The following is a 49,055-nucleotide window of genomic DNA, read 5'->3' on the forward strand; positions in this document are numbered from 1 at the left end:
CCAGCCTCATCCCAAGCGGAAATGCCCCACCATCCCCTTCAACTCATCTCCCAACTGCGCCAGCTCCACACTCGACCGCGCATTGTCCTGCATCGCCAACGCCGCCTGATCCGCACTGCCGCGAATCTGTGTGACGCTGCGGCTGATCTCCTCGGCCACCGAGCTCTGCTGCTCCGCTGCCGCAGCGATCTGCTGGTTCATCTGCTGGATCAGCGACACCGCCGAGGCGATGCTGCCCAGGGCGCTTTCGGTATGCAGCGCATCGGCCACGGCCATGCGCACCAGCTCGGTACTGCCACGAATCTGCGCCACCGACTGCTGGGCATTGCCGCGCAGGCTGGCCACCAGGCGCTCGATCTCCTCGGTCGACTGCCGGGTACGCCGCGCCAAGGCCCGCACTTCATCAGCCACCACAGCAAAACCACGGCCCTGCTCACCGGCGCGCGCGGCCTCGATCGCCGCGTTGAGCGCCAGCAGGTTGGTCTGCTCGGCGACGCTCTTGATCACTTCCAGTACATCGCCGATGGTGTGGATCTCGGCACTCAGGCTGTCGATGCCGGCGCTGGCGGTTTCCGCAGCCTCGGCCAGCTGTTCGATGCGCTGCATGCTCTGGCGCACCACCTGCTGACCGGACTCGACCTTGTCGTCGGCATCCTGTGCCGCCTGCGCTGCCTCCTCGGCATTGCGCGCCACATCGTGCACGGTCGCGGTCATCTGCTGCATCGCGGTGGCGACCTGTTCGGTCTCCTCCTTCTGGCTGCCCACCTCGCGGTTGGTCTGCTCGGTCACCGCCGACAGCGCCTGGGCGTTGCCGGCCAATTGTTCGATGCCCTGCTGCAATCCGCTGACGATACCTGACAGCCCCGCGGCCATCTGCTGCATGGCCAGGGTGAGTTGCCCCACCTCATCGCGCCCCGCCACTTGCGCCTCGACCACCAGATCGCCGGCCGCGATGCGCTGGGCGCTGTCGATCACCCGTTTGAGCGGCCCCACCACGGCGCGCGTGATCAGCCAGGCGGCAACGATGCCCACCAGCAACGCCAGGGCCGTGGCGATGGCGATGGCCAGCGCGTTGTGCAGCAGCTCCTGGCGCATGGCTTCCTGCTGCGCCGCGTAGGCCTGGTCAACCCGGCTGGTGACCTGTTCGGCGCTGGCCTGCAACTGGGTCTTGGTGCCCTGCTCCTTGGCCAGTTCATCGGTGTATTCGTTGAGTTTGTCGGAGAAGGTGGCGATATGCCCGGCCACTTCACCCAGCACGCTCTGGTAACCGGAATCAGTGACGGAGGTCTTGAGCTGATCGACCAGATTCGCCGCCTCGACCGTCTGTGCGATGCGCCCGGCGGACACCGCCTCTTCCCCCTTGCGCCCCTGCTCCAGACGCACCCGCGCCTCGTCCATCGCCTGCAGCATCAGGCGCGAGACCTGGGCCACCTGCGCGGCCTGATCGAGAAACTCGCTGCCCTGCTGGCCCTGAGACTGCTTGAGGGTGTAGGCGCCATCGTCCGCCAGCCCGGCCTGCAGCACATCGAGATTGTTGGCGACGCTGGAAACCGACCAGTCAGCCGTATCCAGCGCCAGCTCCTTGGCCTGCACGGCCTCGACAAAGGCATCGAAGGCCTGGCCATAGGCATTGAGATCCGCCTCGCTCGCCGCCAGTGCCGGCAGGCCACGTACGCGCTCGAGCAACGTCTGCAAGCCCGCACGCAGCGCCTCGGCCTCCTTGATGTCGGAACGCAGGGCGAAGGCCTGCTCATGCTGGCGCAGGCGCAGCAGGTAGGTATTGACCTCGCCCATCTGGCGCAGCCCATCGAAGCGCTGGCCGACATTGTTCAGGGCGTACACTCCGATGGCCGCCACCGCCAGGGTCAACAGCAGCACCAGGGCGAAGCCCAGGCCGAGTTTACGTGCCATGCCCAGATTGGACAGACTACCGCGCTTGGTCGCCCCCATCGCCGCTCCCCCTTGCCCATTCAGGTGTTCCCGAATACCAAGAGTGACAACCGTGCCGGCCGGCTCACAAGGGCTTGACGTCAGAATGGTGTCAAATAGCTATGCCCCTGTCGTTTTCAGCTATCTGCAGGTCGCCCTGCATGTGAGAAGAAGGCCTGGGCGCGGATGTCCTGCCCGTACGCGACATTGATGCGCAGCCAGTCGCTGTCGGCTCCCAGATGATCGAAAGCGCTGCCCGGGGTCAGCAGCACCGAATGCTCCAGCGCCAGGCGATCGAGCCAGGCGAAATCCCGGCCCGGCACCCGCGCCCAGACGAACATGCCGCCATAGGGCTCGCAGAACACCTCCCACCCGAACGCTTCCAGTTGCCCCAGCAACTTGGCCATGTGCTGGGCCAGGCGCAGCCGCAAACGCTGCACGCTCTTGCGGTAGCTGCCGTTGGCTAGCATCTGCCCGACCACTTGCTCGACGAAGCGTGAAGTCCCGATGCCGGTCACCATCTTCAACTGTGCCAGTTGGCCGATCAACTCGGCGTCGGCGGCGATGTAACCGACTCGCAGGGCACTGCTCAGGGTCTTGGAAAAGCTGCCCAGGTAGATCACCCGCTGTTCGCTGTCCAGCGTCGCCAGCCGCGTGGCCGGGCCGTCCTGGAAGTCTGCGTAGATGTCATCCTCGACGATCCGCAGGTCATGCTCGCGTGCCAGCTCCAGCAAGCGATAGGCGGTCTTGGGGCTGAGGCTGGTGCCAGTCGGGTTCTGGTACAGACTGTTGACGAACAGGCAACGCGGGCGATGCTCGACCAGCAGCCGCTCGAGCGCCTGCACATCAGGGCCCGAAGGCGTGCGCGGCAACGGCAGCATGTGCACTTGATGCTGACGCAGCAGGGTGAACAGGTTGTAGTAGCCGGGGCTTTCGACCACCACCGTATCGCCGGGCTTGAGCAGGGTCCGCACCAGCAGGTCAAGGCCATGGCTGCCGCCTTGCGTGGTGAGAATGCGTTCAGGAGCGGTGGGGATATCCAGCTGCGACAGGCGCTTGTGCAACTGCTGGCGCAGGCTGGCCAACCCCAGCGGCGAGCAATAGCGGAACAGGTCTTCGGGGTCGCCACGGCTGACCAGACGTATCGCCCGGGCCAGGGCCTCACGCGCATTCCAGGCGGTGGGCAGCCAGCCACAACCGAGCTTGAGCATGGCATCGTGGCCGTCGCTGAACTGCCGCCAACTGCCATCGATGGCATCGCCCCAGGCCATGGCATCCTCCTGGGCCACCCCCGGCTTGCGCTCGGCGACGAAGAAGCCGGCACCATGGCGCGCCTCGAGCCAGCCAATGGCCGCCAGACGGTCATAAGCGTCGATCACACAGGATTGGCTGACGTCTAGAGTGCTGGCCAAGGTGCGAATCGACGGCAGCCGCGCACCGGGGCGCAGGCGCTGTGTCTCGATCCAGGCTTGCAGATGCTCGGTAAGTTGTTGCACCAGAGGTGTGCGGCTGAGGCGATCCAGAGGAATGTGCATGGTGAAGTGTTTGTTGTTTTCAAGGGAACAGTTAAGCATAAATCGCGTAAATGTGTGCCTTGTCGCTGCATCGTGATCACGCCAATGTGGCTGCACCACCCTCTTGCCTATGGACTCTCCATGCCCGCCCGCCTGGCCTTCGCCCTGTGCCTGATCACCCTCGCCGTGAATCTGCAGGCACCGCTCTACACCACCTACGCCGACCTGTCCGGATACGGCGCCGCTGCCACTGCCCTGGCATTCTCCAGCTATGTAGTGGGTGTGCTTCCTGTGCTGCTGGCCTTCGGTGGCTTGGCGGACCGGGTCGGCCGCCGCCCCCTGATCATGGCCGCATTGCTACTGTCGATGCTGGCCACAACCCTCGTCCTGCTCGCACCCGGCCTCGAAACCCTCGCCATGACCCGCCTGCTGATGGGCGTCGGTACGGCCTTGGCGACGACCACCGCGACCGCCTACATGGGAGAACTGCTGGGCGGCGCTGACAGTACCCGGGCTGCCAACTGGGTAACCGCCAGCACCTCGTTGGGCTTCGGGCTGGGTGCGGCACTGACCAGTCTGTTCCTGTTGCTTGGCCCGAGCCTGAGCCCGGGTAGCTTCTACCTGCAACTGCTGCTGGCCGCCGTCGCCCTATTGCTGGTGTGGCGCCTGCCTGACCGTCGTCCGACACAACACGGCGCCATGCTGCGCCTGCCCTGCTATCCACCCGGCAGCCTGCCTTTCGGCCTGGCGATCCTGCTGGCCTGGGCCTGCACCGGGCTGGTCATCGCGCTGCTGCCAGGCGTGCTCAGCCAGCACGATTTGGGCGAGTGGTCGGGCTTTTCCACCTTCTGCGTAATCAGTTGCGGCCTGCTGTTCCAGCCGCTGGCTCGGCGCCTGGCAAGCGTGCGCGCCACGCTGCTCGGCCTGGCGATCCTGCCACTGAGCTACGCCCTGTTGGCCTGGGGTGCCGAAAACGGCAGGCTGGCAGCGGTACTGGCAGGCGCAGTGGCCGCCAGCAGCGCCTGCTATGGCTTCATCTATCTTGGTGGGCTGGCGGCGGTAAACACTCTCGCAGGGAACCAGAAGACCCGCGCCAGCGCCGGTTTTTTCCTGCTCGCCTACCTGGGTTTCAGCCTGCCGGTGATCTTCACCGGCCTGCTCAGTGATCGCCTCGGCTCGCGCATGGCCCTGATGCTGTTCGGCGCAGCCCTGCTGCTGGGCTGCGTCGCGGTGGCGCTGGCGTTGCTGATCTCGGCACGCGTCTCGATCAGATGGCCGTGGCACCGCCATCCACGGTCAGGCTATGGCCGGTGGTGAACTCCGCCCCATCGCTGCACAGATAAAGCACTGCGCTGGCGATCTCCTCGACCTTGCCGATGCGCCCGACCGGGTGCATCGCTGCGGCGAACTCGGCCTTGCGCGGATCGGCCTCGTAGGCGCGGCGGAACATGTCGGTGTCGATCACTGCCGGGCACACCGCGTTGACCCGAATCCCCTTCTTCGCATACTCGATGGCCGCTGACTTGGTCAGGCCGATCACCGCGTGCTTGGACGCAGCATAGATGCTCATCTTGGGTGCTGCGCCCAGCCCGGCCACCGACGCGGTGTTGACGATCGCGCCACCGCCCTGGGCAAGCAGCAGCGGCAACTGGTATTTCATGCATAACCAGACGCCTTTGACGTTGACGCCCATGATCGCGTCGAACTCGGCCTCGCTACCCTCGGCCAGACGCCCCTTCTCGATCTCGATTCCGGCGTTGTTGTACGCGTAGTCCAGGCGGCCATAGACGTCGATGATCTTCTCGTGCAACTGGCGCACATCGCTGTCGCGGGTCACATCGCAGGTCACGAACAGCGCGTCACCACCGGCTTCGCGAATCAGTGCGACGGTTGCCTCGCCACCGGCCACGTCGAGGTCTGCCACCACCACCTTCAGCCCTTCGGCGGCGAACGCCTGGGCCGTGGCTCGGCCGATACCTGCCGCACCGCCGGTGACCAGGGCGACCTGGCCAGAAAAAGTCATGCTCATCACAGGCTCCTGCTTCACAGAGATCGAGTAGAGACTGAGTCTAGTCAGAGCACCACCCGGCTGGGCAGCATCATCAGAAGCACGGTTGGACTACCATCGTTTGCAGTGATTGTGCGCTGCCAGCCAGATCATCGAGGTGGATTACCGGGCATTCGCCAACCCGGTCAACCTTGCCTGGCCAGGCTCGACGGTCTATCAACAGGCTTTGCCATCTACAGGGAGAGATACCATGACCCAGACCAACCGCCGCTTCCTGCTCGCCAAACGCCCCGTCGGTGCCGTGCGCCGCGAAGATTTCGACTACCAGCAGGGCCCCGCCGCCGAACCTGCCGACGGCCAGATCCAGGTGCGCAACCTCTACCTGTCGCTGGACCCCGCCATGCGTGGCTGGATGAACGAAGGCAAGTCCTACATCCCGCCGGTGGGCCTGGGTGAGGTGATGCGCGCGCTGGGCGTCGGCGAAGTCGTCGCCTCCAAACATCCGGACTACAAGCCCGGCGACCATGTCAGCGGCGCCCTTGGCGTACAGGACTACTTCACCGGCACGCCCCTGGGCCTGCACAAGATCGACCCGCGCCTGGCACCCCTGCCCCGCTATTTGTCTGCGCTGGGCATGACCGGCATGACCGCCTACTTCGCCCTGCTCGACGTCGGCCAGCCCAAGGCCGGCGAAACCGTTGTCATTTCCGGCGCTGCCGGCGCGGTTGGCAGCATCGCCGGGCAGATTGCCAAGCTCAAGGGCTGCCACGTCGTGGGGATCGCCGGCGGCACGCAGAAATGCCAGTACCTCAAGGACGAACTGGGCTTCGATGGTGTCATCGACTACAAGGCCGAAGACGTGCTCGCCGGCCTCAAGCGCGAATGCCCCAAAGGCGTGGATGTGTATTTCGACAACGTCGGTGGCGACATCCTCGACGCGGTGTTGAGCCGCCTGAATTTCAAGGCCCGGGTGGTGATCTGCGGCGCCATCAGCCAGTACAACAACAAGGAGGCGGTGAAAGGACCAGCCAACTACCTGTCGCTGCTGGTGAACCGCGCGCGCATGGAAGGCTTCGTGGTGATGGACCACGTCAAGGAGTACGGCAAGGCTGCGCAGGAAATGGCTGGCTGGCTGGCCAGTGGCAAGGTCAAGAGCAAGGAGGATGTTGTGGACGGGCTGGAAACCTTCCCGGAAACGCTGCTCAAGCTGTTCAGCGGGGAAAACTTCGGCAAGCTGGTGCTGAAAGTCTAAAACGGATTCAGCTAGCCGCTCCGTGCGGGAGCGGCCTTGTACCGCGATGGGCTGCATAGCAGCCCCTGGATCGAATCAACCGCGAATCTCGGCCACCACCGACGCCAGCGCCTTTGCCGGATCCGCCGCTTGGCTGATCGGGCGGCCGATTACCAGGTAGTCGGAGCCAGCATCCAGCGCCTGGCGCGGCGTAAGGATACGGCGCTGGTCATCCTGGGCGCTGCCCGCCGGCCGAATGCCCGGAGTCACCAATTGCAGCGCCGGATGCGCAGCTTTCAATGCCGGCGCTTCCAGCGCCGAGCACACCAGGCCATCCATACCGGCCTTCTGCGCCAACGCCGCCAGACGCAACACCTGCTCCTGTGGATCGATATCCAAGCCTATACCTGCCAGGTCCTCGCGCTCCATGCTGGTCAGCACGGTGACGCCGATCAGCAGCGGCTGCGGCCCGCTGCGCTTGGCCAACTCTTCACGGCAGGCCGACATCATGCGCAGGCCACCGGAGCAGTGCACGTTGACCATCCACACGCCCATCTCCGCGGCAGCCTTGACCGCCATTGCCGTGGTGTTGGGGATGTCATGGAATTTCAGGTCGAGGAACACCTCGAAGCCCTTGGTGCAGAGGGTCTCGACAATGCCCGAGGCGCTGCTGGTGAACAGCTCCTTGCCGACCTTGACCCGGCACAGCGCCGGATCGAGCTGGTCAGCCAGCTTCAGGGCGGCCTCACGGGTAGGGAAATCGAGGGCGACGATCAGGGGCGTCTGGCAGGCGGACATGGTCAGGTCTCTTGGCAAGTCGTAAACGGCGCGCATTGTAAACGAAGTGGGGCACGGTTTGGGGGCCGCAGATCCACTGGGTGGGCAGGCGATGGCCGAAGGCTATAATTGAACGGACAGACTGGGTTGTCGGTCGAATGAAATGACACGCGGCACATTAACGATCACAGGAGAACGACAATGCCCTGGTATGCCTGGCTGATACTCATCATAGCCCTCGGCTCGATCGTCGGTGGGTTGATGATGTTGCGCGATACGGCGAAGAAACTGCCCTTGACCGAGGAGCAGTTGAGGAAGGTTCATGAGAGGAATGCGGAGATGGACGCCAAGGAAGCGCAGGATAAATAGCAGGTCGAAGGAGTTACAGCCGACCAGCGCGAAGCCGGCCGGCCACTCCAGCAACTTTATTCCACTTTCAGCTTGTCGCGATTACGCTCCAGCAAGGAGCTTCCAATACCCTTGACCTCAAGCAGTTCATCTACCGAGGTGAACGGCCCATTGGCCTCTCGGTAGGCAACGATGGCTTCGGCCTTGGCCTGGCCGATCCCCGACAGGCCCTGTTGCAGCGCCGAAGCTTGGGCTGTGTTGAGATCCAGCGCTTGTGATGCGACGTCGCCCGACGATACCTGGGCAGCATTGGAGGGTGACAATGACGCTGTAGAGCTACCTGCATTGCCTGGTGCAGCAGAGATCGAGAAAGACATGCAGGCGAAGAGTGGTAGCAGCAGATAGGACAGGACCGTGTTACGCATCGATAGACTCCTTGGGTTCGATTTCAAAGGCAGCATTTCCTTGGCTGCCTTTGAAACCTAGCGCGAAACCCACGAGAATCAACCGGAACGATCCAGGGCATTTATTTCCAGATTGTGCAGCAATCGCTAACCTCCCTGCCCGAATAACTGGTCGGCCAGTTGGGAGATGACATAGATCGCGCCCTCGCGACTGATGTGAGTGGCATCGACCATCGTCAGGGTGCTGGTATCTGTACCAACGCGAACCATGCATGCCTCTCCCTTGCACAACCGTTGATACAGCGACAGGTAGGAGGCTCCCATCCTGGGCACCTCCTGCTCCAGGAACTGATCCCAAGGTGCGATACGCCGGTCGACCTGGGAATCGCTGTAGCGTGGAATCATCCTGAAGTTTTCCCCCCAATAATCGAGCACGACCTTCACCAGCGGCTTGTCCCAAGCTGGCGCTGGGCCAAGCACAATCACCCGTGACTTGGCGGATACCTCGTGGATCGCGGCGATCGTGCGAGCCAGACTTGCCACCGCTTCGTCCCTGCGAGCTATCGCATTGGCGCCAAAGATGTACCAGTGCAGTATCACCACATCGGGTTGCAGGCGCTGTATCAACTGCAACTTGTAACGGTTGACCGGTGCCAGGCTCCTACCATCGATCGTTCGCCCTTTACTCGGCAACAAAGGTGGCGCATCCCCGTCCGTCGCCTGCACGATTCCGTAGTTGGCTGCCCTGCTATCGCGCAATGCAACAAGGCCTGGATAGAGCGCAGCCGCCAGAGAGTCGCCCCAGATCACCATGGTCTTATCCCGAACATCCAGACAATTGCGCTCGAAGGTCTCCTGATTCACGGAGTGGCATATACCGTTACGTACGCCTGCGGCAAAATCGAAGTGCCGATAGACATCCTGCACAGCACGCAAGCGCGTGATGTCATCGTTGCTGGCAAAGGCGAGATCACGGTTTTGCAACAGCAAGGTAGCGAACATCAGCAGTGTGAGCGCTAAAGGTACTGGATGCCCTGTCGGGAGCGCTTCATCGAGCTGTTCAGGCCGACGCCCGCAGGAACGCACAGACAACAGAATCGCAACGGGCAACCAGAAGACCACCCAGTAGTCGCCCGGACGCGTGAACAGACGCTCGACATCCGTAAGCATGGCAATGAGCGCAAAGACCAGCACTGGGAGTGCCGAACGATAAAGAGGATCTGCGAGATAACGCCGATAGTGGCGAAACAGTCCACAGATGCCCGTCAGTAAAAGCAGCAGCGAAACCAGGCCACTGTCGTAGACCTGTTGTAGATACAAGCTGTGGGCATGCGGGGAAACCGCTTCTTCATGCGCCCATATAAACGTGAACGGCGTGCCCAGACCATGCCCAAACAACCAATGATCAGGCATTACGGAAAAGAAGTACTCCCAGATCGGACTACGGCCCGACAGTTTGCGCTCGGTCAGCTCAAACCACAGCTCATGACGCAGAGCGACCAAGGCGATCAGAAGGATCAGCGCTGCGCATCCCAGGAGGTACATGCCTCGCCGGGAGCGGTTCAGCAACACGGACATGAGCGCAGCAACTGCAAGCGCCCCCCAGGCGCCACGAGTGTAGGTGCAAATCACATACGCCGACAGAATGGCAAACACGGCCAACCAGAAAAGTACCTGGTACCACCGAGCACGCCGCTCAAGCGCGAAGTTCAAGGCCAGCACTGCCAATGCACCGTGGAAAATACCCGCCACCACCGGCCAGCCATAGTCTGCGTATTCGCGCAGACCTAACCTGAAGATGCGAAATTCACGATAGGCAAGCGAGTTGTTCAGATACAAGTACTGGTACAACAGGCTCATGAGCGCCCCCAGCGCGACCACACCCACACTGAGTTTCAGCACGTTGATAAAAAGTTGCCGATCGGTACGGACGAACAGGTCCACGGCCAACAGGAAAAGGCCGATGAACAACCCGCGTTTTGCCAAGGTAGCCGGATCGTCGCTCGTATTTACGCTCCAGAGCGTACTCAACGCCACCCACCCCAAATAAAGCAACCAAGGTAGATAAGGCCCGACAAGGTGCAAGCGGATTCGCCCCGCGATGCACCGCGCCATGAACACGAGGAGTGCAGGCAACAACAGGAAGATGTAGACCTGGGTATTTCGCCCGCTACCAGACTCTATCCAGACCTTGCCACTGATCAGAACGAACATGCCCAAGGCCAATGACCAAAGCAATCCACGCTGCCACACGCTTGACGAGGTACCCAACTTCACACTCACGCTCTCAAACCGACCAAGGTCAGGATTTTCAATAGGCATTCTTGTTGATGAACCCTTTGAACAGGGTCAGCAGAATAATTTTTGTATCGAGCCAGACAGTCCAGTTGTCGATGTACCAAAGGTCGTGCTCGACACGCTTTTCCATCTTTTCCAGGGTATCGGTTTCGCCGCGATAACCGCGTACCTGTGCCCATCCGGTAATGCCCGGCTTGACCTTGTGCCGTTGCATGTAGGACTCGACCAGATCTTTGTAGTACTCGTTATGCGCAAGTGCATGGGGTCGCGGACCGACGATAGACATGCGCCCCTGCAGGACATTGAAAAACTGCGGTAATTCATCCAGGCTCGTGCGTCGCAGAAACGCACCGATCGGCGTGATGCGACCATCACCCCTGAAGGCCTGGGTGACTTCGCCCTCCTGCTCCTCGTGCATCACCATCGAACGGAACTTGTAGACTTTGAAGCGCGTGCCATTGATACCGGTCCGGTATTGCTTGAACACGATGGGGCCCGGCGACGTCAACTTGATCGTGATGGCGATGAACAGGCAAAGCGGCAGGATCGAGACACTTATGATAGTGCCGATAATCAGGTCCTCCAGACGTTTGACGATGCGAGCGACCCCATCCATCGGCGAGTAACTGAGGTCAAGGGAATACATCCCGGCAATATGGCTGACCCGGTGATTCAGCAGCTTGACATCCCCCCACTCCGGCAAGAACCGGATGGCGACGGTATGGTGTCGCAACGCATAAAGAATGGGCTCTACCCGCTCACCCTGGGCAAGCGGCAGGCACAACCACACCTCATGCACCGCATGCCGATCGACTGCTTCGACCAGTGCAGCCATCCAGTACTCCTTGTCGTCCAGAGGCATGCAGACGGCAATCCTGAAACCGTTGCCATCCAAGTTCGTCCCAACTGGTAGACGCGCTCCAAGATAGCCACCACCGTCCACGACCAGTACTGATTTCAGGTTCATTCCAGACACCCTGAGCTGGCGAAGGCTCAGGTATGCCGCTGCTCGGACCAACAGGCTCAACAACCCACCACTGACGAGCGTCACTGCAAACCAGATACGCGAAAAGTTGTCCGACTCCTTGAGAAAGAATGTGAGCGCAAACAGTATTCCGGCCGCAGCGCACCAGCAGATGCCCAGCACACCAAACTGGCGCCAGATCGAATAGCCCCGCTGGGTTCCGTAACTGCCTCCCATCGCCAGGCATAGAACGACCACGATCGCGGTGATAAGCGTTGCGCTGCTATAACGCCCTGTCATCTCTATCTCATCGAAGCGATAGAGATGTGCCAGGAAAGAAGCTGATACCACAATAACCATATCCACCAGCGCCACCAGCAAGGGAATGGGATAGCGCTCGGAAAATGTTGCGTTGTACGGTGAGGTGACGTGCATGTCGTTTACCAGTCCTGAAACGGCTTGAGCCGATACATCAAACGTTTTCGTAAGCCTTGGTGAGAAGCGCTTCGTATTCAGAAAAAATCCGCGGCCAGGTGAATTGCTGCTCGAATCGCTCCTGGCTGCATGTTTTCATCGGCTGCAGGATCGAGTCATCTGTCAGAATCTGGTCGAACAGCTGCGCGCACTGGCGTTCGTCTGCGAAATAGCGGGCAGCCGCCCCTGCAACCCATTGGTTGAACGGGTTGTCATGAGCAATGACCGCACATCCCGCCCCCAACGCCTCGACAAGCGAGGGATTGGTACCACCAACCTGATGCCCATGAATGTAGAAACGACTATAGAAACGCAGGGCATTGATCTTGCGACTGTCGTAGATAGCGCCAGGGAATATCACCTCGTTACTGGCTGCCGCGACGATTGCCCGGTGGTAGGCATTGCGATCCACATCGAACTTGCCGAGAACGACCAACGTGTGTTGTCGCGGTCGCAGGCTGAAGGCTCGAACAATTTCAAGGAAGGAGTTCTCGGGCTCGGGCCTGGCGATTACTACGGAAAAAGCCTGTGGCGCCAGCGAGAAAGCCTCCAACGCAGAAGCATCGGCATCCAGCACCTGTTCTGCGCCGTAGGGGATCATGGAAATCTTTGCCGCACTCACGCGCGTCGCCAGATGCGCCCTTATGCGCGGATGATCCGCAACCAGATAATTACCGGTAAGACAACCGATACGCTCGTTGATCCAGAACCAGGTCTTGGCGATTCGCCCCCATTTTTTACGCTTCCATTCAATGCCATCCATATTGATGACATTGACTTGACCTTTGAGTCTCTGCAGGACGTTGAAGAGGGCGGTGTTGTAGCCCAACGTCAAAAACAGCCCGGTCGACTTGAGGGCAAGACACGTCGCCCTCCAGTCAAACACGATCGTCCCCAGTGCACCTGTTTGTTTGACTGGAATATGCACCAGGCGAATACCGTTCCAGGCACTTTCAGTAACAGCCCCTTCGCCCTCTTCCTGGCAATAAACCACCACATCCCATTCCTTGCTTACCAAGTACAGGGACAATTTCTCAGCAAAGGTCTCGAACCCACCGTGTCCGGCAGGAATGCCCCGGATACCCAAAATCGACAACTGGCGACGCATGAAAACTCCCCACAAAAACTTTCAGTATTGGGTCTTGAGCCATGCGTATTGCATGGCAATGCCGCGTTCAAGTGATATGACAGGCTTCCAGTCGAAAGCCTCACCTGCTGCTGTACAATCCAACACGATCTCCCGCACATCAAAACCTCGTGCAGGCAGACGATGGACAGGGACAGACCGACCGGTAATGTTCTGAACGGCGTCGATCACTTGATTGATACTGTGCCCACAACCTGAACCGGCATTGAATACTCCATCCACCTGCGCCTCGACGGCGCGAACGACCAGACGTGCAAGGTCGGTGACATAGACATAGTCCCGAACGACCGAGCCATCACCGAATATCTGGGTGGTCTTCTGCTCCAAAAGATTACCCAGCACCGTAGAAATAAACCCCTGCCCCTTGGAGATATCCTGAAGCACACCAAATGGATTGGAGGGACGCAAAATGACCGCCTGCAATCCCCAGGCGGCGCGAGCCACACCAATAAATTTCTCGATGGCCACCTTGACGGCACCATAGTTTGAAATCGGATCCAGCGCGTGCTGCTCCGTAACCGGTGTGTACTGCGGATTGCCGTAGACCGTTCCGCCCGAAGATAGAAATACCAACTTGCGCGTGCCGCTGCGCTGCATGGCCTGAAGCAAGGTTACTGTCGCGATCAGGTTCTGATTGATATCCGCCATGGGGTCCAGTGCACTGCTGGACGGCACGGTGGCACTGATCGAATGCACCACCGCATCGATACCTTCAAGGGCTGCGGATAATGCAACGGCATCATTAAAGTCGGCCTCGATCCAACGCGTTCCGGGTACGCGCCCGTTCGAACGCCTGGCGTATGTCACCACTTCATGTCCTGCTTCGAGCAACGCTCTCGAGGCATTGGCACCGATGAAGCCATGCCCTCCCAATACCAGAACTCTCATGACAGGACTTCGTTGTAGTGTCGCATCAACGTCTCGTAGAAAACCTGATCGGAAAACTCAGACTCGACATACTCTCGAGCATTGATGCCCAGGCGTGTGCAGAGCGGCGCATCGTTCCAAAGTTGTTTCATGCAGGCAGCCAGGGCATGGGGATCATCGGGCTCGAACAGCAAGCCGCGCTCGGCGCTGATCAATTCAGGAATGCCCCCGCGCAGCGAACCTATGACCGGCTTCCCGGCGGCAAATGCCTGGAAGATCACATAGGGGAAGTTCTCGTGCCAAAGAGAGGGCACCAGAATGAAACGCGCGCCTTCGAGGACAGGTTTAAGCGCATCTCCCCACAGCGGTCCCAAAAATTCGACATGGGTAAGATGCTTTTGCTCACACAGTGCCTTCAAATGCGCAAGGTCAGGTCCATCGCCCACGATCTTTACAGGAATCGATAGCTTCTCTACAGCCTCGATGATCCGGTCGACGCCTTTCTCTTCAATGACCCGGCCAAAGTAAAGCGCATAGTCCCCGGTATAAACGGGCTGAAACGCCCCGACATCGAAGGGGTTTTTCAGGATGCCTGCGCGAAAGGCTTTGCCCGGCCAAAATTCACGCGTCTTTTCCAACATGAACACGCTGGAAAACAGATACTTATCCACAAGCCTGTCATAGACTTTCGAAATGCGGTGAATATAAGCCTCCAACGCCGAAGCGACACTGAAGATCAGCGAGTTCTTGCTACAGCGCTTGAGCGCGGCATTATAAAACCGCCCCCCCTTGCACGACTCGCAGAGCGCCTTGCCATCATGTAACTTATAATTCGGACAGATGTGCTTGTAATCATTACACGACATGATCACCGGAATACCCCGTTCCTTGGCGGCCTCAAGAATGGCTGGCGTCAGGTGCACATGAATCGCAAAAGCATGAATCAGGTCCGGCTTGAAGGCGTCGATCGCCGCCAGCATGGCCTTGCGGTTATGCACCGAATAAAAGATATCCTTGGCGGCCGCCAATCGGGTCATCAGGCGACCTGACAGATATTGTGGTTCGGGCACCACGAACAGAGGATCATTGCCCTGAAGATTCTCGTCACTTTCCGTGCTAAAAAAAGCCACCTCATGCCCATGACGCTTCAGGCAGTTAGCCACTTCAAAATAAAAAACTTCCGCGCCACCCTTGAGGCTATGGTACTTGTGCGCCAACAACACTTTCATTTCACAACCTCACTCACCCCGTCGTCACGCTCACACCGCACGCAGAGAAAGCCTGCACTCGCGATCCGCCTTGACTACGGAAATACAACCTACCAGGAAAAATATGATTGCAGTGTCCACGGTTCCAGGCTGGGCAAATGATCCTTCGGTGATCGCCCGCGCCAGAAACATGGTCATGATCGAGAACATCAACCTGACACTCAGCCGGCTTTCATGCTCATCGTAGGTATTGAGTCGTCGGCACAACACTGCAAACGACAACACCACGGCGCTCATCAACATGACCGCCCCCAGCAGACCGGTATTGACGATGGCTTCGATCAGCGCGTTATGTGCCTGCGCAAACGCCTCGGTACCAAACACTTGAAACCCGGCGGCCTGTGAAACATTGATCGAAGCGTTGTAACCCGCACCAAGAATGAAACGCCAACCGGTAAGGCTGTGCAGGATTTCCTCCCAGATCAGGGTCCGACCCGACAAGTTGGAAAGCGAGTTCTTGCTCTCCAGATAGTCATAGACCTGGTCTTCGACGAGCAGGAACACCATCAGCAGCGCAATTGAACTCAACACGCCCAACATCATCGTCAGCAAAACCGACTTGAGGCTGCCAAATGAGACGCGCGGCAGGATCAGCGCCACCATGCACACCAAAATGATCGTCTTGCTGAACGTCAGCAGCACCACGGTACTGAACAGCCCGACGAGGATGAAGTACAGCCAGGAAGCGATCCCGCTTGCCGTGCCAGCGCCCAGGTGCCATGCGCAGAACAAACCCAGTGCACAGATGAAGGAAATGGTGTTCGGGCCGATCTGGGCCAGACCTTCGCTGCGCGAGGATAGAACAGCCAGATCCATCCTGAGAGTGATGAACAGGATCAGGATGCTCGCCGCCAAAACGACACCCAACGCGAATGCGTTGAGGGCGGGTATGAAATTGATCCGCGGTGGAATGAAAGGCCAGGCAAGCAATGGCAGCACCGCATAGGCGATTCCGGTGGCCTTGCCTTCTGACCAGGGCAGGAAGCAGCACACCAACGTCCATCCGCTATACAGCAGCATCAGGACGAACAGCGTAGAAAGCGGAAACACGACGAACTCATTACGCAAGAACTGCAGCGCAGATAACCCGGCCAGCAGCCCGATCCAAAGCATCATCACGGCGAAATAGTTGTCCGGAGCGATCAGCCAGAACACATACTTCGACAGCAGTACCGTCCAGAAGAGTGTCTGTATCACCTTGGTACCACGCCTGGCAGATGCGAGCCCTCGGTAGCCGAGCGCCAAGCGGTCAACCCCAGGCTGTCATAGAAACTCAGCCACTGCCCGCCTTCATCCCGCGCCGAGAACTCGTAGTACCTGACGCGGGCCCGAGGGTACAGCGCAGCGATGATATGCAATGCAGAACTTCGAAAGCCTATGACCGTTGGACAGTTTTCCGTGAGTGCATACAACATTTCGGCAGGCATGCTACTCGGTGCAATGCTCGCGTTTACCGCGTCGACTGCAGACAGCAGATGCCCCATGTTCTCCTCACTTTCCCGAGGATGGAACTTGATGACAAGCGGCACACCGTCGGCATTCATGGCCATGACGAAGCGCCGGGCATGCTCGATGCCGACCGAAGCGATGAGTGGCACCAGGCACAGCGAGGCACCTTGTGCAAACTCGAATGCCAGGTCCTGTAGCGCATCGGGCAAATCATCACGGACAATGGGTACAAGCGAAGTCAGTGTCCGGCCCACAGCGACATCGTTCCGCAGCCTGTGAGGGAATGATGCGTGCACATGCCCGATGCGCGCACTGGTCCCTATCCGCTCACCCGGCGCCCACCACAAACCAAACAGCAGCTTACCCAGCCATCGGTTCAAGCGTCCCGAGGGAATCACTCCACCCAATGCATAGGTCGCGACGCCATCCTCTCCAAGCGCAATACGGCCGTTACGGCGTGCAACGACGTCCATCAGGTACTGGCCTTCAGGGGTGGTGTCATTGAAGATCAGCAGCTCATCAGCACCCGCGATCCGTGGGTCTCGCTTCAACTGCCGTACGTTGCGGTACTTCTGCAGGAAACGCGCGTGTTTGGAAGAATGATTGCGGTTGCCAGGCAAGCGGATGAGCGAAGCACGATGCAGCGCCTGAATGGCCGTCACGAGACGCTCATTCACATCGGACTCTTCCACGAACACAAGGATGGTTTGCGCATCAGAGGGTGGGAGCAGCGTCAGGCACAGAAAAAAATGCAAGGGGGTCTGGCAGACAACTATCCGTATCATTTGCAAACTCTCGAGCAGCGAAGTGCATCAACGCTCATAACCGACCAACATCTCTGCCGACACCGGCGTATTGGCCTGGACATGCGCTGCCACTGTTCGCCCTACCACCTTGTCCCATTCTTTGGGTGCAAGGCCGTAACCTGGGCGCACACTGCGAATATCCTGAGCGGTGACGACCTGGCCAGGTTGCAGGTTGTTGACGAAGTACAACGAACGGCGGAACTTCACATTCCCCTGCTCGCTTGACTGGCGCCCGTAATTCACAGCCCCAAGCGCGGACCAGGCGGTCTTGCTATCCCGGCAAAGCGCTTCGAGTTCAGACGGCTCGAGCGAGAAGCTGTCGTCTGGCCCGCCACCACGTCTATCGAGCGTGAAGTGCTTCTCGATGATCGAGGCTCCCAAGGCCACAGAGACGATGGCGGTGGTGTTATCCAGCGTGTGATCCGAGAGCCCGGTGACCAGCCCGAAGCGCTGGCTGATGTCCGCCATCGTTCTGAGGTTGTACTCGCAGGCCGGTGCAGGGTAACCGCTGACACAATGCAGAATGGCCAATTCCTTGCACCCTGCCTCCCGGGCCGCCGTGATCGCTTCCTGAATTTCGTCTCCGTCAGCCATGCCCGTCGAAATGATCATCGGTTTGCCAGTAGCAGCCACATACCGAATCAACGGCAGGTCGACCGCCTCGAAGGAGGCGATCTTGTAGGCAGGGGCATTGAGGCCTTCAAGCAGGTCGACCGCGCTGTTATCGAACGGGGAACTGAAGATCGTGATGCCCAGTTTGCGCGCATGCTCAAACAACGGCGCATGCCATGCCCAGGGAAGATGGGCCTCCTGATAAAGGTCATACAGGCGTCGGCCATCCCAGAGCCCGCCCTGAATACGGAATGCCTCATCATCGCTGTCGAGCGTGATGGTATCGGCCGTATAGGTCTGCAACTTCACCGCATCGGCACCAGCGCGCTTCGCTGCCTCGATGATTTTCAAGGCAGTTTCGAGCTTGCCATTATGGTTGGCTGAGAGCTCGGCAATGATGTAGGGCGCATGACTGGCACCGATGGGGCGGCCAGCAATCGAAATGGTCGGACTCAACTTCAACCTCGAGTGATCTTGTTCATTTTTTCCAGCATCGAAGGGCGGTGTGACGCCCACTCTTCACGCAGCAAGCCCAGACACACGATATCGACCCACTCGTCATTCACCCGGTGCTGCTGCCTGAGGACACCCTCGACGGTGAATGCAAACTTCTGGTGCAGCCGAACGACGCCACTGTTGAACGCCAGGACTTCACAGCTCAGCTTGTGCAACCGGCGTACATCGAATGCGTGCTCCAACGCCAGGAACTCCATGCGTGAACCGGTCCCCTTTGGCGCCTCGGGGTCGGCGTAAAATGCCCAACTGGCGGTCGAGTTGCTGTCGTCGATATCGGTGAAACCGACAATTCCGCACGGCACGCCATTGAACTCGTACATCAAGTACTGCTGGTCTGCGCGCAATCGCGCGCGCTGCCACCAGGCCAGGTGTTCCTCCAGGGAAATCACATGGCGGGTGTACATGTTGCTGCGCACGCTTGGAGCGTTACGCCAGGCGAGCATCAGTTCGAGCTCGTCGTCCTGAATACTTCGCAGAGTGCCTAATGCCCGCATTTGCCTATTCCCACTCAGTTCCCGAATAGTCAGAACCACACGCTGTACACCGTCGCCGTCGACGATCTCACGCGCCCTTGAACTCATGCCCGGAAGAAAGTCCGGCTCCTTCGAAGCCCGTGCAAGCAAGGCACTGAGTTGGTCGGGCAATGTTTCATCCAGCACCAGCATCTGTACCGCGCCGGACTGTGCGATCTGTTGCGCAGAGAACATCTGGTTGTCGGCCACGACCAACATGAAACTGGGCAGCCCCAGGCAGCATCTTTCCCATGTGGTAGAGCCGGCCGCGCCAATGGCGAGGTCTGCCTCGACCATCAGTTGCGCCATGTCCTGCACATTGACCTTGACGTCGGTCTGCACCGGCATGTTCGAGGCAAGTCGCCTGACATCCTCCAACCACGGCGCACTCGCGCCCATGACCACAGTGATGCGAGAGATATCGTACCGCTCGATCTGGGCAAGGGCTCCAAGCAGGGCTCCCGTCGCATTCGCTTTATCCACCCCCCCCAGGCTGATCAATACATGCTCGAGGGCTGGACTCTGGCGACGCTTCAAGCTGACGGGCCTGAACTGCTGGAAATCGGGACGCAGCACGGCGTAGGAAGCACCACACAGGCTCATGCAGTGCTCAGGCACACGCTTCTGGTAATCAGCGACATCGCGACCGAAAGTCTGATCCAGAAGCACGTCGCAATCGTGATCACGATTGGCGAGGTCATCGAACACCAACAGATGTCGCGCCGAGGCACGCAGAACCTTCTCCCAGGCGATATCCAGGCCATAGTGATCCACAATCAGCCAATCCACAGGGACATCGCCCAACAGCTCGACACAGGCGCGGGCGTCCTGCGCCTGTGACGCACCAAGCCAGCGCGAGTACTGATCGTTCTGCCCCTGCTGCTGTGCCTCGCTAACCTGCATGACGGGAAGTTCGTGCACACGGTAGCCCCTGGCGGCGATCAGCCGGCTCTGGTGACCAGGATGCATCCGACAGATGAACTCGCAATGCGCCCCGCGCAAGACCAACGCGTCGGCCAGCGTCAGACAGCGCATCACATGACCGATACCGATATCCGTGGATGCATCGACACGGAACACCATGCGCTTATTGGCAAGGTCCACGGCTGGGAGCACCGATGACACAGTCTTCATCAGGAGGTCTTCCGCCACATCTCGCGCATCATCCACTCGGCACGCTCCCAGTCCTCGGGCGTATCGATGTCCTGCACCCTGTACGAAGGAAGGACGACGGGAACCGAGGCCGAGCCGAAGACCGGCAGTCCTTCCAACCAGGCCCGAACAGTCCCCCAATAGAACTGGCCCGCGTCATGGAGGACTTCGGGTAGGTCTTGCGAACGGGTATTGAAGTGATCCGGATACATCATCTCCAAACGCCCCTCCGCGTTAAGCTGCAGCGCCCGCTGTATCGGATAGGGGTAACGGGCAACCGAAAAGGAGAAGTCCACCTCGTCCTGCATGACGTTGCTCAGCCCAATACGCAAATCTTCTGCCCGTACAAACGGAGCCGTTGCATATAGGCAGCACACCAGCGCTGTCGCGGCATCGGCATCGGGCAGAAACGCGTTGATGGCGTGCTGGATTACCGGAACCGTGCCGCAATAATCGTCAGCAAGCTCGGCAGGACGCATGAAAGGCACCTGGGCGCCATACTCCTGAGCAACCTCGGCGACCTGAGCATCATCGGTGGAAACGATCACGTGATCGAAACAGCCACTGTGCAACGCAGTCTCGATGGACCAGGCAATCATCGGCTTGCCGCCAAACAGCTTGATGTTCTTGTGCGGTATCCGCTTGCTACCGCCACGCGCAGGAATGATGGCGACTTTCATGGGCGAATCGCTTCGATCAGCGCCGCAATCACCTCATCCTGCTGCACTTCGGTCATGGTCTGGAACATCGGCAGGCTTATTGCCTCCCGGTAATAGGCCATGGCCTGCGGGTAATCGCTCGCCACAAACCCCATCTGCACGTAGTAAGGCTGGGTGTGGACAGGAATGTAGTGAAGGTTCACCCCGATACCCTGTTCGCGCAGGGACTCGAATACCGAGCGGTGGGATCTGCCGATCTTTTCCTCCTGCACGCGAATAACGTAAAGGTGCAATCCGGAATAGCTGTCAGCGTGTTGCCAGGGAGTAGTGACCGACAGAGAAGCCAGGTGTTCGTCGTAACGTGAAGCCAATTGGTGACGGCGAGCGACGTAGTCGTCCAGACGTGCCAGCTGGCTGATGCCCAGGGCCGCCTGAAGCTCGGTCATACGGTAGTTGAAGCCCAGATCGATCTGCTGGTAGTACCAGGGGCCGTGACTGTCGCCGACCATCTGCTGTGGGTCCCGGGTGATCCCGTGACTGCGCAATAACGCCATCCGAGCAGCCAGATCATCGTCGTTGGTCACAGCCATCCCGCCCTCGGCGGTAGTGATGATCTTTACCGGGTGGAAACTGAACACCGTGATATCGCTATACGCGCCGCTCCCGATAGAAGCACCCTGGTATCTGCCACCTACCGCGTGGGAGGCATCCTCGATGATCTTGAAACCGTAACGCCGACCCAGCGCATGAATGGCCACCATCTCGCACGGCTGCCCGCACAGGTGCACTGCCACCACGATCTTCGGCAAGCGCCCCTCACGCTCTGCCACTTCCAGCTTGGCTGCCAAAGCCGTCGCACAGAGGTTGTAGGTTCGAGGATCGATGTCTACGAAATCGACAGTAGCGCCACAGTACAAACCGCAGTTGGCCGACGCGACGAAGGTTATCGGCGTTGTCCACAGATAATCGCCTGGCCCCAGCCCCAAGGCCAGGCAGGCAATATGCAGAGCCGACGTCGCACTATTGACCGCCAGCGCATGGCGCGCACCCACCTGCTCGGCCACCAACTGCTCGAAACGCGGGACCATGGGTCCTTGAGTCAGGAAATCAGACTGCAGCACCGATATAACTGCATCGACATCAGCCTGGGTGATGTCCTGCCGGCCGTACGGGATCATCTATCAGATACTCCCGATCTTGGCTTTGTTGGCGGTGATCCATGCCTCCAGCTCTTCGTCGCTCATCCACTGCGAGTTCGAGTCACTGGCGTAGGTGAAGCCCTCTGGTACCTGCCGTCCATCCTTGATGCGCTTCTCACAGTTCGACCAGCCATTGATCGCGGGCAGAATCTTGAAGTGCTCCAGATACTCGTAGGTGTAATGTGCGTCTTCAGCGCTGATCATCTGCTCGTGGAGCTTCTCGCCGGGACGAATTCCCACAACTTTCTGCCGGGCTTGCGGTGCAATGACGCGAGCCAGATCGACGACATTCATGGAAGGGATCTTCTTGACGTAGATTTCGCCACCTTCCATATCCTCGAAGGCATGCCACACCAACTCCACGCCCTCTTCCAGGGAGATCATGAAACGCGTCATGCGCGGGTCGGTAATGGGCAATTCGCCCTGTTCCTTGATAGACATGAAGAACGGAATCACCGACCCGCGCGAACCCATGACGTTTCCGTAACGCACGACAGCCATTCGTGTGTCATGAGCGCCAGCATAGGAATTACCGGCAACGAAAAGCTTGTCTGACGCAAGCTTGGTTGCGCCGTAAAGATTGGCCGGGCTGCTCGCCTTGTCGGTTGAAAGCGCCACCACGCGCTTTACACCCTTGTCGATACAGGCATCGATCAGATTCATCGCACCGATGATGTTGGTCTTGATGCACTCGAACGGGTTGTACTCGGCGGTCGGAACGATCTTGGTCGCTGCAGCATGAACCACGTAATCGACACCATCCAGCGCACGATGCAATCGCTCCTTGTCACGCACGTCACCGATGAAGAAACGCACGCGAGGATCGCCTGCAAACTGCTTTGCCATCTCCCACTGCTTCATCTCGTCGCGAGAGAAGATGATGATCTTCTTAGGGTTGTATTTGGCCAGTGTCATCGGCACGAAGGTGTTCCCGAAAGAGCCGGTACCTCCAGTTACGAGAATGGTCTTGTCGCTCAACATGAAACAGCTTCCTAAATAAACAAGATGTCGCTTGATTCAATCGGTTGCGGGGAGCAACCGCTTTGGGGTCAACTGGAAATAACGCGCCGTCTTCCACAACAGGATCGATGTAAACGCCGCCACCACACCGAGTGGCACAGCAAAGATATGGCTGTAGCGGGAAGCGACCAACGTGACACCCGCAAAAACCAGCACACTGAAGAGATGGCTGTAAATGATGCTGCGATCGTGACCTTGGGCGTACAGCGCGTAATGCGGGACCATGCCAAGCCCGTAAAGCACGGAGGCGGCCAGCAGCCAGGGAAAGATCGACACGTGTTCGAGATAAATCGGCTTGTCCAGAAGCGTCAGCAAAGGCTCGATAGCCAGCAGGCTCACGCAACAGAACACGCCAGACAACACGACCGTATGTTGCAGTAACTGGCGCTGCTGTAGACGGAATGCAGTGGCATCGCCCTGCTGCCAGGCCTTGATCAGGGCCGGATAGACAAAGCTGAAAACCCCCGCGTCAAGAAATGCCATCAAGGCCGAACTGATCCCGGCAAACAGTACATAGGCGCCCAGCACATCCAGGCCGCCAAGGTACTCGAACCAATAGCGATCGAGTGTCGACAGCGCCCTCAGAGCCAGCGTCGCGGACACAAGTGGAAGAGCGACCTTCAGGCCGCGCAAAATCCAGCGCCAGTCGACCCGGTCACGCCACCCTTGAATCGGCATGCGTCTCAACCAGCATGCGCCCAACAACAAGGCACTGACACCGCCTATCCCCCACGCCATCAGCACCCATTTCAAAGAACGCAGTTCGGGAGAAATCGCCATGGCCATAGCAATCACCAACGCCCACGCGCCAGAGCGCAAGCACAGCAGAACACTGGCCCTGAGAGGTTGCGAGGCTGCGATGAAAATCCTGAAAGCCTCCTGATTGACATGCTCAAGCACCAGCAAGATGAAAAACCAGCCAGACATGCGCCATGGCAGAAGCCCCCATACGAACAACAAGCCGAGCAACGGCAGGAAGATCATGTAGAGCACACCCGATAAAGCGGCTTGTGATTTCAGGACCCCACCCCACGCTGCGGGCTCGCGCTTGAGCAACTCCCTGGTCGAGTAGGTGTAGAAATCAAAACCCAGCAGATACAGTGCATAACTGATCGCCGCTGCGATCAAGCCATAGAGCCCTACCTCACTGGGTGCAAGGAAGTGAGCCAGGAGAAAGATCAGCAAGAACTTGCTGCCGAGCGTCATGCCTCGCAACGCGACATTGACGAGACGAAAAATACTCTGCGGTACCTTCAAGGCAGCATTATCCATATCTGCAGTGCTTGAGACTCACGCCCCTCAGCGAACACCTTGGCGGCGACGGACAAAAAATCGCGCCAGCGCTAGCGCAACCCCGATAACTCCACCCAGGACAAGCCCCGACAACACCAGCAACGACTTCTTGGGCCAGACCGGCTTTCGAGGCTCAGACGCCAACTGATCGATACTGACAAGATTCAACCGTTCTACATTCAGATCGAGCTTGTTCAGGCGATTGATTTCGGCACGGAGTTCATGGATATCCTTGAGGAAGACATCCTCATTTTCCCGCGCCTTGAGCGCCTCGACCGTGCGGTTGTTCTTCAGCAGTTGCAGCTCCCTGCCTATCTGCGCCACGCGGGGATCGGTAAAGTCATCGGACGTGCGTTGGCGCAGAACACTGCGTTCTGCCTCCAACGCATCAGTGCCCATGAAGTAGAGTGGCACCTCACGATTGCTGACTTCAGTGCGGATGATATTGCTGCCTGACTCGCTCGCGTCCGCCATCGAAGACGGAGTAGATGGCTTTTTCAAACCCAGGGAGCGTGCAATGCTGATCGCCTCATCCAATTGAGCGATCCGATCGGCACGACGAGCCTTGAGCTGTCCGCGTAAAGCCTTCAGTTCGTCCACCAATTGTGCCTGCTTGAGGCCATCCTTCTCGAGCAGTTCGGCAATCAGGGATTCTTTGTTGGCGTGATAGGCGGCTCGCGAGGCGTTCAATTTTTCATGCAATTCTTTCAGGCTGTTGCTGACGATGACCTTGAGGTCGGCCGCAATTTCCTCGCGCTCATGATCGATCGCATATTTGACGAAGCCGTTGAGAATTTCAGCGCCCTGGACACCCTTGGCGTACGTCATTTCCAGGCCGATATAGGCGCTCAACAAATCGAGCTTCTTCCGAGCATCCGGAAGCACAAGGTTGAGCGAGCCCTGATTGAACTCTTCAAAGGCCTGCTCCTGCGTCTGCCCACCGTGAAGGAAAGGCCCGAAAAGATCGGGATTGGCAAGAAAATAGCCCAATCTGACGTCATAGGAGTCCAGGGCGGCACCGACGCGAATCAGCGCTTTATCCGTCGGCAGCTCATAGATTTGGGTACGATTGAGCGCATCCAGTTCGTTGATCGCAGCTGGCCGCAATGAAGTACTGACCCGGTACTCAGGCGTGGTGAGCAGGGCATAGGCAAGTCCTGCCAGACCAAAGGCCAGGGACACCCCCCCGATCATGAAGCTCTGCTTGCAGACGAAGCGGAACATCTCAATCAGATCGATATCGGTGCTTTCGGCTCTACGGGGGGCTTGGGTAATGCTGGTCACAACGATTCCTGACAATCCGGATTTTGGGCTGCTGATGGTTCAGGAGCACAGAATCAAGAACCACGCGAGATTTGCTCTCGGCGTACCGGTTCTATATCGGAGGAACGTCCCTGTCATCAGGCGATGAATCGGGTGATTGTGCCATCATCTGTGGCGTTATGCGAAGAGAAAGGTGAAATTTTCGTTACAAAAACCAGACAAGCGCTACAAAAATTCAGAATGGAAACGTCTCAAGAATGTCAAAGGAGCGCCCTCGCGCAGCTACGCTCACCATCAGGCATGGATGAATGCAGCATGGCACGCCATTGCGTGCCTTGTGCTCAGATATCCTGCCGACGTTTCAGGTAGACCCAATCGACAATCTCGCCTTCCGGGCTGTAGCCGCTAACCAACTCACGCAGCAGTTGGCGAACATGGTTGAAATCCTCGTCAGCCACGGCCTTTACCAACAAGCTCAGGCTCTCCTTCAGCGGCTCCCATGCAAGACAATCTTCATTCGCCGTCATGATCATGGGGTGATCAGTCGGAGAAACGTTATCGCCGATCAACAGCTCCTCATAGAGCTTCTCACCAGGGCGCAAGCCTGTGAACTCAATCGCAATGTCTCCATGAGGATTCTTGTCAGAACGCACGCTCAGCCCCGAGAGATGGATCATCTTCTCGGCGAGTGCGGCAATCTTGACGGGCTCGCCCATGTCAAGAACGAACACGTCCCCGCCCTGGCCCATCGAGCCGGCTTGAATCACTAATTGAGCCGCTTCCGGAATGGTCATGAAATAGCGGGTGATCTTCGGGTGGGTGACCGTCAACGGCCCACCGCCCTTGATTTGCTTGTGGAACAACGGAATCACCGACCCCGACGACCCCAACACATTACCGAAGCGCACCATGGTGAAGCGCGTCTTGTTCACCCGGGCGACGTTGCCTGAATCGGCGAACAATACCGGTGCGACTTCCTGGCTCAACGCCTGCAACACCAGCTCGGCCAGACGCTTGGTGCTGCCCATGACATTGGTAGGACGTACGGCCTTGTCAGTGGAAATCAGCACAAAGTTGGCCACATTCGCTTGCAGCGCCGCCTGCGCGGTATTCAATGTCCCGATGACATTATTGATTACGCCCTCGGCGATATTGTGCTCCACCATCGGCACGTGCTTGTAGGCAGCGGCGTGGTAAACCGTATCGACGCGCCAGATGCTCATGGTATCGAACAAGTGTTTCTGGTTACGAATCGAGCCGAGAAACGGCACCAGGCGCACCGACAGCGCCTCCCGACAGATACGCTGCTCAAGTTCGCCATGGATGTTGTACAGGTTGAATTCGCTGTGTTCGAACAGCAACAGTGCGCGCGGCTGAAGCATGAGGATCTGTCGGCACAACTCCGAACCGATCGAGCCTCCTGCCCCAGTGACCATGACAACTTTCCCAGTGATGCAATGCGCCAGCAGGTCGGCTTGCGCCGGGACAGCATCGCGCCCGAGAAGATCGGCAATATCCACTTCCTGGATATCGTCCACCTTTACCCGTCCACTGGCCAAGTCCATAACGCTGGGCACACTTCGCACGTGCAGCGGAAACTTTTCCAGTTGCCCCAGAACCTCGCGGCGCCGAGCCCGGGTGGCCGAAGGAATCGCAAGAAGCACCTCTTCGGCCCCCGTGAGGTCGAGCATGCGCTGTATATCAGTACTGCGGAACACCTGAAGACCAGAAATAGCCCGGTCTGCGATCGATTCATCATCATCGATAAAGGCTACGGGGTGCATCGCCCGGCCCATGCGCAAAGCCGCCAGCAATTGATTGCCCGCAGCCCCTGCTCCATAAATAGCCACCTTGGGCAAGCCGTTGTCGCGACTGGTAAACGGGACATGCTGCTTGGCGGCATACCAGTCGCCGAGGAAATACTGACGCATCAGCAAGCGCAGCCCGCCAATCATCACCAGGCTCAACCACCAATAGTTAAAGATGATCGAACGCGGCACAACAGTCTGATGGTTGCTGTACCAGTACACCACGAGCGCAAGTATCAACGCCGAAAGGCTGACCGCCTTGAAAATAGTGATCAGCGCGTCGTTACCGAAGTACCTCATGACCGCGCGGTACATACCGAAGCGAATGAAAATTGGAATCGCGATCACCGACGCCGATGCGAACAACCACAGGTGCCCACCCAGCGGATTGTTCATTTCGTCGAAGCCGATCCGCACTACGAATGCCATCCAGAGTGCCAGCCAGACCAACACGAGATCGGTCACAACCTGCAGCGCGCGCTTGTAACGGCGCGGCAGCGCGAGCATGCGTTTTCTCAATCTATCCATATCCACTCTTTGTCCTGCGCTTCTGCACATGAAAGCAGCGCCGTTACATTATTTTCTGAATGTTCCACACCGGAAGTGACACTCGATCAACGGTTCTCCGGCTGACCAGCATTGAACGTGAATGCAAGCACCACCAACGGCGCATATGCGATCGATACACCGACACCAGCATCGAGCCAGCCCAGCGTCACCGCGACCGCCAACGGCAGCAGCCACACCAAATTGATCACCAGTGCCGCCAAGGTCACTGGCAGATGTCGTCCGAACTGACGGGATGCAAACTGGTAGGCATGGCTACGGTGAGCCTCATAGACCTTCTCGCCACGCAACAGCCGGCGAATCAACGTAGTGGTAGCATCGACGATGAAGACGCCCAACAGGATCAACCACCCGGCAAACAGCGCAGCGTCGCTCCAGGCAGCCTGCAGGGACAGGATGCCCAAGGCGATGCCAAGAAAACCGCTGCCCGCATCCCCCATGAAAATCCGGGCCGGGGGGAAATTCCAGATCAGGAAACCTGCCACCGCGCATGCCAGAGCAATACAGCCCCACACCTGAACAGGATGCCCTGCGAATACATATAGCAAAGCTCCGCCCAGGCAGACGCAAATAGCCTCGATGCTTGCCAGGCCGTCGATCCCGTCCATGAAATTGTAGAGATTCAGTAGCCAGACCAGATAGAACAACGCCAGCAAGTGACCAATCCAGCCGAGTTCGAGGGTGTGCCCGAAGACCTCCTGAGGCGGTAACCCGCCGAGACAGAACAGTACCCAGGCCGAAGCGCCGAAGTGTCCGAGCAGGCGCCAGCGGGCGGCGATATGACCATGGTCGTCGAGAAAGCCCAGTATGGCGATACCCGTGCCGGCCCCAAGCAATGCCCAGGCGACGCTCCAGTCCAGCAGCGCCTGACTGGCGAGCACAGGCACCATTACCAGGAACGACACAACGATGGCGACCCCACCGCCACGCGGAGTAGGGACGGTATGCGAACTCCTGGCGTTGGGCACATCAATGATGCTGCGGGCCAAGGCATAGCGGCGCAGCCATCCGGTCAACAACCAGGCCAACAGGAGTAGTAACGGGAGAAACAGCCAGAGAGTCATGCGTTCGAACGTTCCAGGTCCAGATAGTGACGGGCAGTTGTGCCCAATGCTTGGTCGACACTTACAGGTGGCGTCCAGTCAAGCAGGCGCCGTGTCTTGCCAATATCGACCTGTAGCGAGCCACATAAACGCGCGGCCATCGCTGGGCGGCCGATGATTCGCGCAGCCGTTGTCAGCCAGGAGGCAGGAACTGGCAATAGCCTGGCCTTGACTTGCAGAGCTCGAGCGGTGCGCCGCAGCAGATCGGGAGTGGATAGATCCTCACCATCGCTGGCCAGAAACACTTCGCCTGCAGCGCTTGGATGATCGATGCAGACCCTGATCAGATCCACAAGATTATCCAGCGCCACCATGCTCCGCTGGTTGCGGATGCCACCCAACGGCAATGGAACGCCTTTGTGCAGCCATTTCATCATGGACTGGAAATTCGCCTTCACCCCTGGCCCATAAACCAACACGGGACGAATGACGACCACTTCCATGGTAGTTTGCGCCGCCAGTGCATGAAGTGCCTGTTCGGCTTCCAGTTTGGAAATGCCGTAGGGATCCTGAGGCAGCGGTGCTTCATCAGCGCTGTAAGGTTGGCGACCATCGGTACCTTCACCATTTACCTTGATCGAACTGATAAAGATAAAACGCCGAACGCCATCGGCTGCAGCCTGCCGGGCTAGGGCCAGAGTACCTTCGACATTCACCTTGCGAAAAGCAGCGAGCGGGTCTGCCGACTGCTCGTTCATCACGTGGACACGAGCGGCACAATGGACGACGGTATCGACCCCCTGCAGATCCATGTCGCAATGATCACCCTCCAAAGGCGCAATGCGTACTGCAGTCGCTCCCTCAGGTACATGCGCCTGAAGGTTACGCAAAGCCGCCTGGACATCGAATCGCTGATCGAGCAGCAAATACTCGACCACACGAGAACCGACGAAACCCGAGGCTCCGGTAACCAGCACTTTTCGCAACATCAAGCGTTTTTCTCCAAGGTGCGATAAATTTCCAGGTGCTGCTCAACGATGCTTTCGATGGCGAAGGCACGTTCTGCAAGCGCTCTTCCCGCCGCCCCCATCTGCTGGCGCAACCCTTTGTCATTCAACAGGCGCTCGATTGCTTCGGCCAGGCGCTCGCTATCACGCACCGGCACCAGCAGTCCGGTCACATCGGCCTCGATAGCGTCTCGACACCCTGGGACATCAGTTGTGACGACAGCCCGGCCACAGGCGGCAGCCTCGACCAGCACTTTCGGCAAGCCCTCCCGGTACGATGGGAGCACCACGATATGCGATTGTGCGAATACCGATGCGATATCGCTCTGGTAACCCAGGCAGTGTACGATGCCTTGCTCCTGCCAATGAGCGAGATCGCCTTCCTGAATGCTGGTAGGGTTGCCAGGGTCAGGATCACCGACCAGTTGGAAGCGGGCTTGAATACCCCGCTCAGTCAGCAATCGGGCCGCTTCGACAAACTCAAGAACGCCTTTGTCGCGCAACAACCGCGCAGCGAGTGTGACCACCGGAATGCCGGGGGCTTCGGGAAGGTACTGATATTGCGAAAGGTCTACCCCCGAGCCGCGAATACGTACGCTCTTCTGTTCGGTGATGGCGCCTAGCTCAGTCAACGCCCGCTGATCATCTGGATTCTGGAACACTGCCCGAAGGTTCCGCTTACCCAGTGCCACGCGATACAGAAACGCAACCAAACTACGCAACAGCGCCGCCTTGCGCCCCTCGGCCATGAAGATGAACCCAAGGCCGGATATGGCGGCCAAGACTCCTTTGACAGGCGAAAGACGAGCGGCAATACCGCCGTAAAGTACAGGCTTGATGGTAACCAGGTGCAGGACATCCGGACGCAGGCGCCAACATAGCTTCCATATCGCCAACAGTGCTTTCAATTCGCCCAACGGGCTCTTGCCGCTGCGTGACAGGGGAAGCGCATGATGGCTGAAACCAAGGGCTACCAAACGCTCTACTGCGCAGCCTTCCTGAGTGGCGACATGAACGAGGAAACCTTCCTTGCGCGCAGACTCGGCAACAGGCAGCCGGTGCGAGAGGAAAAATCCAGCATCATTCACGACGATCAATAAAACTCGGCTCATCAATTCCCCATCACTACCGAACGAAATCCCGCCCCGCTTTTAAGCAGCACACTACACTACATAGCCAAACGCACTGAATGAATTATCACCTTGCTCCACTGCGAACCTTGAGGCACGTGGTCCGGCATAGGACGTGCGGTTCAACGGCCAGTTCAAAATCATCAGGGGACATTCGCCGCGAACCCAAACCATGGCAACCCGGCATTCATGAAATAGCCAAAGGCACCATAGGCAACAACCATGGCGGCAAACACATGTCGCCATGACCTGCTCATATTCAGCCCCGCCAACAACACGATCATCAGGCAACTCTCGAAAATCCGCCCCGAGAAAACCGTCAGGAAGTAGGTTGCCAGATAAAAGATCAAAAACCCGACCGCGAAGGCATTTTCCCTCAAAAACACACGCCCCTGCAGCTTGAACAGAAGCAGTATCAACAGCCAGAACACAAATCCCAATCCGCTGACCTCAAGTCCGGTGCCCGCCATCTCGCCAATTTGCCGAGCCTCAAGCAGGACTCCGATGACACTCAACCCCATCCCCACAAACAAACCACTGGCGGCGTAAACGATCGTCCGTAAAGATGCCCCCAGACGCAGGTAGACGAGCGCGCCAGACAGGCTATAGATAGCCATCACAAAGAAGAACGAGGAGTGGATAAACGGGGTCAAGGCGAACAATGCATACTTCACATAACGCCTGTGGGAGAACCACGCCATTAAAAAGACCGCAATGGCACAGCCCTGGCGCAGATGAATAATGTGGTTTTTTATGACCTGGGGCAGCAAAAGGAAGAGCAGCAACCACAGCACATTCTCCGGGCGCGAGCGCAGCACCCGGAAGGAAACGATAAACGCCGGAATGCCGATAACTATTCTGAGTGCTGACTCACGGTCAAAGAAATCACCCAACACACCGTTGATCAGTAGCCATACCGGCTCATTGGACAAGAAGCTGAGCGCCCCTCGCCCCCAGTTATACGACAACAACAACCATGCGTTGTCGACGTACGCCAGATAATTAAGGCGGTCCTTGAAAATATCCAATGGCAGGGTCGACAGCGCAACGGCGTAGCTGACCGCCGCCAGAAAAATGAACATCCGGTAAACAGAAACACGCCCCATCATGCTCTTCTCCCACAGAGCATCATGACGAAAATATCCTGTCGACAGCGAGCGCCGGCCCCATGTTCGCCTCCACAAAAACCTTGGAGCGTTCCGAGATTGACCGACGTAGCGCCGGGTCTTCCAGCCTCTTAAGCCATTCGGCAACTTCATCTGCCGAAGACGCCGAGCACACCGGATTATCGGCAGGCCACAACCCGGTCGAAACCAATTTGCTGTCGTTGGCAATCAACGGTTTCCCGAGCCACAACGCATAACCACCAATGGCACCAATCCAATTGGGTCCGACTTGGTCAAAACACACATCCGCCGCCCGATACAGGGATAACATTTCCTTCAATGTCATCTCCTTGTGCCAAGTAATCGCAGGTTCCAGACCGTAATCCCGGCACAATTGCCTGGCGCGCTGGACATCCTCCCCCTTTTCAACAAAATGGATGCGGAGGTCTTGATGGGTTCTGTAATATGCGGCCAAACCGGCAATGATAATATCGTTGCCCTTACTGTATTCAGTGTTGCCGTCGGGAAAGCTTTCAAACAAGAAGCGCACGCCGGAAAAAATCGTCAATGGCCCATTATCATCCTTGAAGTATCGTGCCTCATGCCTCAACGGTTCAAATGAGATATCATACCGTGGAACATAGCGCACCCCATCATGAACCAACTGCTCGACAATACGATCTCCGGCAGCATTCAGGCCTCTTGGAAAATACACAACAACATCTGAGCGTGAATAGCCACGATATTGCATGGAAACAAACTTACGAATCAGCAAAGCCGACAACTTGCCAGGCAGATACTTGAACAACGACCGCCCACGCAACCCCTGAGCCAGTTGCGTTGCTCCCGCAGTATTCGCCCAAACATCCAAGTCCGCGCCATGCGACAAGGTGACCAACTTGAAGTGCTTGTCCAGGTAGGGCGCCAACGCCGTAAAAAAACCGTTAAGCACCAGGCAAGCTACCGCCTCACCTGCATGTTTGCGAATTCTTCGAGTATAGAGCCAAGCAAAAAACCTCGGCAGCAACAGCAGCAGCAGTTGCGATGGCAAAGTATGTTCAACAATCCATTCAGGGTAGGGGTAGTCAATATCAGGGTAGTGATTTTCTGGACGAGACAGTTTATCGGCTGGCGAAGCATCCACGAAGTAAACACACGCATGACCCCGTGCCCTCAACTCCATCGCATACATCATAGGCATTGCATTCATCCCCCCAAGGAAGACTACAGCACCCTTTTTTTTCAACGTAATTTCTCTAGGCACGACACGACCGCCCCCGGGACCTATTCATCAAAAACATTTTCACGCCCTACCCCCTTGCCTGTCGATACAGCACACGCACGGAAGACGCAAAACAACTGACCGCTACAATCAATGCCAACACCCCCAGCCCCATGATCTGAAGAAGCGCAATCAACCTGTCGTTGGAGAAGTCGATCATCTGAACAACGCCCCCCAACACCAACGCCGTAGGCACCGTTGCCCGTAGGCAGTCTTTGAACAACCAATGCCACTCAAGCCCTGGTGCGATCCTGCGATGCACGAAAGTTACCCAAAGGAAGAAGAATCCTGCATTGACCAACAGCCACGCCCACCCGGCCCCGACGCCGCCAAACGATGAAGCCGCAAGCACCATGGCAGGGACCAGAACAACAACAGTGATCAAGCTCCCAATGAGGTGATACCGCAGATTCCCTTTTGCGTACTGCAGGTAGTACGGAAAAGCTGCCAACGCCAGGAAACCATTGCCACAGGCATACAGGCTCAGCACAGGAGCCACGGTGTCAGCCAGAAGGGCATCTCCCGTCCAGATTGTGAGCAATGGCCGAGCGCAGTAAGCGAGCACGATGGAGACAGCACCGATGAAGATCGCAGTAAACTGGGTTGCCATGCGGTAGACCCGTATGACCTCATCAGCCTTGCCCTCGGCATGCAACCTCGCCATACGAGGCAAAATCGCGCTGCTCACCGGCCCACTCAGCACCATGATGCCGCTGGCGGCGAGAACCGCCAGCGTAAAATGACCGTAGTCTGCCAGCGACAGAACGCCTGACAGAATCAATTTATCGGACTGCGTAACCAACACCCAAACCGACGAGGTGAAGGCGATACTCAAAGCGAAACCCAACAGTGGACTGACCGTCGAAAAAGACCAACCTATGCGTTCGCGGCTGTCCGCACAGCTCGGAGTGAGTTTTCCAGCCATGGCGAAAAGCCCGAGCAACTCAAGGGCTGCGACCATAAGCTGGTGAATGAAAAACACCATGATGGTGTAGCCGTAGATCTCCATGCTGACAAAAACGGCAATAAACCTCAGCGAGGCGATGACCATGTTGTACAGACTCAACCAGACCAAACGCTCACTGCCGCTAATCACACCGCGATAAAGCCCTCCCATCCAGCGCAATGCAACACAAATCGACATAACCTTGAGCGCTGCGATGACATCATCTTGGCTCAATGTCTCAATCTTCAACCAATGGGTGGAAATCTCTTGCGAGAACAGCAACAACGCACCACCGCCCAAGAGTGCGATTGTCATAAATATCACGCTCAGGGCACGTAGCAGGCGGCGGTAATCAATGGCCGACATGCTGCCCGCCCTGAATCTTGCGGTCTCTCGACCAACTGTTGGCGTAAGCCCCAGGTCGAGCAGGGCGAACCAAGCCTGCAGCATGGTAAAAAAGCCAATCAATCCATAGGCTTCAGCCCCCATACCTTTGATGTAAAGAGGAAGAATGAGGATACCGACCAGCGCGACATAAATCTGGCTGACATAATTGGCTATGACATTTCTTTTTAAAGACACATCATTTACCTGGTGCGTGCATATGCCAATAGTCGTCAGCCAGCATGGACATTTGCAGCATGTCTCGATAAGCCCCTCGCTTGAAGGCTGCCTGTCTCAAAGTGCCTTCCAGCGAAAAGCCGACTTTCCGATACAAATTGATTGCTCGGGCATTATCATCAAGCACGGTCAAGTGCACGCGATTCAGGTTCAGATCCTCGAATGCGTGACGCAGCGCCTCTTGAGTCGCGAATAGACCGACTCCACGCCCTTGATGCGAAACCGAGCCGATCCAAATAGCGAATTCGCAACTTTTCACCAGCCAGTCAATTCCCAGCAGATAAACCGCCCCGACCACTTCGTCATTGGTTTTCTGGCACACAGCCAGCCTCACCGCATGGCTGCGATTAGCCAGATAGCCATTCACCCAGTTGCCGTCGACTTCTTCGCCAACATACCGGAATGGGCCTCCAAGGTGATCGATAACCTGGCGGTCATTGCGCCAGCGATTAATGACCGGCACATCTTGCCTGCCCAGTTCTCGAAGATAAAAATCAGTCACCTTTCAGCCCTTTTTCGATGAGGGTAATCACCCGTTGAACGTCGGCATCCGTGTATCGATGGTCGCAGGGAAGCGGGAGGAGGAGACGACTCAATTTATATTCCCACGACGCAGGAGAGCAGCGACCCTGGCATTCCGCCCAATAACGGGCCACATAAACACTTTCACCCAGCAGGTCAGGCCGTACAGCATCGTTGCGCTCGTTCAGGAATGGGTAACACAGCGGCCCGTTCAAAGTTGAAGGGTCGAAGGCCAGCGCATTATGCTCGGCCAGCCGTGCATGCAAGGTAAGAAAGTTATGATTTCGCTGCTCAATGACCGTCGGAGTGTCCGCACAGGCCAGCAGGTTTCGAGACAATTGAGACATTTCGCTCACATCGAATGCCTCGAGCGACTTCTCCGCAGCCTGGAAATCTGCGTAGCCGGCTTCAGCAGAGGTGGCGAAGCGCTTCAACAGGTGGCTCATGCGCTGATGGGAAGCTTCCTCGTCCGCCGCGGTGCTGCCGACCCTCACGTTCGAAACCAATATTCCACCGTCCGGCACTCCAAAAAACTTTCTTGGAGAGTACAGGGTCGCTAGACAGTCTACGGGGGGAGAATAATAAGCCTGTGCATGATCAAGAACGACTTGCGCCGGATTGAACCGACGCAGCACCTCTGCCTGCTGCCGGTCGCACAGACCAAAGTAATTCACGTAAACCAGCCATTCAGTCGGCGCCAACCTCAGCGCTCGCGAAATCGTGAAGTCTTCATCGATGGCGTAGAAGCCATAGTCGATGCCCATCCTCTGCAGGGGCCCCAACATGGCATCGCAGTTGTAATATGGCAGCCAGACCTTGCTCGGCTTTCCTTGGATAAGCAGCGCATAGAAACAGGCCCGGGCGGATTGAAAGTACTGCGCATCGGGGTAGCGCAAACTTTCCGCTCGCGACATCTCCAAGCCAAAGTATCCACCAATGGCCTTGATCACACCCTGTGCTCCTGAGCAACAAGCGCCGCGCAACTTTCGAATGAGTTGAACATCATCATGTCAACCATCGAAAGCCCCGGTTCGAACGGCTTGTCAAACTGACGGTAAGGTGCAAGTGCTGGGCATGTGAAACGAAGCTCCACGCCCTTCTCGAGAAATGCTCCGGCACTGTAGAGCGCCTTGCCTCCAGGAAGATTGACGTAGGTCCGCGCACCCTCAAGCACGCAAATATCGATTACACGCTCCTGCGCTACAAGCTCGGCGTTACCATAGATCGCTGAACTGTCAACAAAATGTGTGCCATAGCCCATACGCTCTGCACTTTTGACCACACTACGACGCGCGAGCGCTCCAATGTCATCAAAATCGCCATCGAACACTTCACGCAACAAATCGAAGCAGGCGGCAAAATTAGGCGCCTTGGAGTAGGACTGGCGAATACTCTCCAACAATTTACGCTCCCAGGCCGCCTTGGGTTGGAGCTTGACCTGATTGATTTTCAGGTTCGGGCTGGCACCGGACAATGGCACGGTGAAGTAACGCACGTCCCCGGACAGCAGCAGGCGATTACGATTGATCCATCCACCTTTGATAAAGTTGACATCATCGTAGAATACGAACTTGTCCACCTGCCCCACCAGATTGAAATAACCGGCGTAGGGAAACAGGTAGGGTTGCATGATCGCCAACTTCACCGTCATGCCGCCTTGATGATCGAGATAATTTTCTGTACGGCATCATCTTCCAAGGCTGGATAGATAGGCAGGCACAGCACCTTTTCCGAGATTTTGCTGGCCACAGGCAGGTTCTCGCGCTGAGCCGACTTCATGCCGCGATACATGGGAAACTCACTGATCAGCGGATAAAAATAGCGACGCGCAAAAACGTTGCTGCATTTCATCTTTTCATAAAGCTCATCGCGACCCAACGGGTAGTCCGGCTCGATCAGAATCGGGAAGTACGAGTAATTGGAGACCGTCTGCCCCGCGTCGGCGACCACACTGACGCCTGGCACACCCTCCAACCCTTGTCGATATGCCGACGCAATCGATTCGCGCCGGGCAAAGGCTTGTTCCATATGCTGCAACTGAAGCAGGCCGAATGCTGCATTGACCTCACTCATCTTGCCATTGATACCCGGGGCGACCACGGTCACCTCGTCAACGAAACCGAAGTTCTTCAACTGTTCGATACGTTTCTTGGTCTTGGCATCAGGGCAAATGATCGCGCCACCCTCGAAGGTATTGAAGACCTTCGTGGCGTGGAAGCTCAGTACACTCAGGTCGCCATGGCGCAGCACGCTCCCACCTGCATCCTTGACACCAAACGCATGAGCGGCGTCATAGATGATGCGCAGGTTGTAATTATCTGCGATGCGCTGGATCGCTTCTACATCACAGGGGTTGCCATAGCAGTGCACCGGCATGATTGCGGTGGTCTGCGGAGTGATTGCGGCTTCAACCTTCTTCGGATCAAGGTTCAGCGTATTCGGATCGATGTCGACGAAAATAGGCTTGATGCCGTTCCACAACAACGAATGCGCTGTGGCGACGAACGAATAAGGGGTCGTGATGACCTCCCCCGTTACCCGCAAGGCCTGCAGTGCGGTCAGTAGTGCAATGGTGCCGTTATTGAACAGCGCGACATGCTCTACTCCCAGATAGTCGCAAAGCGCCTGCTCCAACTGCTGATGCATCGGCCCACCATTGGTGAGGATCTTATTGTCCCAGATCTTTTCCAGATAAGGGATGAACTCCTCCAGTGGCGGCAAGAACGGTTGAGTGACGTAAATAGGTTTTTCACTCATGGCAGCTCCTCAATCAGTGAGAGCAAATATTGCCCGTAGCTGTTCTTGCTCAGGGACTCACCAATACGGCGCAGATCCTGTTTTCCCAGCCAACCATTGTTGAACGCGATCTCCTCCAGACAGGCAACCTTGTAGCCCTGGCGCTTCTCGATGGTCTCGACGAAATGGCCAGCCTCCAGAAGACTCTCATGGGTACCCGTATCAAGCCAGGCGAATCCACGACCGAGCAACTCCACACTCAGATCGCCACGTTCCAGGTAAGCCTGGTTGATACTGGTGATCTCGAGCTCACCGCGAGCAGAAGGCTTCACCTTCTTGGCCATATCAATGACATCATTGTCGTAGAAATACAGGCCGGTCACGGCGTAATGGGATTTAGGCTTCGCCGGCTTTTCCTCGATCGAAACGACACGCTTCTGCGCATCGAACTCGACGACCCCAAAACGCTCTGGATCACGGACCTGATAACCGAATACCGTCGCACCAGACGGGCGCTTGGCGGCCTCTCGCAGCATCAGGGTAAAGCCCTGGCCGTAGAAAATATTATCGCCCAGGACCAGACAGACCGAATCATCCCCAATGAACTGTTCACCGATGATGAAGGCTTGAGCTAGGCCATCAGGGCTGGGTTGCTCTGCATAACTCAAGCGAATTCCAAACTCGCTACCATCGCCCAACAAACGCTTGTAGCCGCCCAGGTCCTCTGGCGTGCTGATCAGCAGGATGTCGCGTATCCCCGCCAGCATCAGTACGGATAGCGGGTAATAGATCATTGGCTTGTCATAGATCGGCAGCAGTTGCTTGGACACCCCTTTGGTGATCGGATACAGGCGTGTTCCAGAGCCGCCAGCCAGTACGATTCCCTTCATGCTTTCGATACTCCATGGATGGAGACGCCAAGGCGCTCTCGCTGATAACTACCGTCCTGAACCCGCCGGCACCAAGCTAGGTTATCCAGATACCACTGCACGGTTTTGCGGATACCGGTTTCGAAAGTTTCTTCCGGGGTCCATCCTAGCGCGCCCTGAATCTTGCTGGCATCGATGGCATAACGAAGATCATGCCCTGGGCGGTCCTGCACGTGGGTGATCAACGCCCGGTAGCTGTCCAGATGAGCCACGGCCGGATTCTGTGCAACCGGACGCAGCTCATCCAGCAGTGCACACAGAGCATGCACCACGTCTATGTTCCGACGCTCGTTGTGTCCACCGATGTTATAGGTCTCACCGATCTGGCCAGCGGTCACGACACGGTACAGGGCACGTGCGTGATCCTCCACGTACAACCAGTCACGCACTTGGTCACCTTTGCCATAGACAGGCAGCGGCTTACCATCGAGCGCATTGAGAATGACCAGCGGAATGAGCTTCTCAGGGAAATGATACGGCCCGTAGTTATTGGAGCAGTTGGTGATCAGAACCGGCAACCCGTAAGTTCGCATCCATGCACGAACCAGATGATCTGAACTCGCCTTGCTCGCCGAGTACGGAGAACTTGGCGCATAGGGCGTCTGCTCCGTGAACAGATCCTCAGGCCCTTCAAGATCGCCATAGACTTCATCCGTGGAGATGTGATGGAAACGGAACGTGCTGCGGCATCCCTCATCAAGGCCCTGCCAGTAAATCCGAGCAGCCTCGAGCAGGTTGTAGGTACCAACGATGTTGGTTTCGATGAAAGCAGCCGGGCCATCGATCGACCGATCGACATGGGATTCCGCCGCGAGGTGCATCACAGCATCCGGCTGATGCTCTCGGAATACACGGTCCAGCGCTGCTCGGTCGCAGATGTCCACCTTTTCGAAGCAATAACGCTCGCTCTGGGCAACATCGGTCAGAGATTCGAGATTACCGGCGTAGGTCAGCTTGTCGAGATTGACCACACTGTCGGAAGTACTGGTGAGGATATGCCGGATCACGGCCGACCCGATAAACCCTGCACCACCGGTGACGAGAATTTTCATGCGTTGGGATTCACTCTAATTCGATCTGTCAGAGCCTGAGACGGCTCGATTCAAGCAAGGGGCCCTGCCCGGCAAGGCCCCATGACCTGAGTCTATTTCAGGAACTGGATGTACCACGGCATCGCTTGGGCAATACCATTGTCGATGTCGAACGCAGGCTCATAGCCTAGCAAGCGGCGAGCCTTGCCAATGTCCGCCTGTGAGTGGCGCACGTCACCAGCGCGGAAGTCTCGATAGACAGGATCCGCGCCATACTGCACACCGTTATCATTGAGCGTCTTGCGCAGGGCTGAGAACAGTTGGTTCAGATCAGTCCGACCACTAACGGCGACGTTGTAGACCTGATTGCGCGCCTCCTCGTTCGTGGTAGTCGCTGCGAGCAGATTGGCCTGCACGGTATTTTCGATGTAGCAGAAGTCACGGCTGGTCTCACCGTCGCCATTGATGAAGACCGACTCGCCATTAATCATCGCAGCCGTCCATTTCGGAATAACGGCTGCGTAAGCGCCATCGGGATCCTGACGCTTCCCGAAAACATTGAAGTAACGCAAACCGATGGTCTTGAAGCCGTAAGTACGCGCGAACACATCCGCATAGAGCTCGTTCACATACTTGGTGACAGCATACGGCGAAAGCGGTTTGCCGATGGTGTCTTCCACCTTTGGCAGGCCAGGATGGTCGCCATAGGTCGAGCTGCTGGCCGCATAGGTGAAGCTCTTGACTGCGGCATCACGGGCTGCAACCAGCATGTTGAGAAATCCGTCGATATTGGTACCGTTGGTCGTGATCGGATCGTTGATCGAACGAGGCACCGAGCCCAGTGCCGCTTGGTGCAAGACGTAGTCCACACCCTTACACGCACTGTGGCAGTCTTCCAGCTTGCGGATGTCGCCCTCGATGAAAGTGAACGCTGACCATTGCCCCTGCGTCACTTGCCCCTTCACCTCGTCGAGGTTGCGTTGATGCCCAGTGGCGAAATTATCGAGACCGATAACCCGCTGATCGAGTTTGAGCAGCGTTTCCAGAAGATTGGAGCCAATGAATCCAGCTACGCCGGTGATCAGCCAGGTCCTCGGAGCATGAGGCAGCGCTGCGACAAGGTCTTGGTAAGCAGTCATCACGTTTTTCACCACAAAAGGAAGTACAAGAGGCGCATGCACCTCCAAGGAATTACAGGCGCAGGTCAGTCGCCGCAGCAGGAAGCAGGTACTTGAGGTCGTAAAGCACATGTTCGGGCTTGCCGAGTGCACGAATACGCTCCACGCCCAGATCCTTGAACTGCTGATGTGCAACGGCCAGGATCACAGCGTCGTAGCCACCAGCTTCCGGCGTCTGAACAGGGGTAATGCCGTATTCGTGCTGAGCCTCCTCAACACTCACCCATGGATCATGAACATCGACCAGAATGTTGTAGTCCTGGAGCTCCTTCACAATATCCACAACTTTGGTGTTACGAAGGTCTGGGCAGTTTTCCTTGAACGTCAGCCCCATGATCAGCACGCGCGCGCCATCGACATGGATACGACGCTTGACCATCGACTTGACCAACTGGGACACGACATACGCCCCCATGCTGTCGTTGAGACGGCGACCAGCGAGGATGATCTCGGGGTGATAGCCGATGCTCTGTGCCTTATGGGTGAGGTAGTAAGGGTCGACACCAATGCAGTGCCCACCGACCAGCCCTGGACGGAACGGCAGGAAGTTCCATTTGGTGCCAGCAGCCTGCAACACTGCTTCGGTATCGATACCCATCTTGTTGAAGATGAGGGCGAGTTCGTTGATCAAGGCGATATTGAGATCACGCTGAGTGTTCTCGATCACCTTCGCGGCCTCGGCGACCTTGATGCTGCTGGCCATATGGGTGCCAGCAACGATGACTTCACGGTACAGAGCATCGACCAATTCGGCCACTTCAGGTGTCGAGCCCGAAGTTACCTTCTTGATGGTAGTGACACGATGTTCCTTGTCCCCCGGATTGATACGCTCCGGGCTGTAGCCCGCAAAGAAGTCCTGATTGAACACCAGGCCAGATACCCTCTCCAGCACAGGAACGCAATCTTCCTCGGTGGCACCGGGGTAGACGGTCGACTCGTAGATCACGATATCGCCTTTCTTCAATACCTTGCCGATGGTCTCGGAAGCCTTCACCAGGGGTGTGAGATCTGGTTGCTTGTATTCATCAATGGGGGTAGGCACTGTAACGATGAAGATATTGCACGAGCGCAAATCATTCAGGTCAGCGCTGTAGCACAACCCTTTCGCCTGGGCTAGCTCTTCGTCACTGACTTCCAAGGTGGTATCGTGCCCAGCGTTGAGGGCATCAATCCGCCCCTGATTGATATCGAAGCCCACGACATTGCGCTGCTTGCCGAATTCCACAGCAAGCGGCAGACCAACATATCCAAGGCCAATCACTGCAAGCTTGGAGCCATTCGATGAGAACATGTGATATCCCAAAATGTGACTAAATTGAACTTCGGGGAGTAGTCGCCCTTTGCTAACACGCCCAGTCAGGAGAAAGCCACTCGGCGGATCTACCTGTTCGAAAATCGATCGGCGATATTAGGGGGCCTGCCTGGGAGAAACCTTGGACAGTTGGACCTGCAAATGCCCGAAGCAATGGCAATTGGCCTACTCCTAATCCCCGGAAATATCCCTGGCCACAGTCTACCTCAGGTACATCAGGTTCCCTAGCAAAGGGCCGACCAGAGCAGGCAGATCACTCAGCGGCGAGGTAGCGCGCCCAAGGACCAAAGGCGCTACTCCAAACTTACTAAGACAGGCGGGAGAGGACTTTTGACAGGGTAGTGAACCGCTCTCCAAACATCTGCCGCTTACCTTGCGACGCCGTTATCACCCCACCTCTTGTTGTATCAATCGACGTCTTGCACTGATCAGATAACGCACAAAGGCCATGAAGAAGCCCAGCAGCGCGCCGACGATAGCGCCGATCAAAACGATCAGGGTCTTCTTGGGCTTGATCGGCGCGTCTGGCGATTCAACGACACCATCTTGGCGGTACACCTGAACGACATCGGAGTCGACCTGCAACGCGCGATAGAAGTTAATGGTTTCCTGACGTTCACGCAGGTCGGGAATGAATGGATCGTCACTCTTGCGGCTGCGCAGGTTGTCGATTTCCGCCTCGAGCGCTTTCGCACCGCGCATATAGGTCAACGGCCCATCCATGCCCGCGGAAATTTCCCCTGAGAGGCTATTGGAAATGATCGGCGGCTTCTCCAGACCAATCGATCGAGCAACACGCAGCGCTTCCGTGAGCTGAACAATCTGGTCCTCGCGCTGGCGACGGGCACTTTCCCGGGCAGCATTGTTCTGCTGGTCAAGGTTATCTGCCAGCACGACAAAATCTGCACGAGTGTTCGCAATTATTTCCTGCTTGGCATAGTTGCCTGCCAGCTCGGCATATTCGCTGACCCACCGCGCCGCGCGCACCGGATCCTCTTGCGCAGACCTGAGGAAAACTCGATCCGGGGCTTCTCGATTGGCAACCCCCAGCTCCAACATACTATTGAAGCGAGCGTAGAGCGCATCCTGGGACCCTTGCCGCTCAGCGGCAGTCAAAGTACTGAGATAGACGCTGCGGAAGAACTCCCGGCGTAGAGAATCCGACTGAAGATTGGCGAGGTACACGCCATATACATCCTTTACCGAAAAAACGGACAGCCCCGTCTTTCCGCCTCGCCCGTAATTCAACTGGGCAATGTCATTTTGCGTAGGCGGCTGAACGAAAATCTTCGCCTCATACACAGGCTTCGCGGTCATCGCGTAGATCGCAGCCACCGCTGTACAGGCGAGCACTGCGACAACAATCAGAAACTTCTGCTTCCAAATCGCCTCAACCAGCTCGAAAAGATCGATCTCGCCATCCTCACCGGGACGTTCACGGTTACTGCCCATTTATTCCTTTTATCCTTCGGTCCGCCAAAAATTTGCCGGGCGGCTAATCCCAGCCAAACGAGGGCTTCAACCCTTTGCCAAGTGTACATCAATTAGCCAGCACTGGTACGGCGAGACCAGCCCTGTGGAGACCATCCGCCACTTGGTAAGTTCCGCAAATAGCGACTCGTCCGTATTCAAGGCAACTGCATGGTCCATGCAGGAAGATCCAACGGCAAATCCAGCACCACCTCTTCCAGCCCCCCAAAAAATCACCCAAGACTCAGGCAGGGGCGGCAGACCGGCGCGTCTAAAACACCGGATTATTTAACACCCCCACACCCTCGCCCAGCAGATCAATCCGAAACGGATATTGGAAAGCTCAACGCAAACACGCAGAGCACACAACATTAGTGAATACATCCGCATATTGAGAATACTACTTATTCTCTTCAAGCCACGCTTGGAACATCAAGATATCCCAGAGATGGTAGGCCCAATTGCGCACACCACTCTGATGCTCCAACCATTTGCGACGAATTGGTTCCGGCCGAAGATAACCCTCCTCGCGCAAGCGGGACTCATCCAGAAGCGCCTCAGCCCAATCACGCAGCGGCCCCCTCAGCCAGGAGTCGAGAGGAATGCCGAAGCCCATCTTAGGCCTATCGATCAGCGCCTGCGGAACATGACGATACAACACCTGACGCAGGATCCATTTGCCGACACCATCTCGCTGCTTGAGCGACTGAGGCAATTGCCACGCAAACTCCACCACCCGATGATCCAGCATCGGCACACGAGACTCTAGCGTCACAGCCATTGCTGCCCGATCGACCTTAGTCAAAATGTCGTCCGGCAAATAGGTCAGCATATCAAGCACCATCATTCGCTCGACGGGCTCCAACCCCTCCAGATCAGGCATTAATCCAGTCAGCAGCGTCTGCGGCTCAACACCTCCGATCACCACCTGCGCCGGATCAGCCCAATGGGAAACCAGACCATGGTAAAGCTCGTCCACTGATGCGGACGGAAGCACACCAGCACCTTTATGCAGTTTATCGCCGATACGCCCCCACATGCGCGGCAACCAACCCAGCAATGCATTCCAAGCTGCCGGGGACAGCGAGGTGATCGAGCTCGCTAGAATCTTGCGCAATGGCAAAGGCAAGCGCTCCAATTTGCTCCACATGCTGGCCGTCATGCCGTAGCGCGTGTAGCCACTGAACAGCTCGTCACCAGCATCGCCTGATAGCGAAACAGTGACATGCTGGCGAGCCAGTTGGGAGACAAGATAGGTCGGGATTTGCGACGAATCGGAGAAGGGCTCGTCATAAATGCGTGGCAACGAAGGGATTACCGCCATGGCCTGCTCAGGCGATATATAGAGCTCGGTATGATCCGTGCCGAGATGTCTGGCAACCGCCTTTGCATGCTCAGCCTCGTTATAGCCCTTCTCGTGAAACCCGATGGTGAATGTCTTGACCGGTCTACTCGACTGGGCCTGCATCAGAGCAACGATGGTCGAAGAATCGATACCACCCGAAAGGAAAGCCCCCAGCGGTACATCAGCCATCATCTGCTGCGAAACGGCAGATTTGAGCAGAGACTCAAGCTGATCAATCGCCTGCTCGGGATTGCACACCTGATGCCGGCCAGCACTACCCTCAAGTACCTTTTCCAGCGCTGACCAGTATCGAGTGATTACAGGTTCTGACTGCCCCATGCCTAAGGTCAACATGCAGCCAGGCTCAAGCTTCCGAATGCCTTCGTAGATCGAGCGCGGCGCAGGCACATAGTTATGACGCAGGTAGAGTGCCAATGCGTGTCGATCTATCGACGCGTGGAACATCGGATGAGCGCGCAACGCCTTGAGCTCCGAGCCGAACAGAAAAACAGCTCCCGCCCCCTGCCCTTGCCAACCATAATAAAGCGGCTTTTCACCCATCCTGTCACGAGCCAACACCAGCGTACAGGACTGAACATCCCACACAGCAATGGCAAACATCCCAATACTCTGCTGCAAAGTACGCTCGATACCCCAGGCGTCAAACCCCGCCAATAATACCTCGGTATCGGAATGGCCACGCCAGTTCGGTGCACGTCCTTCTTTTTCTAGCTGCGCACGCAATGCCGAGTGATTGTAGATCTCGCCATTGAATACAATCACATAGCGACCGGTTATCGATGGCATGGGCTGATGCCCGGCAGGCGACAAATCGACAATCGCCAAACGTCTGTGCGCCAAACCAATACCGGCCTGCGCATCAACCCAGATACCATGATCATCAGGGCCACGGTGCACAATGGCATCTGCCATGCGTTTGCACTCATCCGACAGCGACAACTCTGCCGACTGCCCTGTCACTTTCCACTGCCCTGCTATTCCGCACATGAGATTTATCGCGTCAGTAGTTGGAGAATTTAAACGGTCCGCCGATCGCAATCGCGATACAGATCCTCATAAGCCTGCAGGCACGCCTCCATGGAAAAGACCGACTCCACTCGGCTACGACCGAGAAGCCCCTTCTCCTTGCGCATCGGATCGAGCGCGACTGCAAGCAAGGCCTGCCCCAGCTCGTCCGGCGCCTGAGGCGCGACCACAAGCCCAGTCTCCCCATCAAGCACAACCTCGGCATTACCACCGACACGCGTCACAACCATGGGGAGCGCAGCTGCCATACCTTCAAGTATCGCGTTGGAAAAACCTTCCTCGTGAGAGCAGAGGATACCGATATCAGCCGCACAAAGCAGATCAGGCACATCCTGACGAGACCCCAGAAAAAGCAGATTACTCGCAACCCCCGCCGCCTCCGCCTGTGCTCGCAGGGCATCACCAATGCCATCGTCGCGCCCTATACACAGGCAGACCCAAGGCCCCGGCATTTGCGCCCGGACAAGGCTGAAAGCCTGGATCAGATCAGCGTGCCCCTTGTAGGGCAACAAGTTGGCCACGATGGCGAATACCAGAGTATCACCCGACACACCTAGCCCAGCGCGCACATACTCACGTGACCGGACATCATTGAATCGATCAACATTGACGCCGTTGTAGATAAGCCTCAGACGCTCCCGTTCGACTCCCTCACCAAGCAAATCATTCACCACTGCCTGGGAGTTGCCACTTATAAATGTCATTCTGCTGTGCAGCCAATGCTCCATTGCACGCGATGAGGCGTGCTTGGCCTGATACAAATTAAGACTGCGTCGGCTCATGATGCGCCGCATCCTGGGCCCGAAGAGCGATACCAAGCCGCCCACAAGGTAGGCCGCAGGTAGAAAGAAGTGCACGATGCGCGGACGCAAGCGCCAGTACAACCGCAACAATGCAAAAGCAGAAAAAAACAACCCGAAACCTGCGATCAAACGCCTGTCGCGCAGAAATCGCGCAAGCCAGCCAGGTAAATGCGCACCATGAACAGGGACCCCAGCCTCAACGAAAGCCGAGGTCAGAGGCCCACCAGGCAAAATCACAAATATCTCTGGCTCGAAACCTCTTCTATGCAAAGCGCTCGAAACGCGCAGCAGGTGCTGCTCGGCGCCACCAAGGCCCATAGAAACTATGACGTAGAGCAGCTTCATAACAAATCCTGCGATGCTTTCCTTGTATGGGCATTGATGCCCTTTTCCTGCCGCGAGCCGTCGACAGCTCATGCCAACTATCACCAGAGTGCCCAGGTATCATTCGACAGATAAAGTTGCCAGGCTTGGCGCCGCTAGCGTGAAGATGGCCACCGCCCGCAACGCAACACGCCGCGAAGCTCGAAGAGGCTCATAGAAACGATCAACCACTTACACTCAGTCCGACATCGGCATCACACCGCGCTGAATGTAGCTGATTTTTTGCTAACTGTATGATTCAACGATCAATTCAGCAAGCGCCGAGACAATGCTGCAGGCCCGGGGCAGGAGCCCAGGCCGATTGGATGACACCGCCACCAGCCGTCAGGCTGCTGAAGAGCGGAGGCGACGTCGATTACGCAATAAACCATATAACCCCAGCAAGGGCCCCACAACCAAGCCAGCAACCAGTGCGAACAGCACTATCACGGATATTGGCATTGCGGGCGCAGCCCAGCCAAAGACCACCAGAGAGACCGACTGCTGATTTTCCAGAACGAAAAACAGCACTACAGCCGCCAGCAGCAGGGTAAACAACGCAGCAAGGACGCGCTTGAAATTACGCATTGGACTGATCCTCAATTATTCAGAGGTCCTGCTCTTCTTCATTGACCCGATCCCGCAACTCCTTCCCCGGTTTGAAATGCGGCACATACTTCCCTTCAAGACTAACCGACTGCCCGGTCTTGGGATTACGCCCAACCCGAGGCGCACGATAATGCAGGGAAAAACTGCCAAAGCCACGGATCTCGATGCGATCTCCGGTCGCCAGGCATTGGGACATCTGTTCAAGCATGGTCTTGATGGCCAACTCTACATCCTTGGATGAGAGCAACCCCTGATGGGTGACAATACGTTCGATCAGCTCCGACTTCGTCATATTTTTCCCTTCGTTATCAAGCAGCTAGATCATTGCTTAACCAGTTTGTAGCACGCTTGGATGGATTTGAACAGGGTGGATCTTGACTTGATAAAAAAATTCAAGATCTGCACATGACACTAACCCTAGGCCAACACCGACAGGAACGCCGCAGCGGCAAGGCTCTGGGGAAGGGAGAGAAATCAAAGGCATAAAAAA

The 49,055-nt window shown here is 57.2% G+C and carries 42 protein-coding genes; 3 read left to right on the forward strand and 39 right to left on the reverse strand.

Annotation, left to right across the window (positions count from 1 at the left end):
- Positions 1-6: 6 nt before the first annotated feature.
- Positions 7-1,950 carry a methyl-accepting chemotaxis protein gene (locus HU729_RS08275; protein ID WP_186709510.1) on the reverse strand — a complete coding sequence of 648 codons (1,944 nt, stop codon included), beginning with the start codon at positions 1,948-1,950 and terminating at the stop codon, positions 7-9.
- A gap of 116 nt (positions 1,951-2,066) precedes the next feature.
- Complete coding sequence (locus HU729_RS08280; protein ID WP_186709511.1) at positions 2,067-3,464, reverse strand: PLP-dependent aminotransferase family protein; 1,398 nt, start codon at positions 3,462-3,464, stop codon at positions 2,067-2,069.
- A 120-nt stretch (positions 3,465-3,584) separates the two neighbouring features.
- Between HU729_RS08280 and HU729_RS08285 the strand changes: the two genes are divergently transcribed.
- Positions 3,585-4,760 carry an MFS transporter gene (locus HU729_RS08285; protein ID WP_186709512.1) on the forward strand — a complete coding sequence of 392 codons (1,176 nt, stop codon included), beginning with the start codon at positions 3,585-3,587 and terminating at the stop codon, positions 4,758-4,760.
- On the opposite strand, the gene HU729_RS08290 is transcribed toward HU729_RS08285, so the two are convergent.
- Positions 4,711-5,472, reverse strand: a complete 762-nt coding sequence (locus HU729_RS08290; RefSeq protein WP_186709513.1) for an SDR family oxidoreductase — start codon at positions 5,470-5,472, stop codon at positions 4,711-4,713. The genes HU729_RS08285 and HU729_RS08290 overlap by 50 nt on opposite strands.
- A gap of 229 nt (positions 5,473-5,701) precedes the next feature.
- On the opposite strand from HU729_RS08290, the gene HU729_RS08295 reads away from it, so the two are divergent.
- Positions 5,702-6,703, forward strand: a complete 1,002-nt coding sequence (locus HU729_RS08295) for an NADP-dependent oxidoreductase (RefSeq protein ID WP_186709514.1) — start codon at positions 5,702-5,704, stop codon at positions 6,701-6,703.
- A 75-nt stretch (positions 6,704-6,778) separates the two neighbouring features.
- Here the strand turns inward: HU729_RS08295 and pyrF are convergent, their stop codons facing one another.
- Entirely contained in the window at positions 6,779-7,480 is a 702-nt protein-coding gene (pyrF, locus tag HU729_RS08300) for an orotidine-5'-phosphate decarboxylase (protein WP_186709515.1), read from the reverse strand.
- Between the two features lie 180 nt (positions 7,481-7,660).
- Here pyrF and HU729_RS08305 point away from each other — a divergent pair, with 180 nt between their 5' ends.
- The gene (locus HU729_RS08305) at positions 7,661-7,828 is read left to right on the forward strand and encodes a DUF2897 family protein (RefSeq protein ID WP_186666580.1); all 168 of its coding nucleotides are present in this window, start codon (positions 7,661-7,663) and stop codon (positions 7,826-7,828) included.
- Between the two features lie 56 nt (positions 7,829-7,884).
- Here HU729_RS08305 and HU729_RS08310 read toward each other — a convergent pair whose 3' ends face one another.
- The 35 genes from HU729_RS08310 to ihfB form a co-directional block, all read right to left on the reverse strand.
- Positions 7,885-8,232 (reverse strand): ComEA family DNA-binding protein, encoded by a 348-nt coding sequence (locus HU729_RS08310; RefSeq protein ID WP_186666582.1) that lies wholly within the window; start codon positions 8,230-8,232, stop codon positions 7,885-7,887.
- A 126-nt stretch (positions 8,233-8,358) separates the two neighbouring features.
- Complete coding sequence (locus HU729_RS08315; protein WP_186709518.1) at positions 8,359-10,425, reverse strand: SGNH hydrolase domain-containing protein; 2,067 nt, start codon at positions 10,423-10,425, stop codon at positions 8,359-8,361.
- Positions 10,426-10,522: 97 nt separating this feature from the next.
- Complete coding sequence (locus HU729_RS08320) at positions 10,523-11,908, reverse strand: undecaprenyl-phosphate glucose phosphotransferase (RefSeq protein ID WP_186666586.1); 1,386 nt, start codon at positions 11,906-11,908, stop codon at positions 10,523-10,525.
- Between the two features lie 37 nt (positions 11,909-11,945).
- On the reverse strand, positions 11,946-13,055 hold the full coding sequence (locus tag HU729_RS08325) for a DUF1972 domain-containing protein (RefSeq protein WP_186666588.1): 1,110 nt from the start codon (positions 13,053-13,055) through the stop codon (positions 11,946-11,948).
- Between the two features lie 21 nt (positions 13,056-13,076).
- Complete coding sequence (locus tag HU729_RS08330) at positions 13,077-13,982, reverse strand: NAD-dependent epimerase/dehydratase family protein (RefSeq protein WP_186666590.1); 906 nt, start codon at positions 13,980-13,982, stop codon at positions 13,077-13,079.
- Positions 13,979-15,190, reverse strand: a complete 1,212-nt coding sequence (locus HU729_RS08335) for a glycosyltransferase (RefSeq protein ID WP_186709519.1) — start codon at positions 15,188-15,190, stop codon at positions 13,979-13,981. Before HU729_RS08335 ends, HU729_RS08330 begins: the two co-directional genes overlap by 4 nt.
- Before the next feature lie 30 nt (positions 15,191-15,220).
- Entirely contained in the window at positions 15,221-16,474 is a 1,254-nt protein-coding gene (locus tag HU729_RS08340) for an O-antigen ligase family protein (protein WP_186709521.1), read from the reverse strand.
- A complete protein-coding gene (locus HU729_RS08345) occupies positions 16,423-17,463 on the reverse strand; it encodes a polysialyltransferase family glycosyltransferase (protein WP_186666596.1) in 1,041 nt (346 codons plus the stop codon). The genes HU729_RS08340 and HU729_RS08345 overlap by 52 nt, the downstream gene beginning before the upstream one ends.
- Before the next feature lie 27 nt (positions 17,464-17,490).
- Complete coding sequence (pseI, locus tag HU729_RS08350; protein WP_186666598.1) at positions 17,491-18,552, reverse strand: pseudaminic acid synthase; 1,062 nt, start codon at positions 18,550-18,552, stop codon at positions 17,491-17,493.
- Positions 18,553-18,554: 2 nt separating this feature from the next.
- Entirely contained in the window at positions 18,555-20,258 is a 1,704-nt protein-coding gene (pseG, locus tag HU729_RS08360; protein WP_238348334.1) for a UDP-2,4-diacetamido-2,4,6-trideoxy-beta-L-altropyranose hydrolase, read from the reverse strand.
- The gene (pseF, locus tag HU729_RS08365; protein ID WP_186666600.1) at positions 20,258-20,956 is read right to left on the reverse strand and encodes a pseudaminic acid cytidylyltransferase; all 699 of its coding nucleotides are present in this window, start codon (positions 20,954-20,956) and stop codon (positions 20,258-20,260) included. Before pseF ends, pseG begins: the two co-directional genes overlap by 1 nt.
- Complete coding sequence (gene pseC, locus HU729_RS08370; protein ID WP_186666602.1) at positions 20,953-22,113, reverse strand: UDP-4-amino-4,6-dideoxy-N-acetyl-beta-L-altrosamine transaminase; 1,161 nt, start codon at positions 22,111-22,113, stop codon at positions 20,953-20,955. The genes pseF and pseC overlap by 4 nt, the downstream gene beginning before the upstream one ends.
- Before the next feature lie 3 nt (positions 22,114-22,116).
- Positions 22,117-23,115 carry a UDP-N-acetylglucosamine 4,6-dehydratase (inverting) gene (gene pseB, locus HU729_RS08375; RefSeq protein ID WP_186666604.1) on the reverse strand — a complete coding sequence of 333 codons (999 nt, stop codon included), beginning with the start codon at positions 23,113-23,115 and terminating at the stop codon, positions 22,117-22,119.
- Positions 23,116-23,151: 36 nt separating this feature from the next.
- A complete protein-coding gene (locus HU729_RS08380) occupies positions 23,152-24,426 on the reverse strand; it encodes a hypothetical protein (protein ID WP_186709523.1) in 1,275 nt (424 codons plus the stop codon).
- Positions 24,427-24,453: 27 nt separating this feature from the next.
- Positions 24,454-25,731, reverse strand: coding sequence for a Wzz/FepE/Etk N-terminal domain-containing protein (locus tag HU729_RS08385; RefSeq protein ID WP_346655292.1), 1,278 nt, complete (start codon positions 25,729-25,731; stop codon positions 24,454-24,456).
- 320 nt (positions 25,732-26,051) lie between these two features.
- Positions 26,052-28,046: a nucleoside-diphosphate sugar epimerase/dehydratase gene (locus HU729_RS08390; RefSeq protein WP_186709525.1), complete on the reverse strand. Its 1,995-nt coding sequence runs from the start codon at positions 28,044-28,046 to the stop codon at positions 26,052-26,054.
- A gap of 86 nt (positions 28,047-28,132) precedes the next feature.
- Positions 28,133-29,149, reverse strand: a complete 1,017-nt coding sequence (locus HU729_RS08395; protein WP_186666611.1) for a glycosyltransferase family 4 protein — start codon at positions 29,147-29,149, stop codon at positions 28,133-28,135.
- The gene (locus HU729_RS08400) at positions 29,146-30,117 is read right to left on the reverse strand and encodes an SDR family oxidoreductase (protein ID WP_186666613.1); all 972 of its coding nucleotides are present in this window, start codon (positions 30,115-30,117) and stop codon (positions 29,146-29,148) included. The genes HU729_RS08395 and HU729_RS08400 overlap by 4 nt, the downstream gene beginning before the upstream one ends.
- Positions 30,117-31,247 carry a glycosyltransferase family 4 protein gene (locus tag HU729_RS08405; RefSeq protein WP_186666615.1) on the reverse strand — a complete coding sequence of 377 codons (1,131 nt, stop codon included), beginning with the start codon at positions 31,245-31,247 and terminating at the stop codon, positions 30,117-30,119. Before HU729_RS08405 ends, HU729_RS08400 begins: the two co-directional genes overlap by 1 nt.
- A 161-nt stretch (positions 31,248-31,408) precedes the next feature.
- Complete coding sequence (locus HU729_RS08410) at positions 31,409-32,374, reverse strand: EpsG family protein (RefSeq protein ID WP_186709526.1); 966 nt, start codon at positions 32,372-32,374, stop codon at positions 31,409-31,411.
- 19 nt (positions 32,375-32,393) lie between these two features.
- Positions 32,394-33,572, reverse strand: a complete 1,179-nt coding sequence (locus HU729_RS08415; protein WP_186709527.1) for a hypothetical protein — start codon at positions 33,570-33,572, stop codon at positions 32,394-32,396.
- Between the two features lie 109 nt (positions 33,573-33,681).
- Positions 33,682-35,181, reverse strand: a complete 1,500-nt coding sequence (locus tag HU729_RS08420) for a lipid II flippase MurJ (protein ID WP_186709528.1) — start codon at positions 35,179-35,181, stop codon at positions 33,682-33,684.
- Position 35,182: 1 nt separating this feature from the next.
- Positions 35,183-35,722 carry a GNAT family protein gene (locus HU729_RS08425; RefSeq protein WP_186709529.1) on the reverse strand — a complete coding sequence of 180 codons (540 nt, stop codon included), beginning with the start codon at positions 35,720-35,722 and terminating at the stop codon, positions 35,183-35,185.
- Entirely contained in the window at positions 35,715-36,692 is a 978-nt protein-coding gene (locus HU729_RS08430) for a hypothetical protein (RefSeq protein WP_186709530.1), read from the reverse strand. Before HU729_RS08430 ends, HU729_RS08425 begins: the two co-directional genes overlap by 8 nt.
- Positions 36,689-37,372 carry a WbqC family protein gene (locus tag HU729_RS08435; protein WP_189662316.1) on the reverse strand — a complete coding sequence of 228 codons (684 nt, stop codon included), beginning with the start codon at positions 37,370-37,372 and terminating at the stop codon, positions 36,689-36,691. The genes HU729_RS08430 and HU729_RS08435 overlap by 4 nt, the downstream gene beginning before the upstream one ends.
- 17 nt (positions 37,373-37,389) lie before the next feature.
- On the reverse strand, positions 37,390-38,499 hold the full coding sequence (locus tag HU729_RS08440) for a DegT/DnrJ/EryC1/StrS family aminotransferase (RefSeq protein WP_186666628.1): 1,110 nt from the start codon (positions 38,497-38,499) through the stop codon (positions 37,390-37,392).
- Positions 38,496-39,368, reverse strand: a complete 873-nt coding sequence (gene rfbA, locus HU729_RS08445) for a glucose-1-phosphate thymidylyltransferase RfbA (RefSeq protein WP_186666630.1) — start codon at positions 39,366-39,368, stop codon at positions 38,496-38,498. Before rfbA ends, HU729_RS08440 begins: the two co-directional genes overlap by 4 nt.
- Positions 39,365-40,459, reverse strand: a complete 1,095-nt coding sequence (gene rfbB, locus HU729_RS08450) for a dTDP-glucose 4,6-dehydratase (RefSeq protein WP_186666632.1) — start codon at positions 40,457-40,459, stop codon at positions 39,365-39,367. The genes rfbA and rfbB overlap by 4 nt, the downstream gene beginning before the upstream one ends.
- A gap of 92 nt (positions 40,460-40,551) precedes the next feature.
- Positions 40,552-41,577, reverse strand: coding sequence for an NAD-dependent epimerase/dehydratase family protein (locus HU729_RS08455; RefSeq protein WP_186709531.1), 1,026 nt, complete (start codon positions 41,575-41,577; stop codon positions 40,552-40,554).
- 52 nt (positions 41,578-41,629) lie between these two features.
- Positions 41,630-42,907, reverse strand: a complete 1,278-nt coding sequence (gene tviB / locus HU729_RS08460; RefSeq protein WP_186666633.1) for a Vi polysaccharide biosynthesis UDP-N-acetylglucosamine C-6 dehydrogenase TviB — start codon at positions 42,905-42,907, stop codon at positions 41,630-41,632.
- 408 nt (positions 42,908-43,315) lie between these two features.
- Entirely contained in the window at positions 43,316-44,380 is a 1,065-nt protein-coding gene (locus HU729_RS08465; protein WP_186709533.1) for a Wzz/FepE/Etk N-terminal domain-containing protein, read from the reverse strand.
- Positions 44,381-44,798: 418 nt separating this feature from the next.
- Positions 44,799-46,751, reverse strand: a complete 1,953-nt coding sequence (gene asnB, locus HU729_RS08470) for an asparagine synthase (glutamine-hydrolyzing) (protein WP_186666637.1) — start codon at positions 46,749-46,751, stop codon at positions 44,799-44,801.
- A 29-nt stretch (positions 46,752-46,780) separates the two neighbouring features.
- Positions 46,781-47,938, reverse strand: a complete 1,158-nt coding sequence (locus tag HU729_RS08475) for a glycosyltransferase (RefSeq protein ID WP_186709534.1) — start codon at positions 47,936-47,938, stop codon at positions 46,781-46,783.
- Positions 47,939-48,301: 363 nt separating this feature from the next.
- Positions 48,302-48,544, reverse strand: a complete 243-nt coding sequence (locus tag HU729_RS08480; RefSeq protein WP_186666640.1) for a lipopolysaccharide assembly protein LapA domain-containing protein — start codon at positions 48,542-48,544, stop codon at positions 48,302-48,304.
- Between the two features lie 19 nt (positions 48,545-48,563).
- On the reverse strand, positions 48,564-48,857 hold the full coding sequence (ihfB, locus tag HU729_RS08485; protein WP_186666641.1) for an integration host factor subunit beta: 294 nt from the start codon (positions 48,855-48,857) through the stop codon (positions 48,564-48,566).
- Positions 48,858-49,055: the final 198 nt, after the last annotated feature.

This window comes from Pseudomonas sp. RW10S2, from assembly GCF_014268985.1.
GTDB classification, from domain to species: Bacteria; Pseudomonadota; Gammaproteobacteria; order Pseudomonadales; family Pseudomonadaceae; genus Aquipseudomonas; species Aquipseudomonas wayambapalatensis.

What these genes read in the sequence shown, in the direction of transcription:
- pseC (WP_186666602.1), bottom strand. Translation starts at nt 22,113, where the DNA reads ATGATCCCGTACGGCCGGCAGGACATCACCCAGGCTGATGTCGATGCA.
- HU729_RS08275 (WP_186709510.1), bottom strand. Translation starts at nt 1,950, where the DNA reads ATGGGGGCGACCAAGCGCGGTAGTCTGTCCAATCTGGGCATGGCACGT.
- HU729_RS08325 (WP_186666588.1), bottom strand. Translation starts at nt 13,055, where the DNA reads ATGCGTCGCCAGTTGTCGATTTTGGGTATCCGGGGCATTCCTGCCGGA.
- HU729_RS08410 (WP_186709526.1), bottom strand. Translation starts at nt 32,374, where the DNA reads ATGATGGGGCGTGTTTCTGTTTACCGGATGTTCATTTTTCTGGCGGCG.
- HU729_RS08290 (WP_186709513.1), bottom strand. Translation starts at nt 5,472, where the DNA reads ATGAGCATGACTTTTTCTGGCCAGGTCGCCCTGGTCACCGGCGGTGCG.
- HU729_RS08415 (WP_186709527.1), bottom strand. Translation starts at nt 33,572, where the DNA reads ATGCCTATGATGTATGCGATGGAGTTGAGGGCACGGGGTCATGCGTGT.
- HU729_RS08455 (WP_186709531.1), bottom strand. Translation starts at nt 41,577, where the DNA reads ATGACTGCTTACCAAGACCTTGTCGCAGCGCTGCCTCATGCTCCGAGG.
- HU729_RS08285 (WP_186709512.1), top strand. Translation starts at nt 3,585, where the DNA reads ATGCCCGCCCGCCTGGCCTTCGCCCTGTGCCTGATCACCCTCGCCGTG.
- HU729_RS08315 (WP_186709518.1), bottom strand. Translation starts at nt 10,425, where the DNA reads ATGTTCGTTCTGATCAGTGGCAAGGTCTGGATAGAGTCTGGTAGCGGG.
- HU729_RS08395 (WP_186666611.1), bottom strand. Translation starts at nt 29,149, where the DNA reads ATGACTCTCTGGCTGTTTCTCCCGTTACTACTCCTGTTGGCCTGGTTG.
- HU729_RS08440 (WP_186666628.1), bottom strand. Translation starts at nt 38,499, where the DNA reads ATGAGTGAAAAACCTATTTACGTCACTCAACCGTTCTTGCCGCCACTG.
- HU729_RS08380 (WP_186709523.1), bottom strand. Translation starts at nt 24,426, where the DNA reads ATGGATAATGCTGCCTTGAAGGTACCGCAGAGTATTTTTCGTCTCGTC.
- HU729_RS08345 (WP_186666596.1), bottom strand. Translation starts at nt 17,463, where the DNA reads ATGATACGGATAGTTGTCTGCCAGACCCCCTTGCATTTTTTTCTGTGC.
- HU729_RS08400 (WP_186666613.1), bottom strand. Translation starts at nt 30,117, where the DNA reads ATGTTGCGAAAAGTGCTGGTTACCGGAGCCTCGGGTTTCGTCGGTTCT.
- HU729_RS08435 (WP_189662316.1), bottom strand. Translation starts at nt 37,372, where the DNA reads ATGCAACCCTACCTGTTTCCCTACGCCGGTTATTTCAATCTGGTGGGG.
- HU729_RS08320 (WP_186666586.1), bottom strand. Translation starts at nt 11,908, where the DNA reads ATGCACGTCACCTCACCGTACAACGCAACATTTTCCGAGCGCTATCCC.
- tviB (WP_186666633.1), bottom strand. Translation starts at nt 42,907, where the DNA reads ATGTTCTCATCGAATGGCTCCAAGCTTGCAGTGATTGGCCTTGGATAT.
- HU729_RS08465 (WP_186709533.1), bottom strand. Translation starts at nt 44,380, where the DNA reads ATGGGCAGTAACCGTGAACGTCCCGGTGAGGATGGCGAGATCGATCTT.
- HU729_RS08305 (WP_186666580.1), top strand. Translation starts at nt 7,661, where the DNA reads ATGCCCTGGTATGCCTGGCTGATACTCATCATAGCCCTCGGCTCGATC.
- HU729_RS08310 (WP_186666582.1), bottom strand. Translation starts at nt 8,232, where the DNA reads ATGCGTAACACGGTCCTGTCCTATCTGCTGCTACCACTCTTCGCCTGC.
- ihfB (WP_186666641.1), bottom strand. Translation starts at nt 48,857, where the DNA reads ATGACGAAGTCGGAGCTGATCGAACGTATTGTCACCCATCAGGGGTTG.
- pseF (WP_186666600.1), bottom strand. Translation starts at nt 20,956, where the DNA reads ATGAAAGTCGCCATCATTCCTGCGCGTGGCGGTAGCAAGCGGATACCG.
- HU729_RS08475 (WP_186709534.1), bottom strand. Translation starts at nt 47,938, where the DNA reads ATGAAGCTGCTCTACGTCATAGTTTCTATGGGCCTTGGTGGCGCCGAG.
- HU729_RS08405 (WP_186666615.1), bottom strand. Translation starts at nt 31,247, where the DNA reads ATGAGCCGAGTTTTATTGATCGTCGTGAATGATGCTGGATTTTTCCTC.
- HU729_RS08280 (WP_186709511.1), bottom strand. Translation starts at nt 3,464, where the DNA reads ATGCACATTCCTCTGGATCGCCTCAGCCGCACACCTCTGGTGCAACAA.
- HU729_RS08480 (WP_186666640.1), bottom strand. Translation starts at nt 48,544, where the DNA reads ATGCGTAATTTCAAGCGCGTCCTTGCTGCGTTGTTTACCCTGCTGCTG.
- HU729_RS08295 (WP_186709514.1), top strand. Translation starts at nt 5,702, where the DNA reads ATGACCCAGACCAACCGCCGCTTCCTGCTCGCCAAACGCCCCGTCGGT.
- pyrF (WP_186709515.1), bottom strand. Translation starts at nt 7,480, where the DNA reads ATGTCCGCCTGCCAGACGCCCCTGATCGTCGCCCTCGATTTCCCTACC.
- asnB (WP_186666637.1), bottom strand. Translation starts at nt 46,751, where the DNA reads ATGTGCGGAATAGCAGGGCAGTGGAAAGTGACAGGGCAGTCGGCAGAG.
- pseB (WP_186666604.1), bottom strand. Translation starts at nt 23,115, where the DNA reads ATGTTGAGCGACAAGACCATTCTCGTAACTGGAGGTACCGGCTCTTTC.
- HU729_RS08330 (WP_186666590.1), bottom strand. Translation starts at nt 13,982, where the DNA reads ATGAGAGTTCTGGTATTGGGAGGGCATGGCTTCATCGGTGCCAATGCC.
- HU729_RS08390 (WP_186709525.1), bottom strand. Translation starts at nt 28,046, where the DNA reads ATGGATAGATTGAGAAAACGCATGCTCGCGCTGCCGCGCCGTTACAAG.
- rfbB (WP_186666632.1), bottom strand. Translation starts at nt 40,459, where the DNA reads ATGAAAATTCTCGTCACCGGTGGTGCAGGGTTTATCGGGTCGGCCGTG.
- HU729_RS08335 (WP_186709519.1), bottom strand. Translation starts at nt 15,190, where the DNA reads ATGAAAGTGTTGTTGGCGCACAAGTACCATAGCCTCAAGGGTGGCGCG.
- rfbA (WP_186666630.1), bottom strand. Translation starts at nt 39,368, where the DNA reads ATGAAGGGAATCGTACTGGCTGGCGGCTCTGGAACACGCCTGTATCCG.
- pseG (WP_238348334.1), bottom strand. Translation starts at nt 20,258, where the DNA reads ATGAAGACTGTGTCATCGGTGCTCCCAGCCGTGGACCTTGCCAATAAG.